This window comes from Allobosea minatitlanensis (assembly GCF_964020775.1).
Genome location: NZ_OZ224509.1, coordinates 3,895,342 through 3,952,083, shown reverse-complemented (window position 1 = coordinate 3,952,083; position 56,742 = coordinate 3,895,342). Strand labels below are relative to the sequence as shown.

The window sequence follows — 56,742 nt, the reverse complement described above, 5'->3', positions numbered from 1 at the left end:
GCGCCGATCCGCGTGGTCGCGCTGCATGCGCTGCGCAACGCGCTGATCCCGGTCGTCACCGTCATCGGCCTGCAGGTCGGCACGCTCTTCACCGGCGCGATCCTGACCGAGACGATCTTCTCCTGGCCCGGCGTCGGCAAATGGCTGATCGAGGCGATCAGCCGGCGCGACTACCCGGTCCTGCAGGGCGGGACCCTGCTCCTGGGAATGGTCGTGATGAGCGTCAACCTGCTGGTCGACCTGCTCTACGGCCTGATCAACCCGCGCATCAGGCATGCAAGATGAACCGTCCCTCGCAGTCCCGCTCCCAGCGGAGCCATCGCTCATGACCGCCGAAACCCTCGAAGCCCCCGCCGTCGCCGCGCCCAGCGGCACGCCGCCTCATCCGGCCCGCGAGTTCTGGACCTATTTCAGCGCCAATCGCGGCGCCGTCGCAGGCCTCGTCGTCATCGTGCTGGTGCTGCTCTGCGCGCTCTTCGCGCCGCTGATCGCGCCGCACGATCCCGACATGACCAACAACGCGGTCTTCCTGAAGCCGCCCTTCTGGCAGGAGGGCGGCTCGATCTCCTACCCGCTCGGCACCGACGCGATCGGCCGCGACATCCTCTCGCGCCTGCTTTACGGCGCGCGGCTCTCGCTGGTGATCGGTATCGCGGTGGTGGCGCTCGCCATCGTCGTCGGCGTCGTGCTCGGCCTGATCGCCGGCTATTTCAAGGGCATTGCCGATATCGCGATCATGCGCTTCATGGACATCCTGATGACGATGCCGAGCCTGCTGCTCGCCATCGTCATCGTCGCGATCCTCGGCCCCGGCCTGATGAACGCGATGCTCGCCGTCGCCATCGTCGTGCTGCCGCATTACGTCCGCATCACGCGCGCCGCCGTCATTGCCGAAACCTCCAAGGATTACGTCGTCGCGGCCAAGGTCAGCGGCGCGCAGACGGTGCGGCTGATGTTCTCCGAGATCCTGCCGAACTGCGCGGCCCCCCTCATCGTGCAGGCGACGCTCGGCGTCTCGACCGCGATCCTCGATGCGGCCGCGCTCGGCTTCCTCGGCCTCGGCGCCCAGCCGCCGACGCCGGAATGGGGCACGATGCTGGCCGACGCCCGCGAATTCGTGCTGCGCGCCTGGTGGGTCGTCACCTTCCCGGGCCTCGCCATCCTCATCACCGTGCTCGCCTTCAACCTTCTCGGTGACGGCCTGCGCGATGCGCTCGACCCCAAACTGAAGCGCTGATCCCATGCCCCTGCTCGAGATCGAAAACCTCAGCGTCGAGTTCCCGACCTCGCAGGGAACGCTGCGCGCCGTCGACCGCATCGACCTCACCCTCGAGGAGGGCGAGGTGCTGGGCGTGGTCGGCGAATCCGGCTCCGGCAAGAGCGTCACCATGCTCGCGCTGATGGGCCTCGTCGGCTATCCCGGCCGCGTCCGCGCCGACAAATTGCGCTTCGACGGCCGCGACCTCCTGACCATGTCCGCGCGCGAGCGCCGCCACATCACCGGCAAGGACGTGGCGATGATCTTCCAGGAGCCGAGCACCAGCCTGAATCCATGCTTCACCATCGGCTTCCAGCTCGCCGAGACGCTGCGCAAGCACGAGGGCATGGACCGCAAGGCGGCGAAGCGCCGGGCGATCGAGCTTCTGGAGCAGGTCGGCATCCCCGCGCCGGAAAGCCGCCTGACGGCCTTCCCGCATCAGCTTTCCGGCGGCATGAACCAGCGCGTCATGATCGCGATGGCGATCGCCTGCAACCCGCGTCTGCTGATCGCCGACGAGCCGACCACGGCGCTCGACGTCACCATCCAGGCGCAGATCCTCGAACTCCTGATGTCCTTGCAGCGCGAGCGCGGCATGGCGCTGGTGCTGATCACCCACAATATGGGCGTGGTGGCCGAGACGGCGCAGCGCATCATGGTGATGTATGCCGGCCAGATCATGGAGGAGCGCAAGGTCGACGCGCTCTTCGCCGACCCGCAGCATCCCTATTCCGCCGCGCTGCTCGCGGCCCTGCCGGAGCGCAGCGAGAACGCGACGCGGCTCGCCACCATTCCCGGCATGGTGCCGGGCCTCAACGACCGGCCGAAGGGTTGCCTGTTCAGCCCGCGCTGTGCCTATGCGACCGCGCATTCGCGCAATGTCCAGCCAGAGCTGCGCGCCTGGATGGACGGTCGCGTGCGCTGCCATTATCCGCTCGGCGATCCGAACCGCGATGCCGAGCGCGCCCGTGACGAGGCCGGGCTGACGACGGAGGCGACGCGATGAGCACCCCCGTCATCGAAGCCCGCGAGCTCACCCAGATCTATCCGGTCAAGCGCGGCCTGTTCCAGCCGCCGGCGCAGTTGCAGGCCGTCAACAAGGTCTCCTTCGCGGTCGAGGCCGGGCGCACGCTTGCCATCGTCGGCGAATCCGGCTGCGGAAAGTCGACGCTGGCGCGCATGGCGACGCTGATCGAGACCCCGACCTCGGGCGCATTGACGCTGGACGGACTCGACGCCGTGCATCCGCCGGCCAGCGAGCGCAAGCGCCTGCGCCGTACCGTCCAGTTCGTGTTCCAGAACCCCTATGGCTCGCTCAACCCGCGCAAGAAGATCGGCACGATCCTGGAGGAGCCGCTCAAGATCAACACCACGCTCTCCAAGGCCGAGCGCACGGAGAAGGCCCGCGCCATCATGGCGAAGGTCGGCTTGAGGCCCGAGCATTACAACCGCTATCCGCACATGTTCTCGGGCGGCCAGCGCCAGCGCATCGCGATCGCGCGCTCGCTGATCCTCTCGCCCAAGGTCGTGGTTGCGGACGAGCCGGTCTCGGCGCTCGACATCTCGATCCAGGCCCAGGTGCTCAACCTGCTCGCCGACCTGCAGGAGGAGCTGAAGCTCGCCTATCTCTTCATCTCGCATGATCTCAGCGTGGTGCGGCACATCGCCCATGACGTCATGGTGATGTATCTCGGCAACGCGATCGAGCATGGGCCGAAGGAGCGCATCTACGCCCGTCCGCTGCATCCCTATACGCAGGCGCTGCTCGCCTCGACGCCGCGCGTCGACGCGGCCAAGCGCGAGCGCATCGTGCTGCGCGGCGAATTGCCCTCGCCGCTCAACCCGCCGAAGGGCTGCGTGTTCTCGACGCGCTGCCCCTTCGTGAAGGATCGCTGCCGGGCGGAGCGTCCTGAGAAGCGCGAGGTCGACGGACGCCTCGTCGCCTGCCACTACGCCGAGGATTTCCTCGCCAAGGCGGCATGAGAAAAGCCGGCTCGCGGGCCGGCTTTTTTGCATCAGGTCAACAATCTGGAGCCGTGCGGGGCGCTTGCGACAAGCGCCCCGATCAATCCTCGTCCTCTTGGAGGGCGCGCCCGCCATCGACGAGGATTTCGCGCTTTCCGGCGTGGTTGGCGGGACCGACGATGCCCTCGTTCTCCATGCGCTCCATGATGGAGGCGGCGCGGTTGTAGCCGATCTGGAGGCGGCGCTGGATGTAGGAGGTCGAGGCCTTCTTGTCGCGCAGCACGACGGCGACCGCCTGCTCGTAGGGGTCGTCGCTCTCGACCGCGCCCATGCCGGTCTTGTCGAAGACGGCGCCGTCCTCGCCGCCCTCGGCCTCCTCCTCCTCGGAGGTGACGGCGTCGAGATAGTGCGGCCGGCCTTGCGTCTTCAGATGCGCCACCACCTTCTCGACCTCGTTGTCCGAGACGAAGGGGCCGTGGACGCGGGTGATGCGCCCGCCGCCGGCCATGTAGAGCATGTCGCCCTGGCCCAGGAGCTGCTCGGCCCCCATCTCGCCCAGGATCGTGCGGCTATCGATCTTCGAGGTGACCTGGAAGGAGATCCGGGTCGGGAAGTTCGCCTTGATCGTGCCGGTGATGACGTCGACCGAGGGGCGCTGCGTCGCGAGAACCACATGGATGCCGGCGGCGCGCGCCATCTGGGCGAGGCGCTGGATCGTGCCCTCGATCTCCTTGCCGGCGACCATCATCAGGTCGGCCATCTCGTCGACGATGACGACGATATAGGGCAGAGGCTCGAGGTCCATGACCTCCTCCTCGTAGATCGCCTCGCCGGAATGCTTGTCGAAGCCGGTCTGCACCGTGCGGGTGATGACCTCTCCCGCCGCCTTGGCCTCCTGGACCCGGGCGTTGAAGCCGTCGATGTTGCGCACCGAGAGCTTCGACATCTTCTTGTAGCGCTCCTCCATCTCGCGCACCGCCCATTTCAGCGCGACGACCGCCTTCTTGGGATCGGTGACGACGGGGGTGAGCAGATGCGGGATGCCGTCATAGACGGAAAGCTCGAGCATCTTGGGATCGACCATGATCAGCCGGCACTCCTCGGGCTTGAGCCGGTAGAGGATCGACAGGATCATCGTGTTGATCGCGACCGATTTGCCCGAGCCGGTGGTGCCGGCGACGAGGAGGTGAGGCATGCGGGCGAGATCGGCGATGACCGGCTCGCCGCCGATGGTCTTGCCGAGGCACAGCGCCAGCTTGTGCTTGGTCGCCTCGAAATCCTGGCTGGCCAGAAGCTCGCGCAGGAAGACGGTCTCGCGGCGGGTGTTGGGCAGTTCGATGCCGATGGCGTTCTTGCCCTGAACCACCGCCACACGCGCCGACACAGCGCTCATCGAACGCGCAATGTCGTCCGCAAGCGAGATCACGCGCGAGCTCTTGATGCCGGGAGCGGGTTCCAGTTCATAGAGCGTCACGACCGGCCCGGGGCAGGCCTGGACGATCTCGCCGCGGATGTTGAAGTCCTCGAGCACGCCTTCGAGCAGGCCGGCATTCTGCTGCAGCACCTCGACCGGCATGGTCTCGGCGCGGTCCTCCGGCGGCTCGGCCAGGAACTCGATCGGCGGAAGCTGGAACCCGGCCTGCGGCTCCGGCCGGCGGGCCGGCGCCGCCTTGCGGATCGGCGCGGCCGGCGGAGTCGGCGGTGTGACGGCTTCCGCGACCTCGTCCTCGGGAGGAGCGATCGCGGGCAGGGGCGGCGGCGGCGCCGGCGCGGGAGCCGGGGCCGCGCCGATCTGCAGCGCCACCGGCTGGGGCGCCAGCGAGACGCGCAGATTCACCGAATAGCTCGGCCAGGGCGCCGCCGCGAGCGGAACGGCCGCCGGGGCAGGCTCCGCGACGTCCATGGCCGCGTCCTCGAAAAGCGCTTCCTCCGCCTCTTCCGCGCGGATGCTCCGGGGCGCAGCGGGAGCCGCTGCGCCGGTGGGCGCGGGCGCCCCGCCGTCGTCGCGACCGATCTCCGGCACCAGATCCCAGAAGGCGTGATCCGAAAGGAAGGCGAAGGGGTTCGCCCGCGGCGCTTCGGCGGCCGGCGGCGGCGCGGTCTCGACCGTCGTCACCGCCGTCGGGGCCGGCCGGCTCTCCGCCATCGCCTCGTCCGACCAGGCTTCGCCCGTCGAGGCCTCGTCGGTCAGGGCTTCGTCGACGACGGCCTCGGCCGGCGCCGGCTCCTCGATCGGGAGGAGATCGGCTTCCCGTCCGGCGGCCTCGGGCGCCGGCGGCGGCAAGGCGGCGGCACCGTCCGGCATGCCCCAGATCTCGTGCATCAGATGCTTCGGCGTGCGCCAGAAGCGGACCCGGGTCGAATCGGCGAGCGTCACGGCCGGCGGGTGTCCGCCGCTGAACAGCAGAGGCGGGCTCTGCCGCTCGGCCTCCGCCGCCGGTTGGTCGGGCCTCGCCTTGCCCGGCGTGCGGGACTGGCGGACATAGACCGGCGCGGTTGCTGCGGGCGCGTGCCCCGCCACGGCCTCCGGCCTGTCGGCGCGGCCCGTGCGGGCTGGCGCTTCATCTGTGGAATGAGCCTGATATTCGCTCGATGCGAAGCTGTTTGCTCGCTGATGACGGTCGCGTTTATACATAGAAGACAGCGAACACTACGACTGACTGATCCGGTCTTCTTCCCTAGAGGGGCAGGGTTAACGGCGCATAAACGGATGGCCGAAAGCCGGGGACAGGCGCCTAGAGATAAGGCGGCGTGCAGGCGCTGACGACGATGCAGCGTTCCGTGCCGATATTGCGGAAGCGGTGCGGCACGCGGCTGTCGAAGAGATAGGCCTCGCCCGGGCCCAGCACCTTGGCCTGGTCGCCGACGGTGACCTCGAGCTCCCCGGAGAGGACCACGCCGCCCTCATGCGAATCGTGCTTGAGCATGGCGACGCCGGTATCGGCGCCCGGCTCGTAGGATTCGTGCAGGATCTGGAGATTATGGGCCTGGGCGTCCCCGACCTGGCGGAACGACATCCGCCCCCGGCTTTCGCCGCCATTGACCTGATGAAGCCGCGAGGTCAGGTCGATCAGCTCGTCGGCCTCGAAGAAGACCCGGTCGCGCGGCGTCCGGCGCTCGTCGAAAAAATTGACCATGCTCATCGGCACGCCGTCGAGGATCTTGCGCAGCGAGGCGACGGACGGGCTGTTCCGGTTCTGCTCGATCAGCGAGATCAGGCTGTGCGTCACCCCCGAGCGCGCGGCGAGTTCGCGCTGAGAAAGCCCGGCGGCCAGCCGGATTTCGCGTAATCTGCCGCCGACATCGAAGCTCATTGCCATCCCCCTTCGCCATGCGGGCCTGACGCCCTCGGCGCGTCTCGCCATGCCCCGGGCGCTGGTCGAGGCCTCTTGCGCCGCTCAATATTCTGAGCAATGCTACCACAGAACCAACAAGAAAATCATGTGACGGGGAACAGGCGAGGTGGAATAATTTTCACGATCCGGGTCGGCCGTTCAGATCAGGATGCTCCGTGCGCCTCCGCCGGACCCGGCGCGACGGGACCGTTGCCGCCTGCATCGATCGCCATTTGTTCTGCCGGGCCGGACTGTTCTTGCCGTCGCGAGAATTCACGTTGAACGCGAGGGGCCGCGCACGTCATGACACGCGCAGATACCGTATTGTTGAATGGCCGTATCTTCCTCGGCCTGGCGGAGGGGTTCGCTGAAGCGCTGGCGGTCGCGGACGGAAAGGTCCTGGCGGCGAGCTCCGCGGCCGAGATCGCCGCGCTGCAGGGGCCGGGCACGAAAATCGTCGATCTCGCCGGGCGCGTCGCCATCCCCGGCCTCAACGACGCGCATATGCATCTGCTGCCGCTCGGCCTCGCCATGGGCGAGGTCAATCTGCGCCCGGAGGAGGGCGTCAACGGCATCGACGAGATCCTTGGGCGCATCGCCGCCGCCGCCAAGGGCCGCAAGCCGGGCGAATGGGTCGTCGGCCGCGGCTACGATCATAACGAGCTCGCCGAGCGGCGCCATCCCACGGCCGAGGAGCTCGACCGCGCCGCGCCGGACAACCCGGTCTACATCAAGCGCACCTGCGGCCATGTCGGCGTGGTCAACAGCCGCGCCCTGGCGGCCGCCGGCATCGGCCACAACACGCCGAGCCCCGATGGCGGGCTGATCGAGCGGCGCGGCAACCGGCTGACCGGCCTGCTCGCCGAAAGCGCGATGCGGCTGATCGTCGAGGCGATGCCGCGCCCGAGCGCCGCCGAGCTGAAGGCCGCGATCGAGACCGCCGGGCACTACATGCTGTCGCAGGGCTTCACCAGCGTGATGGACGCCGCCGTCGGCATGACCGCCGGCATGGCCGAGCTCGAGGCCTATGAGGAGGTCGCGCGTGCCGGCACGCTGCCGGTCCGCACCTGGGTCTGCATCTATGGCAACGCCGACGGCATCGGCGACGCGGCCCATGCGGCCGGCTACCGCTTCGGCCGCGAGACCGGCCTCCTGCGCTACGGCGCGATGAAGGTCTTCGGCGACGGCAGCGCCGGCGGCCTGACCGCGGCGATGAGCGAGCCCTATCTGGTCGGCGACCCCGCCAATCGCGGCATCTTCATCTATCCCGATGCCGATATGCATCGCTATCTCCGGCATTATCACGAGCTCGGCTACCAGCTCGCGATCCACGCCATCGGCGACGCCGCGATCGAGCAGGTGCTCTCCGGCATCGAGAAGGCCGACAGCCCGGAGCACCCGATCCGCGGAAGGCGCCACCGCATCGAGCATTGCGGCTTCCTGACCGACGGCCAGCTCGCCCGCATGGCGGCCGCCGGCATCGACCCGGTGCCGCAGCCGGCCTTCATCTACGAGTTCGGCGACCTCTACGTCACCAATCTCGGCCAGGCCCGCGCCGATGCCTCCTACCCGATGCGCAAATGGCTCGATGCCGGCCTGCACGCGGCGGCGAGCTCGGATGCGCCGGTCTGCGCCACCGACCCGTTCAAGAACCTCTTCACCATGGTCACCCGCCAGACCAAGCGCCACACCGAGATCGGCGGCGCCGAGCGGCTGAGCATGGCGGAGGCGGTGCATGCCTACACCCTGCTCGGCGCCTATACCCAGTTCGCCGAGGACAGGCTCGGCCGTCTCGTCCCCGGCCAGCTCGCGGACATCGCCGTGCTCTCGCAGGACATCTTCGCGGTGCCGGTCGCTGCGGTCGAGAACGATCTGCGCTGCGACCTGACGCTGCTGGCCGGCGAGGTCGTCTTCGACCGGCACGGCCAGCTCGCCGCCGCGGCGCAATAGGCCGGGGGACTGCGAATGCTGCGACATACGCTGCAAAGGCTGCTGCTGGTCCTGCCGGTCATGCTCGGCGTGCTGCTGATCGGCTTCCTGCTCATGCAGGTGGTGCCGACCGATCCGGCGCAGGTGCGCGCCGGGCCGACCGCGACGCAGGACGTCGTCCAGGCGATCCGCGAGGAGCTCGGGCTCAATCAGCCGCTCTGGAAGCAGTTCGCCATCTATATCGGCCGGCTCGCCCAGGGCGATCTCGGCGTCTCGATCATCAACAACGTCCCGGTGACGCAGGAGCTCGGCGCCACCATCGGCCCGACGCTCGAGCTGATGCTCGCCTCCCTGGTCTGGGCGATCCCGCTCGGCATGCTGCTCGGCACGGTCGGCGCCTATTACCGCGGCTCGCTGCTCGACCGGGCGATCATGGCGGTCTCGGTCGGCGGGGTCTCGCTGCCGGTCTTCTTCCTCGGGCTCGGGCTGATCTGGCTCTTCGGCTTCAAATACCCGATCCTGCCCTTCACCGGCCGCACGGGGCCGCTCTGGACCTGGGAAGGGCTTCAGGGCGTCATCCTGCCGGCGCTGACGCTGGGCGGGGTCTTCGTCGGGCCGGTGGCGCGGATGACGCGGACCTCGGTGCTCGACGAGCTCGGCGCCGACCATGTCCGCACCGCCCGCGCCAAGGGGCTCGGCGAGAGCACCGTCCTGCTGCGGCACACGCTGCGCAACGCGCTGGTGCCCGTCGTCACCCTGATCGGCCTGCAGATCGGCTTCCTGCTCGGCGGTGCCGTCGTCACCGAGTCGGTGTTTAGCTGGCCGGGCATCGGGCGGCTCGCCGTCGGCGCCATCCTGTCGAGCGACCTGCCGATGGCGCAGGGCACGATCATCGTGCTCTCGCTCGGCTTCATCCTGATCAATCTCGCCGTGGACGTGCTCTATGCCGTGCTCGACCCCCGCGTGAGGGGCGCCTGATGAGCTCCGCCAGCGATCCCCTCTCCCGGACCCCGAAGGCGGTGGATGCCGCCCTCAGCATCGTCGCGGCAGCGCCGGTGCGCCGGAAATCCGTGCTGAGGATGCTGCTCTCCGATGTCGGCGCTTGCATCGCGCTCGCCCTCGTCGTCCTCGCCATCCTCGGTGCCGTGTTCGCGCCCTGGCTCGCCCCGACCGACCCCTATGGCAACGACCTCGCCAACACGCTGAAGGCGCCGGGCGAGGCCGGCCTGCTCGGCACGGACGGGCAGGGCCGCGACATGATCACCCGCCTGCTCTTCGGCCTCAGGACGACGCTGCTGATGGGCTTCGCCTCCGTGGTCTTCGGCTGCGTCATCGGCGGGATCATCGGTTTCGCCGCAGCCTATTACCCGCGGCTCTCCGGCGTGCTGATGCGGCTGATGGACATCCTGCTCTCCTTCCCGGCCATTCTGTTCGGCCTCGCCATCGCGGCGATCTTCGGGCCCGGGCTTCTGGCCGTCATCATCGCGCTGGCGATCGCGACGGTGCCCTTGATGGCGCGCGTCGTGCGCGGCTCGGCGCTGGTGGTGCTGCAGCAGGGCTATATCGAGGCGGCACGCTCGCTCGGCCTGACCGATCTGCGCATCATCCTGCGCTATGTGCTGCCGAACTGCCTCTCGGCGATGTTCGTCTTCGTGACGCTGCGCTTCGGCCAGGTGATCCTGCTCGGCGCGGCCCTGTCCTTCCTGGGGCTGGGCGCGCAGCCGCCCACCGCCGAGCTCGGCGCGATGGCGGCGGACGGGCGCAACTTCCTGTTCTTCGCGCCGCATGTCTCGGTCCTGCCGAGCCTGGTGATCTTCCTGGTCGTGCTCGCCTTCAACGTGCTCGGCGACGCCTTGCGCGACGCGCTCGACCCGAAGCTGCGCAAATAGCGCCGGCCCTTCATCCGTCACTGGCGTTCGAGAAACGAAAACAGGGGATTTGCTCGATGATGAAACGATACGCTCTGCTTCTGGCCGGCGCGGCCGGCGCGGTTCTGGCGGCGGCTCCGGCCGTCGCGCAGCAGAAGGCGCCGCTCTCGATCCTGCGCGTCATCGACGCCGATAACTACGACCCGATCCGCTCGACCGCGACGGCGGCGGCCGAGGTCATGTACATGCTGGCGGATACGCTGGTGACGGTCGATTTCGACATGAAGACGATCAAGCCGGGCCTCGCCGAATCCTGGACGGTCTCACCGGACGGCAAGACCTACAGCTTCAAGATCCGCAAGGATGTGAAGTTCTGCGACGGCCGGCCGATGACCATCGACGACGTGGTCTATTCGCTGAAGCGCTGGACCGACCCGGCCAACAAGTCGCCGGTCTCCTTCCGCGGCGGCCCGGTCAAGGACATCCGCGCCGAGGGCGATTCGACGCTGATCTACGAATTGAAGGAGCCCTACAGCGACCTGCTGTTCCAGATGGCGCTGTCCTTCGCCTCGGTGGTCGACAGGAACACGGTCGAGAAGCTCGGCCAGAATTTCGGCGTGCAGGGCTTCAACGGCACCGGTCCCTATTGCTGGGTCAAGTGGACGCCGCGCCAGGAACTGGTGATGAAGAAGAACCCCTATTACAATTGGGGTCCGCCGATCTACAAGGATCCGAAGCCGCAGATCGACGAGATCGTCTGGAAGATCATTCCGGAATCGAACACGCTGATGGCCGCGATCCAGGCCAGGCAGGCCAACGTGACCTATTACATGCCCTATATCGCGCTCGACACGATGCAGCGCATCCCCGGCATGACGGTGCAGCGGCAGGAAAACTACATCTACGACATCTTCATGGGCTTCAAGGTCGACAAGCCCGTCTCCAGCGACAAGGCGATCCGTGAGGCGGTCAACATGGCCGTCGACAAGCAGGCCATCGCCAAGGCGATCTTCTTCGGCAAGGGCCAGGTCCTGCCCTCGCTGCTCAACCCCGCTGTGCTCGACTACGACAAGGAATCCGCGGCGGCGATGCCGAAGCACGATCCGGCGGGCGCCGCCAAGCTGCTCGACGAGGCCGGCTGGAAGCCGGGCGCCGACGGCATCCGCGAGAAGGACGGCAAGAAGGCGACCTTCACCGTCTACGGCATCCGCAACGACGTGAACCCGCGGATCTCCGAGGCGATGCAGGCGGACCTGCGCAAGGTCGGCATCGATCTGAAGATCCAGCTCTGGGACGCGACCGTCGCCTGGGGCAAGCTCGCCACGCAGGAATTCGACGCCTTCTACATGGCCTATCCCTATGTGACGGCCACCGAGGCGCTGAACCTCTACTTCGCCAGCCGGCAGGTGCCGACGCCCAACCGGATGAACTGGAAGGACCCGAAGACCGACGAACTGCTCAAGGCGGCCGCGACCGCCACCGACGACAAGGCGCGCAAGGAGGCGATCGGCGCCGTCCAGATGCAGCTCACCGACGCCAATGTCTGGGTGCCGCTGGTCTCGCAGCCGCTCTGGGTCGTGGCCGGCGATCGCGTCGAGGGCGTGCGCGCCCACGGCATCTACGGCGCCGGCCTCTACAAGGGCCTCGACATCAAGCTGAAGCGCTGAACTGCATCGGCGCCGCGCGGCAGGGGCCGCGCGGCGCTTTTCCAGGGTTCGGGAGGAAGGAAGCATCGTGACGATCACGGTCATCAAGAACGCCGACGTCGTTGTCGCCTGGGACGCCGCGGCCGCGCGGCATGTCTATCTCACGGGCGGCGACGTCGCCTTCGCGGACGGCACCATCCGCTTCGTCGGCAAGCGCTATGACGGCCCGGCCGACGAGACCGTCGACGGGCGCGGGCGCATGGTCATGCCGGGCCTCGTCAACATCCACTCGCATCCCTCAAGCGAGCCGCTGAACAAGGGCTTCCTCGACGAGCTCGGCTCGCCCGCCCTCTACAACTCCTCGCTCTACGAATTCATGCCGATCCTGCGGGCGGACGCGGAAACCGTGCCCGACTGCGTGCAGGTCGCCTATTCGGAACTGCTGCTGTCCGGCGTCACCACCCTCGCCGATCTCTCGGTGGCCCATCCGGCCTGGCTCGATCTCGCGGCCGAGAGCGGCCTGCGCGTCTGCGTCTCGCCGATGTTCCGCTCGGCGCGCTGGTACACGAAGAACGGCCATGTCGTCGAATACGAATGGGACGAGAAGGCCGGGCAGGCGGCGATGGCGCAGGCCTTCGACCTCATCGAGCAGGCTGAGAACCATCCTTCCGGCCGGCTCTTCGGCATGGTCTGCCCGGCGCAGATCGACACCTGCAGCGAGGGGCTGATCAAGGAGAGCCACGCCGAGGCCAGGCGCCGCAACCTGCCCTGGCAGATCCACGCCGCCCAGTCGACGGTCGAGTTCCATGAGATCACGCGCCGCCACGGCGTCTCGCCGATCCAGTGGCTGGAGAAGCTCGGCGTTCTGGGCGGGACGAGCATCATCGGCCACGCCATCTTCCTCGACGATTATCCGCGGGTCGGCTGGCACAGCCGGCGCGACCTCGCCTTGCTCGCCGAGACCGGCACGCGCGTCGCGCATTGCCCGACGGTGTTCCTGCGCCGCGGCATCGCGCTCGACGATTTCGGGCGCTATCGCCGCGCCGGGGTCAGGATCGGGCTTGGCACCGACACCTATCCGCACAACATGCTCGAGGAGATGCGCCATGCCGGCTACGTCGCCCGCCTGATGGCACAGAGCCCGCGCACCCTGACCACCACCGACCTGTTCGAGGCGGCGACCACGGCCGGCGCGGCCGCGCTCGGGCGCGACGACATCGGCCGGCTGGAAGCGGGCACGAAGGCCGATCTCGTGCTGGTCGATCTCGACCATCCGATGATGCAGCCGCATCGCGACCCCGTCCGCAGCCTGGTCTATGCCGCGGCCGAGCGCGCCGTCGACCGCGTCTATGTCGACGGCCGGCTGGTGGTGCGGGACGGCACCGTCCTGACCATGGACTATCCGGCCGCGGCGCGGCGCCTGCATGCGGGCCAGAAGCGGACCGAGGCGGCGGCCCCCGGCCATGACTGGGCGCATCGTCCCGTCACCGATTATTCGCCGCTGACCTTCCCGCAGGGCTGAGGCGGGCTGGCACGATCGCGGCCGCTTCGCCCGTCCGGGCTGGCGAGGCGCGGACCCGGAAACCATCCTGAGGCGCGCCGCCCTTCGATGGATTCCGGAGCGCCGCAATGCGCCGTCACCGATTGCCGAAGCGTGCCGACCCTCAGTAAGTCTCCGGCACATACATCTCCGGCGGCACGGGATGGCGCAGATAATCCGGGTTGCGCACGCGCCCGGGCAGGACGATCTCCGGCTTCGGCACCTCCTCATAAGGGATCTGGGCGAGCAGGTGCGCGATCATGTTGAGGCGGGCGCGCTTCTTGTCGACCGCCTGCACCACCCACCAGGGCGCATGCGCGGTGTGGGTGCGCTCCAGCATCTCCTCCTTGGCGCGTGTATAGTCTTCCCAGTGCACCCGGCTTTCCAGGTCCATCGGCGAGAGCTTCCACTGCTTCAGCGGATCCTCGATGCGCATGCGGAAGCGGAACTCCTGCTCCTCGTCCGTGATCGAGAACCAGTACTTGATCAGGACGATGCCGGAGCGCACCAGCATATGCTCGAAATCGGGGACCGAGCGGAAGAACTCCTCCAGCTCGTCGGGGGTGCAGAAACCCATCACCCGCTCGACGCCGGCGCGGTTGTACCATGAGCGGTCGAACAGCACCATTTCGCCCGCCGTCGGCAGATGCGGGACATAGCGCTGGAAATACCACTGGTTGCGCTCGCGCTCGGTCGGGGCGGGCAGGGCGACGACGCGGCAGACGCGCGGGTTCAGCCGCTGCGTGACGCGCTTGATGGCGCCGCCCTTGCCGGCCGAATCGCGGCCCTCGAACAGCACCACGACCTTGAGCTTCCTGTACTGGACCCAGTCCTGCAGCCGCACCAGCTCGTGCTGCAGCCGGAAGAGCTCGCGGAAATAGACCCTGCGGTCGAGCCTGCGCTCGCCCGGGCCGCTGAATTCCTCCGCCGCCAGATCGTCGAGGCGGTCGTCCTCGAGCTGCAGTTCCAGCTCCTCGTCGAAGCTGTCGACGATCTCGTCCTTGATGCGGTCGATGGTGTGGGGCGACATGGTCTCGGCTCTTGGTTGCGGCGGAGCGGACCGGCAGGCGGGGCGGCCGCGCAAGCCGCCCGCGGCGGCATGGCGAGGCGCCGCAATGCCGTTCTCCGCCAGTCCGGGCCCGGTCGCCGGAACTATCGCCGGCTCACATGACGGCGCGATGAAGGCGCGGTGAAGGCGGGTCGGGTCGTGCGGCCCCGCCGATCGCTCGTGTCCCGCAGGTCGGACGGGATTCGCCGGCAGGGGCAGATGCGCGATCGCCGGGCCACCCGCGAGGGCGGCCCGGCGATCGCTGTCGCCCGTCGTGCTCGCTCGATCAGCGCACGTCGAAGCGGTCGAGATTCATCACCTTGGTCCAGGCCGCGACGAAGTCCTGCACGAACTTCTCCCCGGCGTCGGCGCTGGCATAGACCTCGGCCAAGGCCCGCAGGATCGAGTTCGAGCCGAAGACGAGGTCGGCGCGGGTGCCGGTCCATTTTGGCGCGCCGGTCTCGCGATCGGTGCCCTCGAAGACGTCCTTGGCCTCGGAGACGGCCTTCCACTGCGTGCTCATGTCGAGCAGGTTGACGAAGAAGTCGTTCGTCAGCGCGCCCGGACGGTGGGTGAGCACGCCGTGCCTCGAGCCGTCGGCATTGATGTCGAGGGCGCGCAGGCCGCCGATCAGAACCGTCAGCTCCGGCGCGGTCAGGGTCAGGAGCTGCGCCCGGTCGATCAGCGCCACCTCGGCCGGGATCCTGGCCCCGGCCTTCTGGTAGTTGCGGAAGCCGTCCGCGGTCGGCTCCATCACCGAGAAGGCATGGATGTCCGTCTGCTCCTGCCTGGCGTCGGTGCGGCCCGGCGTGAACGGCACGGTGACGTCATGCCCGGCGGCCTTCGCCGCCATCTCGACGCCGGCATTGCCGGCGAGCACGATCAGGTCGGCCAGCGAGACGCGCTTGTCGTCGTCCGCCTCCTTGTTGAACTGGCGCCGGATGCCGTCGAGCACCGCGATCACCTTGGCGAGCTGCTCCGGCCGGTTGACCTCCCAGTCCTTCTGCGGAGCCAGGCGGATGCGCGCGCCATTGGCGCCGCCGCGCTTGTCGCCGCCGCGGAAGGTCGAGGCGGAGGCCCAGGCGGTGCCGACCAGCTCCGAGACCGAGAGGCCGGAAGCCTTGATCCTGGTCTTGAGCGCGGCGGCATCGGCGGCGTCGATCAGCGGATGGTCGACCGCCGGGACGACGTCCTGCCAGATCAGCTCTTCCTTCGGCACTTCCGGGCCGAGATAGCGCGAGCGCGGGCCAACGTCGCGATGGGTCAGCTTGAACCAGGCGCGCGCGAAGGCCTCGGCGAAGGCCTGGGGGTTTTCCAGGAAGCGGCGCGAGATCTTCTCGTAGACCGGGTCGAAGCGCAGCGACAGGTCGGTGGTCAGCATCGTCGGCTTGTGCTTCTTCGACGGGTCGTGGGCGTCGGGGATGATCGCCTCGGCGTCCTTCGCCTCCCACTGGATCGCGCCGCCGGGGCTGCGCGTCTGCACCCATTCGAATTTGAACAGGTTCTCGAAGAAGAAGTTGCTCCACTGCGCCGGGGTTTGGGTCCAGGTCACCTCGATGCCGCTGCCGACCGTGTCGGCGCCGTGGCCGGTGCCGTAGCTCGAGACCCAGCCGAGGCCCTGCGCCTCGAGATCGGCCGCCTCGGGCTCCGGCCCCTTGTACGACTCGGCCGCCGCGCCATGGGTCTTGCCGAAGGTGTGGCCGCCGCCGATCAGCGCCACGGTCTCCTCGTCGTCCATCGCCATGCGGGCGAAGGTCTCGCGGATGAAATGGGCGGCCGAGAGCGGGTCGCCATTGGCGCCGGGCCCTTCCGGGTTGACGTAGATCAGCCCCATCTCGGTGGCGCCGAGCGGCGCGTCGAACTTGTCGAGCGGGCGATGGGTCAGCCAGCCGGTCTCGGCGCCCCAGTTGACGTCATGGTCGGGCTCCCAGCTATCCTCGCGGCCGGCGGCGAAGCCGAAGGTGCGGAAGCCCATCGTCTCCAGCGCGACGTTGCCGGTGAGGATCATCAGGTCGGCCCAGGAGATCTTCTGGCCGTATTTCTGCTTGATCGGCCAGAGCAGGCGCCGCGACTTGTCGATGTTGACGTTGTCGGGCCAGCTATTGAGCGGGGCGAAGCGCTGCTGGCCGCGGCCGCCGCCGCCCCGGCCGTCGGCGAGCCGGTAGGTGCCGGCCGCGTGCCAGGCCATGCGGACGAATTGCGGGCCGTAATGGCCGAAATCGGCGGGCCACCAGGACTGCGAATCGGTCATCAGCTTGCGCAGATCGTTCTTCAGCGCCTCGTAGTCGAGCGTCTTGAACGCCTCGCGGTAGTCGAAGGAGCCGCCGAGCGGGTCGGATTTGGCCGAGTGCTGGTTGAGGACCTCGACGGGGAGCTGGTTCGGCCACCAGTCGCGGTTCTGCCGGGTGGCGCCGCCATGGGCGACGGGGCATTTGCCGGTGCTGTCGTCAGTCTTGGCGTTCATCTCACTCTCCGGGCTGAATGGGCCAATGGCTTGGTTCCGCGGGTGGAAGGGACCGGCTCCGCAGCGCCGTCCCCGCCATCGATCGGGGTGACGGGCGGATGCGATGTCCGGCCGGGCCAGCGCGGCAGGCGGCGGGCTCCGGCAAATTCCGGCGGCATCGCGGCCTGCATGGCGCATGGCGATCGGAGCATCTGCGTCCCCCCTTCGCTGCATGCCTCTTATCAAAGCCGTTTCATTATATTAATTCCGATTTTCTGATTGTCGGGATAAGTTTTAATTATGCCAAATCTGACAGTGCGGCAGCTCCGCTATGTCGAGGCCCTGGTGCGGCACGGCCATTTCGGCCGCGCGGCGGAAGCCTGCGCGATCTCGCAGCCGGCCCTGTCGATGCAGGTCAAGGCTTTCGAGGAGGAGCTCGGCGTGCCGGTGTTCGAGCGCGGCGGGCGCCAGTTGCGCCTGACTCCCTTCGGCGAGGAGGTCGTCGCCCGGGCGAGGGACATCCTGCGCGGGCTCGACGAATTGGAGGGCTTCGCCCGCGCCTCGCGCGGCGGGCTGGTCGCCAAGCTGCGCATCGGCGTGATCCCGACCGTCGCGCCCTATCTGCTGCCGGCCCTGATCGGCGAGCTCGGCCGGCTGCATGACGGCATGGACCTGCATGTGCGCGAGACGCTGACGCCGAAGCTGGTCCAGGAGCTGGCCGAAGGCCGGCTCGACATGGCGATCGTCGCCCTGCCGGTGTCGGAGCCCTCCCTGGCGGAGGTCGCCCTCTTCACCGAGAGCTTCGTGCTGGTCCGGCCGCGCGAGGACGAGGGCAAGCCGGTGCCCAGCCCGGCCGCGCTGCGCGAGATGCGGCTGCTGCTGCTGGAGGAGGGGCATTGCTTCCGGGCCCAGGCCCTGGCCTTCTGCGACATCAGGCAGGGCAGCATGCCGCCGCGCGACCTGCTGGACGCAAGCTCCCTCTCGACCCTCGTCCAGATGGTCGATGCCGGCCTCGGCGTCACCCTGATCCCGGAAATGGCGGTGGCGGTCGAGACGCGCTCGGCTTCCGTCTCGGTCGCGCGCTTCGGGCAGCCTCATCCGTCGCGCACCATCGGCATGGTCTGGCGCAAGCGCAGCCCGCTCGCGCCGCAGCTCCACCAGATCGCGGATGTGGTGCGCCGGGCGGCGGAAGCGCCGCGGCAGGGGCAGGGCGGGCCATGCGGGCCGGCCTGACCGGAGGGCGGCTCAGCCGGCGATCTCGGGGCCTTCCAGGCATTCCTCGAGCTGCCGCAGCAGGCCCTGCAGCTCGGCCAGGCGCTCGCTGCCGTAGCGGCTGGTGATCTCGCGGTAGATCGCCTCGGATTCGATGCCGGCACGCGCGATCAGGTCGAGGCCCTGCGGCGAGATCGAGACGATGCCGCGGCGCAGGTCGGAGGGCGAGGTCCGGCGCAGGACGAGGCCGCGCTCGTCGAGGTCCTTCAGGATGCGCGACAGGCTGGGCCCGAGCAGGAAGGTCGCCTCGGCCAGCTCCGTCACCTCGAAGTCCTCGCCGGAGGTGAGGGCGCGCAGCACGCGCCATTGCTGCTCGGTGATGCCGAAACGCCGGAGGCTCGCCCGGAAATGGCGCATCACCGCCTCGCGCGCCCGCAGCAGCGACATCGGCAGCGATTTCGAGAAGTGCCGGATGCGGATGCGCGCCGCGGCCTGCTCGGCCTCCCGCGGCGCTGCGCCGGAACGACCCTGGATGGGTTCGGACATGGAAACTCCCAGAAATCGGGCGGCGCGGCGGGCGAATCCGCGCCCGCGCCGCCCAGGCCTCAGGCTACCACCTTCTCCGGAAGGCCACGCTGCTTCAAATATTCCCGATAGTTGCTGGTCTTGAAGTTCAGCGTCTCGTCGGCCTCCTCCATCTGGACGGAGATCCCGAGCGGCCGTGCCGCGGTCACGGGGGCGAGCAGCGCCTTGGCCGCGGCGAAGACGCGGCCGGCCGCCTCCTTCTTGTCCGCCTCGGAACGGCCCTTGGCGATGCGCAGCAGCACATGCACGAAGGCGTTGTCGGGATGGCCGTCGACGATCAGGTAGTTGGCGACGGGCACGCCGCGCGTGCGGGCGCCGGCGAAGGGAAACACCGTCCCGTCGCCGATGAGCGCGTCCTGCACCGTCTTCAGCAGCGCCGGCACGTCGAGGCTGGCTTCGAGATTGCTGGAATATTCGACCCAGATGTGAGGCATGGCAGCGGTTCCGTGGGCTTCAGCGGAGGGAGGCGATGGCGGCGGCGACGCCGCAGCCGGGGGCCGGCACCTTGTGGCCGAGCGCCGTCAGGCTGAGCTCGAGATAGTGCAGGTCGGTCAGGATGTCGGCCTCGCTGATCTGCCCCATCGTGCCGATGCGGACGACTCGGCCGTTCAGCTTGTTGCGGGCGCCGGCGATGACGGTGTTGTAGGTCTCGTACATGTGCTTGACGATCGGGCCGGCCGTCAGCGGCTCGGGGACGGACGCGACGACGACGGTGCGCGAGGCGGTGGCGGGATCGCCGAAGGCCGGCAGGCCGAGCGCGACGCAGCCCGCGCGCAGGGCGTCCGAGAGCCGCTTGTGGCGGGCGAAGACCTGCGGCAGGCCTTCCTCATGGATCGCGCGCAGCGCTTCCTGCACGCCGAACAGCAGGGAGACCGGGCAGGTGAAGGCGGTCTCGTGCTTGTCGACGGTGGCGAGCGCCTTGCGCATGTCGAGATAGAAGCGCGGGCAGCGGTCGTCGCGCTCGATCACCTGGCGGGCTTTCCCGCTGACGCTGGCGAAACCGAGGCCGGGCGGGCACATCAGCGCCTTCTGCGAGCCGGTGACGACGATGTCGAGGCCCCATTCGTCCTGCCGCAGCTCCATGCCGGCGAGCCCGCTGACGGAATCGACCAGGAACAGCGTGTCGCGGTCGCGCAGCAGCCTGCCGATCGCGGCGAGGTCGGTCACCGCGCCGGTCGAGCTCTCGTTATGGACCGTGATGACGGCGCGGTAATCCGCCGTCTCCAGCTTTGCCGCGACCACGGCCGGATCGGGCGCCCAGCCCCATTCGGTCTCGATGACGTCGACCTCGGCGCCGAGCGCGCGCGCGATCTGGGCGTAGCGGTCGCCGAACTGGCCATGCGCCAGCGCCAGCACCTTCTCGCCCGGCGCCAGCACGTTGACGAGGCTCGCCTCCATCACCCCGGTCCCGGAGGAGCCGAAGGTCAGCACCGGCGCCTGCGTGCCGAAGAGCGGCTGGATCAGGCGCTGGATCTCCTCCAGCACCACGCGCATCTCGGGGCCGCGATGGTTGACGATCGGGCGCGCCGTCGCCTGGCGGATGCGCTCGGGGATCGAGATCGGGCCGGGAAGCCGGAGGCGATAGGGGTAGGAGGGCGAGGACGTCACGGGAAGGGACTCCGGAAGGCTGGGCTTGGCAATGGCCGGCGTTTCGCCGGTCAGTGGATGACCTGCTGGATGAACTGGCGGGCCCGCTCGGTGCGGGGCGCGGAGAAGAAGGCGTCGGGCGCGCCGATCTCGGCGATGGAGCCGTCGGCCATGAAGACCACGCGGTCGGCCACGGCGCGGGCGAAGCCCATCTCGTGGGTGACGCAGATCATGGTCATGCCCGTGCCGGCGAGCGCGATCATCACGTCGAGCACCTCCTTGACCATTTCCGGGTCGAGCGCCGAGGTCGGCTCGTCGAACAGCATCACGTCGGGCTCCATCGCCAACGCGCGGGCGATGGCGACGCGCTGCTGCTGCCCGCCCGAGAGCTGGTTCGGGAACTTCAGGGCCTGCTGCCCGATATGGACGCGCTCCAGCAGCTCCATCGCGCGCGCCTCGGCGGCGGCGCGCGGCATGCGCTTCAGCTTGATCGGCCCCAGCGTCAGATTGTCGAGGATCGACAGGTGCGGGAACAGGTTGAAGTTCTGGAAGACCATGCCGACGCGCTGGCGGATCTTCTCGATATTGTCGTCGTCCTGGGCGACGCGCTCGCCGGCGACGGTGATCGTGCCCTGCTCATAGGCCTCCAGGCCGTTGATGCAGCGGATCATCGTCGATTTTCCCGAGCCTGACGGCCCGCAGACGACGATGCGCTCGCCCGGCTTCACCGCAAGGTCGATGTCGCGCAGGACATGGAACTGCGAGTACCATTTGTTGACGCCGGCGAGCCGGATGAGGGGATTATCCATGGCGCGATGATCCGTTCAGGTGCGCTCGGCGCGCGCGAAGCGGGCCTCGATGGCGCGGCTGTAGCAGGAGAGCCCGAAGCTCATCAGCCAGAAGACCAGGCCGACGATGAAATAGCCCTCGGCCTGGGAGCCGGCCCAGAGCGGGTCGGAGACGCCGGCCGAGACGATGTTGAGCAGGTCGAACAGGCCGACCACCATCACCAGCGTCGTGTTCTTGAGCAGCGAGATCGTGGTGTTGACCACCCCCGGCACGACCTTGCGCACGGCCTGCGGCAGGATGATGTGGAGCATCGTGCGCCAGTAGCCGAAGCCGATCGCCATCGCCGCCTCGTACTGGCCCTTGGGCAGCGCCTGCAAGCCGCCGCGCACGACCTCGGCCATATAGGCGGCCTCGTAGAAGATGATGCCGACGACGGCGAGGGCGAGCGGGTCCGGCTTCGTGCCCGAGGGCAGGAAGAAGGGCAGCATCACGATCGCCATGAACAGCACGGTCAGGAAGGGCACGCCGCGGCAGAACTCGATGAAGCCGATGCAGAACCAGCGGACAAGCGGCATCCGGCTGCGCCGGCCGAGCGCGAAGAGCACGCCGAAGGGCAGCGAGAAGGTGATGCCCGAGACCGCGAGGATCAGCGTCAGCAGCAGCCCGCCCCACTGGTCGCTCGGCACCACGGTGAGCCCGGCGAAGCCGCCATGCAGCAGCAGGAAGGTCGCGACCGGCAGCACGATCATCATGAAGAAGCCGGCATAGGCCTTCGCCGGGATGCGCGGCACCATCAGCCAGACGAGGCCGGCGACCAGCAGCGCGAAGGCGATGTCCGGGCGCCAGCGCTCCGCCGGCGGATAGAAGCCGTAGACGAATTGCGAGGCCTTGGCCGAGACGAAGGCCCAGCAGGCCCCGCTCCCGGTGCAGTCGGCGCGGCTGGCGCCGTGCCAGGTCGCGTCGAACAGCGCCCAGGGCACGATCGCCCAGGCGATGGCCCCGAGCACGGCGATGACGCCGAGCGACAGCAGGCCATCCCGCCAGGAGGCGAAGAGGCGCCGCCGCAGCCAGGACACGGCTCGCGCGGGCAGGGCGCCGGCGCTCCCCGGGACGGGCCGGGCGCGGCCGGCCGGCAGTGTGGCTGCGTCGGTCACCGTTCGACGATCCTGGTCATGTGGTTGAACAGGTTGATCAGCGCGCCGATGAGCAGGCTGATCGCGAGATAGACGGCCATCGTCATGGCGACGATCTCGATGGCGCGGCCGGTCTGGTTGATGCTGATGCCGGTGAAGACGCCGACGAGGTCGGGATAGCCGATCGCCACCGCGAGCGACGAACCCTTGAGGATGTTGAGATACTGGTTCGACAGCGGCGGCAGCAGCACGCGCACCGCCTGCGGGATGACGATGAAGCGCAGCGTCTGCCACCAGCCGAAGCCGATCGCGGCGGAGGCCTCGCGCTGGCCCTTGTTGACCGATTGAATGCTGGCGCGGACCAGCTCGCCGATGAAGGCGGCGTTGTAGATCGCCATGGCGATCACCAGCGCCGACAGTTCCGGCACCAGCACCCAGCCGCCGGCGAAGTTGAAGCCCTTGAGCCGCGGCACGGAGATGCCGAGCCCGGCGCCGCTCAGGCCGATCGCCAGCGCCGGCACCAGCAGGAGAACCGCCAGCGCCGGCAGCCAGGCATTCACCGAGCGGCCGCTGCGCTCGGCATAGCCGGTCAGGCTGCGGAACAGGGCGAGCGCCGCGGCCAGCCCGACCAGGACCGCGAGGGCGAGCAGGCCGGGACGGTCGGTCGTCAGCGCCGGGACGAGGATGCCGCGATTGGAGAGATAGACGGCATCGCCCAGCGAGATCGCCGCGCGCGGCGCCGGCAGGGCGCGCAGCGCGACATTGTAGAGGATCAGGATGTGCAGGAGCTGCGGCAGGTTCCGCACGATCTCGACATAGATGCGCGCGGCGCGCGACATCGCCCAGTTGCCGGAGAGCTGCGCGATGCCGACGGCGAAGCCGAGGATGGTCGAGAACAGGATGGCGAGCACGGTGACCAGCAGCGTGTTGGTGATGCCGATCAGGAAGACCCGCCAGTAATTGTCGCTGGCGGTGTAGGGAATGAGGTGGAAGGCGATCTCGAACCCGGCTTCCTGCCAGAGGAAGTCGAAGCCGAGCTTGAGGCCGCGCGCCGCCAGATTGTCGTGCAGATTGCCGACCGCGACGCAGGCGAGGAGCGCGAGCGCCGCGACGAGCAGCCCCTGATAGAGCCAGCCCATGACGCGCCGGCGGCCGAAGCGAGGGCGTCTTGTCGGCAGGGAAGCGGCAGATGAGACGGTCATCGGTGGCGGCGTCGCAACTCGTCGGGGGAGGGGAGGCCGGCGGCTGGCGCCGGCCCCGATGGCCTGTCCTCAGCGCAGCAGCGGCGCGGACATCAGGCCCTTGTTGTTCCAGAGGTTGTTCAGCCCGCGCTGCAGCTTGATCGGGCTCTTCTCGCCGAGATTGCGCTCGAACATCTCGCCATAGTTGCCGACGGCCTTGATGGCGTTGAGGGCCCAGGCATTGTCGATGCCGAGCTTGGTGCCGAAATCGCCGGTCGCGCCGAGCAGGCGCTGGACCTCCGGCGAGGTCGAGCTCGCCTTCATCTGGTCGACATTGGCCTGGGTGATGCCCAGCTCCTCGGCGGCGATCAGCGCGTTCAGCGTCCAGGCGACGATGTCGCGGAAGCGGGCGTCGTCCTTGCGCACGACCGGGCCGATCGGCTCCATCGAGATCAGCTCCGGCAGCACGACCCAGTCGTCCGGGTTGCCGAGCTTGGAGACCGCGCCGGCGAGCGCGCTGAGCACGTTGGCGTAGACGTCGCAGCGGCCGGAAGCCAGGTTCTTCTCGTTCTGGTCGCGCGTATTGGCGGCGACGGGCGTGAACTTCATGTTGTTCTTGCGGAAGAAGTCGGCGAGGTTCAGCTCGTAGTTCGAGCCGGCCGAGACGCAGATCGAGGCGCCTTCGAGCTCCTTCGCGCTCTTCACCCCGAGCGACTTCTTCGCCAGGAAGCCCTGGCTGTCATAGAGATAGACGCCGGGCCATTCGACGTTCAGCTCGATGTCGCGGATGAAGGTGTGGGTCGCGGTGCGGGCCAGCACGTCGATGCCGCCCGACTGCAGCGTGGCGAAGGCCGTCTTGATCTCGAGCGGCACGTATTTGATCTTCTCGGCGTCGCCGAGGACGGCGGCCGCGACCGCGCGGCAGAAATCGACCTCGAAGCCCGACCATTTGGCGTTGCTGTCGAGCGTGCTCATGCCGGTCTGGACGCCGCTGGAGACGCCGCAATTCAGGGCGCCGCGCGCGGCGATGGCCTTTTGGGTCGCGCCGCTTTCGGCCGAGGCGGCCGTCGCGGCCAGCAGCAGACAGCCGGCGGCCAGCGTCCAGGGGTTGCGCAGATATCCGAGCATTCAGTCCTCCCAGTGTCGGCGGCGGGCGGTGCGGATGGCGGATCGCCCCCACGCTCCGCTCGAAGTGACATATAACATGTTAATTATCAAGTTAATTATATTGCCGCGGGACGCTCGGGGTCATTCGTCCGGGCGTCGCGCGGCGTTCCGCGTCAGGCGAAGAAGCAGCTCACGGTTCCGAGCGGCCCGTAATCGCCGACGATGGTGTCGCCGTGCCGCGCCTCGACCGGGCGGATGAAGGAGCCGGCCAGGACGATCTGGCCCGCCTCGATCCGGGCGCCGTATCGCGCCAGCCGGTTGGCCAGCCAGGCGATGCCGCGGGCCGGATGGTTGAGCACGCCGGCGCCCAGCCCGGTCTCCTCGACCTGCCCGTTGCGCGAGACGATGGCGCCGACCCAGCGCAGATCGACCTGGTCCGGCCGCATGGCGCGCCCGCCGAGGACGATCCCGGCATTGGCGGCGTTGTCCGACACGGTGTCGACGATGGTGCGCGCCTGCTTGGTCTGCGGGTCGACGCGCAGGATGCGGGTGTCGAGGATCTCGAGGGCCGGCGTGACGTAGTCGGTTGCGTTCAGCACGTCGTAGACCGAGACGTTCGGCCCCTTCAGCTCCGACTTCATCACGAAGGCGATCTCGGCCTCGATGCGCGGCTGGATGAAGCGGTCCGGCGGGATCTCGCTGCCGTCCTCGAAGCGCATGTCGTCGAGCAGCACGCCGGAATCGGGCGTGTCGATGTTGAGCGCGTATTGCATCGCCTTGGAGGTGAGGCCGATCTTCCAGCCGATGGCCTGGCGGCCGGCGGCGCGCTTGCGCTCCATCCAGGCGCCCTGGATCGCATAGGCGTCGTCGAGCGTCATCTGCGGGAAGCGCAGCGACATCAGGCCGGTCTGCCGGCGGGTCTTCTCGGCCTCGTCGAGGCTGAGGGCGGCGGCGGCGATATCCTCGGATGTCAGCATGGTTCAGGCCTCGTCGGCGATGGTGTTGCGCAGCAGGCCGATGCCCTCGGCCTCGACCTCGACGACGTCGCCGGGCCTCAGCCAGATCGGCGGGTCGAAGCGCGCGCCGGCACCGGTCGGCGTGCCGGTGATCAGGATGTCGCCCGGCACCAGGGTGGTGAAGGTCGAGACGTAATTGATGATCTTGCGGAAGGAGAAGATCATCCGGCTCGTCCGGTCGCTCTGGCGGACCTCGCCGTTGACCCGGGTGGTCAAGGCGATGTCGGCGAGCTGCGCCTCGTCGGCGAAGGGCACCAGCCAGGGGCCGAGCGAGCCGGAGCGGTCGAAGTTCTTGCCCTGGGTGACGTTGAACTTGGCGTGGCGCACCCAGTCGCGGATCGTTCCCTCGTTGGCGAGCGTCAGCGCCGCGATATGGCCGAGCGCGTCGCGCTCGGCGATGCGGCGGCCCGGCTTGCCGATGACGATGGCGATCTCGCCCTCATAGTCGAGCTGCTCGCTTTCCGGCGGGCGGATCAGCGGCTGCTCATGCGCCGTGAAGGAGCGCAGGAAGCGCGGGAACAGCGAGGGGTTCGGCGGCGCCTCCTTGCCGTCCTTGTACTCGGCGTTGCGGTCGGGAAAGTTCACGCCGACGCAGATGATCTTCTCCGGCGCGAGGGTAGGCAGCGCGTAGCGCAGGCCCTCGAGCGGCAGGTCGGGCGCCAGCGCCGCGCCGGCCTCGGCCAGGGCGCCGAAGGCGCCTTGCGCCACCACCTGCTGCAGCGTCGGCCATTGCGCCCGGTGGCGTGCGGACAGGTCGACGACGCCGCCTGCGGCGATCAGGCCATAGCGCGTTTCATCGCCATGGGCGAAACTGACGAACTTCGAAACCAAGGGGTGTTCCTCGCAAACGGCACGACGGGGCGCGCTGGGGCCGCAGACGAAGCGGGCATGGCGGTGCCGCACGCTCGCGACCGAGCCCGGTTCCGCCTCGCCGCCGCATCATCTAGTTATCATGTTAAATAGATGGCTGCTCGCTCTGTCAATCCGCCGCGGGCGCGCCCGGCGCGGGCAGTGCCGGCCTGTGGACGGGCAAAGTGGGAGCCTCCCGCCGGGCGGCGGGGCGCCGCGCTGCCGCGCGGAGCCGGGCGGTTGCGCAGGCGGGTCGGCCCGGGAGGTTATCGCAGGAAGTAATAGGCCGTCAGCAGGGCGGCGATGCCGGTGACGATCCAGCGGATATAGGCTTGGCTGACGCGCCTTGCGGCGTAGATCCCGGCGAAGCCGCCCAGGGTCGCGCCGGGGATCAGGAGCAGGGCGCCGCTCCAGTCGATGACGCCTCCGCCGATGAAGACGACGACCGCCATCAGGGCGATGCTGATCGAGAGCAGGTTCTTCAGCGCGTTCAGCCTGTGGTAGTCGCTGCCCTCGGTCAGCCCGAGCGTCGCCAGCATCATGATGCCCATGCCGGCGCCGAAGAAGCCGCCATAGATCGCGGTGACGAGCTGCAGCAGCCCGCGCGCCGCGCGCCTGCCGGGGCCGGCCTTTGCGGCCTGGCTCCGCGAGCGCGGCAGATAGGGGCCGGCGACGAACAGCCCCGTCGCGAACAGCAGCAGCCAGGGCACCAGCGCCGAGAAGGACTTGTTGTTCATCGCCAGCAGCAGCGTGCCGCCGATGATGCCGCCGATGAAGGAGACCGCCAGCAGGCCGAGGGCCGTGCGCCAGTTGCCGAGGATTTCCCGGCGGTAGCTCAGGGAGGAGGCGAGATAGCCCGGCAACTGGGCGATGGCCGAGGTCGCGTTGGCGGTGATGGCCGGCATCCCCGCCATCGTCAGCGTGCCGAAGGTGATGAAGGTGCCCCCGCCGGCGATGGCGTTGACGACGCCCGAGGCGAAACCCGCCAGGAAGACGAGCAGGACCATGTCGAAACCCATCGCCTGCCGCTCCGCCCCCTGTGGAAGATGGCCAGCCCGCACGGCGATGCCGATGGCTGGCGCATGGTAAGGATCCGGCGCGCGCATAGATAGCGCTGCCGGCGATGTCAAACGCCGTCGCCGGCTCGCCTGGCCCTGCGGCTGCACTCGGCGCGGGGAGAATGGCCGTCATTGCCGCCTGTCCGGATCGGATCGTCCGGGGCCGCCGATGATGTCTCCGGTTTGATCTTCGATCAGTTCAAAAGAGAGCGGCGGGCGGGGGTGGATATTTTCAGTCATTGGTTTGTAATAGCTATAAATTCAGCTTGGAACTATAATATAGTGATAAGATTCAATTTGCGAATCTTTTGCCAATGGAATAATCGGCTCGCCGACAAAATGGTGGGCTGGGTTATGAAAAGAAATTATAGGATTATATCTGTTTTAATCTTGGCTGCGTCGGCTCCGTTAGCCGGCGCGAAAGCCCAGTCGGCACCGCCTGCGGCGGCCGAGCCGGGCACGATCTCGCTGGATCAGATCACGGTCACCGCCGAGCGCGGCGCCAAGCAGGTTCTCGACGTTCCCGGCACGGTCAGCGTGATCACGCGGCAGGAGCTCGACGATCGGATCATCCGCGACACCCAGGACCTGATCCGCTACGAGCCCGGTGTCAGCGTCAACCGCATCACCAGCAGCACCGATCCGTTCAGCAATTACGGCGGCTTCACCATCCGGGGCGTCGGCGGCAACCGCGTCCAGATGCAGGTCGACGGCTCGCGCGTCATCGAGCGCGTCACCGACGGCAACCGCGACTTCGTCGACCTGCCCTTCCTGAAGAGCGCGGAGATCGTGCGCGGCCCGGGCTCGGTGCTGTGGGGCGCGGACGCGATGGGCGGCATCGTCGCCTATCGCACGCTCGACCCGGAGGACCTGCTGAAGGGCAAGGACAAGCCCTATGCGGTGCGGCTCAACTCCGCCTATGACAGCCTCGACCGCTCCTTCGTCAAGACGGGCATCGCCGCCTTCCGCTTCTCGCCGATGCTGGAGGGCATCGTCGGCCTCAGCCACAAGAGCGCCCACGAGGCGAGGCTGACCAAGGCCCGCGCCGATGGCGGGCGCTGGGGCTGCCCGGTGCCGACGCTGCGCTTCCTGCCTTGCGACAAGCTCAACCCGCTCGACGTCACGGTCTGGAACAGTTTCGCCAAGCTCGTCTTCAAGCCGACCGGCGACCACACCTTCAAGCTGACCGGCGAATACTACGACAGCGATTCGACCGTGAACCAGCTCTACAACTACAATGTCGTGAGCGGCGGCGTCCGCAACGGTCCGAACATCCGCAACCAGATCAAGAGCCGCAAGCGCATCGCGCTGGAGCATGAATGGGATGCCGGGCTGAGCTTCCTCGATTCGCTGCGCTGGCAGGCCTCGTTCTCGCCGCAGGAGCGCACCTTCGTCACCAACAACCTGCAGACGCTCGCCAACGGGCAGCAGCGCTTCACGCGCGGCCTGCACGACTATTCCGAGCAGTTCTCGCAGCTCGACATCCAGGCGAAGTCGAGCTTCGCGCTCGGCCCCAGCTTCCACCGCCTGACCTACGGCTTCCAGGGCGACATCACCCGGACCGACTACAAGCGGCAGGACGACGTCAGGAACCTCGCCACCGGCGTCACGACCACGACGCTCGCCGGTGGCTTCAACTTCGCCAACGCCACGACGACGCGCGCCGACATCTTCCTGCAGGACGAGATCGAGCTGCTCTCCGGCCGCTGGACGATCACGCCCGGCATCCGCTATGCGACCTACAACATCGATCCGCGCATGGGCCCCGGCTATGTCATCGTGCCGGGCAAGGAGCCGCGGGAGCTCGACTCCCGTAAGTTCATTCCGCAGATCGGCACGATCTTCAAGCTGGACGAGACCTACTCGCTCTATGCGCGCTATGCGGAAGGCTTCAAGATGCCGACCGCCGAGCAGCTCTACACCTCGCTGCCTTCGACCACCTTCAACCTGATCCCGAACCCCGATCTGCGGCCCGAATCCGTCCGCTCCTACGAGGCAGGCCTGCGCGGCAAGTTCGCCGATGGCTGGTTCTCGGTCGGCGTCTTCCACGCGCGCTACAAGGACTTCATCCAGTCCTTCTACGAGATCCCCGGGACCATCGACATCACCTACCGCAATCTGTCGCAGGTGCAGATCTCGGGCATCGAGGCCTCGGCCGAGTGGCGTTTCCACGAGCGCTGGCTCGCCAATGTTTCGCTCAGCTATCAATACGGCAAGCAGCGGGTCGAAGCCGGCGAAGCGCGGACGCCTTTCGACGTCAATCCGTTCAAGGCCGTCACCGCGGTGAAGTATCTGATGCCGGAATACGGCCTGGAGGCCGAGGTGATCGGCACCTTCGCCGGCGGCGTGAACCGCGCCAGCTCGCCGAGCCTGTTCAAGGCGGGTGGCTACTCGGTGTTCGACGCCTATCTGAACTGGAAGCCGACCTCCTTCATCACGGTGCGCGGCGGCGTCGAGAACATCTTCGACAAGCGCTACTTCGCCAACCTCGTCGGCGGCACGAGCTATGAGAAGGTGCCGTCGCCCGCCTCGACCGCGGCGAGCAACCCGCTCGAATTGCAGACCGCGCCCGGCCGCACCTTCAAGCTCGCCGCCACGGTCGAATTCTGAACCCGGCAGCGAGACGCCGCGCCCCGGCGCGGCGAAACGGCGGCGCTTCGACCGAGACCCCGGAGCGCCGCCCCCTTTTTCGGAGACCATCATGACCAGCACCGCCAGGCCGCGCGAAAAACTGAGCGCGCAACCCGCCGAGATCCTGAAGAGCCTGCCGGCGATGGGCCGGCTCATGCTGAGCGCGCGCACCGGCGGGGCAACGCATGAGCGGATGGGCGCGGTCGAGACGGTGGCCGTCGAGGCCGGGTCGGCACGGCTCTCGGGCGCCTGCCATGACAGCCGCATCGACCTCGCCTGCGTCGCCGATATCGTCGCCGACCGCACCAGCCGGATGCGCGAGCGCGTGCTGCCGCGCCTGGAATGCCGGGATGCGGCCGGGGAGACCCTGTTCAGCCTGATCGGGCTCGACGGGCTGGAGCCCTTCGACGCGGCGCTGGAGGGCTTCGGCCCGGGCGAGGCGCTGGAGCCGGTCCAGCGCGAGGCGCCCGGAAGCGGCGGGCCGGCCGAGGTGCCGGAGGACGATCTCGGCGCGCGCAGCTTCGCGGCGATCCGCGCCAGCGGCGAGGACGTCGCCATCGTGATCGAGCGGCCGGGCCTGTTCCAGCACTGGCGCGGCGCCTTGCCCGAGCCGAAGCCGGCCATGGGGTTCGTCAACATCATGCAGCCGGATTTCCATCTGCATCTGAAGGCCGGCGCCGTCTCCGGCTGGGAGCGCGAGGCCGAGGGCCCGGCCACCATCCTGCATGCGCTGGACGCGCAGGGCGGCCGCTTCGGCCTCGCCTTGCGCGGCCCGGCCGCGGCCTTCGCCAAGGTGCCGAAAAGCCATGCCGTCCGCGGCTGAGGCCGAGGGCGGGCGCGGCCTGCTGGCGCATCCGCGCGCCGGCTGGCTCTGCCCGGCAACGGGCCGGGAGCTGCCGCAGCCGGAGCTGATGCGGGCGATGGCGGCCAGGCGCGTCGTGCTGCTGGGCGAGACGCACGACGTCGCCGAGATCCATCGCTGGCAGCTCCATGTCGCGGCCTTCCTGCGCCTGCTGCGGCCGTCCCTGGCGATGGGCTTCGAGATGTTCCCGCTCCGGGTCCAGCCCGTGCTCGACGCCTGGATCGAGGGAGCGCTGGACACCGCCACCTTCCTGGCGCGCAGCGACTGGGACGCGGTCTGGGGCTTCGATCCCGCGCTCTATCTGCCGCTGTTCCATTTCTGCCGCCAGCAGCGGGTGAAGATGCTGGCGCTGAACTGTCACCGTCCGCTGGTGACGCGGGTCGGGCAGGTCGGCTGGGAGGCGATCCCGGTCGGGGAGCGCGACGGCGTGACGCCGTCGGCACCGGCGAGCGAGGCCTATCGCCGCTATCTCGCGGCGATCACCGGGCGCTTCGCCGGGCCGGCGCGGCCGGAGGCGATGGCGCCCGAGCGCTTCGACCGCTTCGTGCGCGCGCAGCAATGCTGGGACCGTTCCTTCGCCTGCCGCATCGCCGATCACCTGGCCGCGGCGACGGACGATCCGCTCGTCATCGGCATCATCGGCCGCGGCCATCTCGAATACGGCCACGGCACGCCCTACCAGCTCCGCGATCTCGGGATCGAGGATGTCGCGGTGCTGCTGCCGACCACGGCGGCGGAGCATGATCCGGCGGAATTCGCCGGCATCGCCGATGCCGTCTTCCGGCTCGACACGCCGGAGCCGCCGCAGCCGCGCCGGACCCAGCCGCGGGCCGCGTCGTGAGGGCGGCGCTGGGGCGGATCGCGCGGCTGACGCGGCTGTGCGTCGGCGGGCCGGGCGGCAGGATCGGCGCCCTCTATTTCCTGATGATCTTCGGGCTCGGCCTCGCCGGCGTGCAGATCGGCGTGCGCCTGATCGCCTGGACGGCGGATTTCTACAACGCCTTGCAGAAGCTCGACGTCGACGGCGCCCTGCGCCAGATCGCGATCTTCTTCGGGCTGATCGCGGTCAGCGCCTCGCTCCATCTCGCCAGCACCTATCTGCGCAAGATGCTGCAGATCCGCTGGCGCCATGCGCTGACGGAGGCGGCGCTCGACCGCTGGCTCGCCGGAAAGGCCTTCTGGCATCTGCGCGACCGCACCGATCACGGCCTCGACAACCCGGACCAGCGCATCGCCGAGGATTGCCGCATCTTCGTCGACAAGCTGACGGCGGAGGGACTCGAGCTGGCGACCAATATCGTCGCGCTCACCACCTATGCCGCGATCCTGTGGTCGCTCTCGACCTTCCCGCTCGCCTTCGCCGTGATGGGCGTCTCCGTCGAGATTCCGCGCTACATGGTCTGGGCGGCGCCGCTTTATGTCGCGCTGGCGAGCGGCGTCACCCATCTGCTCGGCCGGCCGCTGAAGGCGCTCTCGGTCGAGCAGCAGCGCCGCGAGGCGGATTTCCGCTTCGCGCTGATGCGGATGCGCGAGCATGTCGAGGCAGTGGCGCTGGCCGATGGCGAGCCGGCGGAACGGCGGCTGTTCGGCGCGCGCTTCGCGTCGATCGCCCGCAACTGGCGCAGCCTCGCCAAGCGCGACCTGGTCCTCGGGCTGTTCACCCGGCCCTATTTCCAGACCGTGCTGCGCATTCCGCTCTTCCTTGCGCTGCCGGCCTATCTCGCCGGGCGCGTCAGCTTCGGCGGGCTGATGCAGATCGGCTCGGCCTTCCAGAACGTCGTGACCACGCTGTCCTGGTTCGTCTTCTCCTATCGCGACCTCGCCGAGCTCGCCGCTGCCGCCAGCCGCCTGTCGCATTTCATGCAGGCGGCCGAGAATGCCGCCGCTCCGGCCACCCGCCCGGCGCTGCACCCCTCGGCCGATGGCGCGCTGGCGCTGAAACAGGTCGTGCTGGAGACGCCGGGCGGCCGCCGGCTGCAGGCCCTGCCGGAGCTGCGGCTGGCGGCGGGCGGCGGCTACTGGCTGTCGGCGCCGTCCGGCCATGGCAAGAGCTCGCTCGCCAAGGCGGTGGCCGGGCTGTGGCGCCACGGCGACGGCCGGATCGAGCGGCCCTGGGGGCGGATCGTGGTTCTGCCGCAGCAGCCCTATCTGCCGCTCGGCGATCTGCGAACCGTGCTGTCCTATCCGCTGCCGCCGGGCGCGCTCGACGACGACGCCCTCCGCCGGGCCCTGGAGCAGGTCGGCCTGCCGGCCCTGTGGACGCTCGACGCGGCAGGCTGGAGCGAGGCCCGGCGCGGCCTCTCGGGCGGCGAGCGCCAGCGCCTGGCGCTGGCCCGCGCCCTGCTCCAGAAGCCGGACTGGCTGGTGCTGGACGAGGCGACGAGCGCGCTCGATCGCGCGGGCGAGGGGCAGGTCCTCGCGGCCCTGCGCGCCGCGCTGCCGCTGGCGACCCTGATCGTCATCGCCCATCGCGAGCCGGCCGGCCTCGGCCCGCTCGAGCTGATCGAACTCGACAGGGCCGTGCCGGTGCGTGACGACGCGGCATTTCCGGCCTTGCGCTCGGCCTGAACCGGGGCGCCGCCCGGCCGGTGCCCAGCGCGAGCCGGCGCGCGAATTCCTATGGAATTCCTATGCCGCGGCGTTTTCGCCCGTCTCGAAACCCTATGCGCGCCTCCCGATAATTCATGCACGGCCATTCGGCTGACCGGCTTCGCGCCGCCGCCGGCGGCAGGGCCGGCCTGCGCCTGCGCCGATCGCAACGCCCGGTCGAAAGGACCACGGCAATGGATATCGCCATGCTCGCGCTCGGCTTCGCCTTCTTCGCGGCCAGCCTCGCCTACATCCGCGCCTGCGACGCGCTCTGAGGGGTCCCCATGCTCGTCGACTACCTTCTCGGTGGGGCGGTGACGGCGATCCTGCTCGTCTACCTCACCTATGCGCTGCTCCGCCCCGAGCGGTTCTGACGGCGCCCGGCGCAAACGGAAGCTTCTGCCATGACTCTCAACGGCTGGATCCAGATCCTCGTCTTCTGCGCGCTCGTCGTCGCGCTGACGAGGCCGCTCGGCGGCTATATGACGCGCGTCTTCAACGGCGAGCGCACCTTTCTTTCGCCCCTGCTCGCGCCGGTCGAGCGCGGGCTCTATGCCCTGGCCGGCACGCATCAGCGCGAGGAGCAGCACTGGAGCGCCTATGCGGCCGGGCTGCTGCTGTTCAACCTCGCCGGCCTCGTCCTGCTCTACGGGCTGCAGCGTTTCCAGGGCCTGCTGCCGCTGAACCCGGACGGCATGGCGCCGGTGGCGCCCGATCTCGCCTTCAACACCGCCGCGAGCTTCGTGACCAACACGAACTGGCAGAACTACGGCGGCGAGAGCACGATGTCCTATCTCTCGCAGATGCTCGGCCTGACCGTGCAGAACTTCGTCTCGGCGGCGACCGGCATCGCCGTCGCGGTCGCGCTGATCCGCGGCTTCGCCCGCGCCTCGGCCCGGACTGTCGGCAGCTTCTGGGTCGATCTCACCCGCGCCACGCTCTACCTGCTGCTGCCGCTCTGCATCGTGCTGACGCTGGCCTATGTCGCACTCGGCATGCCGCAGACCCTCGATGCCGCGGTGACGGCGACGACGCTGGAAGGCGCGCAGCAGACGATCGCGCGCGGTCCCGTCGCCTCGCAGGTCGCGATCAAGATGCTGGGCACCAATGGCGGCGGCTTCTTCAACGCCAATTCGGCCCATCCTCTCGAGAATCCGAACGCCGTCACCAATCTGATCCAGATGGTCTCGATCTTCGCGATCGGGGCGGCGCTGACCAATGTCTTCGGCCGCATGGCCGGCAATGAGCGCCAGGGCTGGGCGATTCTCGCCAGCATGGGCGTGCTGTTCCTCGCGGGCGTGCTCGTCTGCTACGGGGCCGAGGCGGCCGGCAACCCGCTCGTCCAGGCGCTCGGCCTCCAGGGCGGCAATCTGGAGGGCAAGGAGGTCCGCTTCGGCGTTCCGCTCTCGGCGCTCTTCGCCGTCGTCACCACGGCGGCCTCCTGCGGCGCGGTCAACGCCATGCATGGCAGCTTCACCGCGCTCGGCGGGCTGATCCCGCTGGTGAACATGGAGCTCGGCGAGGTCATCGTCGGCGGCGTCGGCGCCGGCTTCTACGGCATCGTGCTCTTCGTCGTGCTGGCGATCTTCGTCGCCGGGCTGATGGTGGGGCGCACGCCGGAATATCTCGGCAAGAAGATCGAGGCCAAGGAGGTCAAGATGGCGATGCTCGCCGTGCTCTGCCTGCCGGCCGGCATGCTGATCTTCACCGCCATCGCCGCGGTGCTGCCGAGCGCCGTGGCCTCGGTCGGCAACAGCGGCCCGCACGGCTTCTCGGAGATCCTCTACGCCTACACCTCGGCCGCGGCCAATAACGGCTCGGCCTTCGCCAGCCTCTCCGGCAACACGCTCTGGTACAACCTCACCCTGGGCATCACGATGCTGATCGGCCGCTTCCTCGTCATCGTCCCGGCCCTCGCCATCGCCGGCTCGCTCGCCGCGAAGAAGTCCGTGCCCGCCTCCGCCGGCACCTTCCCGACCGACGGGCCGCTCTTCGTCGGCCTGCTCGTCGGGGTCATCCTGATCGTCGGCGGCCTGACCTTCTTCCCGGCGCTGGCCGTCGGCCCGATCGTCGAGCATCTCGCGATGCTCGCCGGCCAGAGCTTCTGAGGAGGCGGCCATGGCGAGCTGCCTGCGCCAATTGCGCCGCGAGGCCGTCCACCGCGACGCCCCGGCGCGGGAAACCGACAGGGCGCTCCTGCGCCCCGCCACCCTCATCCTCGGCCTGACGGTCGCGCTGTTCCTCGTTCTGCTGCTCGTCCGGGCGCTCGCCGGCCTCCTTGCCGCCGTCTGAGCCGGACCCGACACCACTCCGCCGGAGTCTCTCATGAGCCAGTCCAAATCCGCGAGCCTGATCGACGCCCGCATCCTCGTGCCGGCGCTGGGCGACGCCTTCCGCAAGCTCGACCCGCGCAGCCTCGCCCGCAACCCGGTGATGTTCGTCGTCGCCGTGGTCTCGCTGCTGACGACCATCCTCTTCCTCAAGGATCTCGCCACCGGCGGCGCCGATCTCGGCTTCACCTTCCAGATCGTCCTCTGGCTCTGGTTCACCGTGCTCTTCGCCAATTTCGCCGAGGCCGTGGCGGAAGGGCGCGGCAAGGCGCAGGCGGATTCGCTGCGCAGGACCCGCACGGAAACGCAGGCGAAGCTGCTTTCGGGCGAGGAGCGCACGCAGTTCCGGCTCGTCCCCGGCACCGCGCTCAAGGTCGGCGACGTCGTGCTGGTCGAGGCCGGCGACATCATTCCCTCCGACGGCGAGGTGATCGAGGGCGTCGCCTCGGTCAACGAGGCCGCGATCACCGGCGAATCCGCCCCGGTCATCCGCGAATCCGGCGGCGACCGCTCGGCCGTCACCGGCGGCACGCAGGTGCTCTCGGACTGGATCTGCGTGCGCATCACCGCCGCCGCGGGCTCGACCTTCATCGACCGGATGATCGCGCTGGTCGAGGGCGCCGAGCGCCAGAAGACGCCGAACGAGATCGCCCTCAACATCCTGCTCGCCGGCATGACGCTGATCTTCGTGCTCGCCACTGCGACGATCCCGAGCTTCGCCGCCTATGCCGGAGGGTACATCCCCGTGGTGGTGCTGGTCGCGCTGTTCGTGACGCTGATCCCGACCACGATCGGCGCCTTGCTGTCGGCCATCGGCATCGCCGGCATGGACCGCCTCGTGCGCTTCAACGTGCTCGCCATGTCGGGCCGCGCCGTCGAGGCCGCGGGCGACGTCGATACGCTCCTGCTCGACAAGACCGGCACGATCACGCTCGGCAACCGCCAGGCGACCGCGTTCAAGCCGGTGACCGGCGTCAGCGAGCAGGAACTGGCCGACGCCGCCCAGATCGCCTCGCTCGCCGACGAGACGCCGGAAGGCCGCTCCATCGTCGTGCTCGCCAAGGAGAAATACGGCATCCGCGCCCGCGACATGGCCGCGCTCCATGCCAGCTTCGTGCCCTTCACGGCGCAGAGCCGGATGAGCGGCGTCGATCTCGAAGGCGCGCAGATCCGCAAGGGCGCCGTCGACGCCGTGCTGACCTATGTCGAGGCCGGCGCCACTGGCGCGCGCCCTGCCGCCGGGGCGGTGCGCGAGGTCCAGGCCATCGCCGCCGAGATCGCCAAGGCCGGCGGCACGCCGCTCGCCGTGGCCAAGGACGGGCGCCTGCTCGGCGTCATCCACCTCAAGGACATCGTCAAGGGCGGCGTGCGCGAGCGCTTCGCGGAACTGCGCCGCATGGGCATCCGCACCGTGATGATCACCGGCGACAATCCGATGACCGCCGCGGCGATCGCGGCCGAGGCCGGCGTCGACGACTTCCTCGCCCAGGCGACGCCGGAGAACAAGCTCACCCTGATCCGCGAGGAGCAGGGCAAGGGCAAGCTCGTCGCCATGTGCGGCGACGGCACCAACGACGCGCCCGCGCTGGCCCAGGCCGATGTCGGTGTGGCGATGAACACCGGCACGGTCGCGGCGCGCGAGGCCGGCAACATGGTCGATCTCGACTCGGACCCGACCAAGCTCATCGAGATCGTCGAGATCGGCAAGCAGCTCCTGATGACCCGCGGCGCGCTGACCACCTTCTCGATCGCCAACGACGTCGCCAAGTATTTCGCGATCATCCCCGCGATGTTCCTGGCCTTCTACCCGCAGCTCGGCGCGCTCAACATCATGGGCCTCGCCACGCCGCAGAGCGCCATCCTCTCGGCCATCATCTTCAACGCGCTGATCATCGTCGCGCTGATCCCGCTGGCGCTGAGGGGCGTGAAGTACCGGGCCGTGGGGGCGGGCGCGCTGCTGCGGCGCAACCTCGCCGTCTACGGGCTCGGCGGCCTCGCCGTCCCCTTCATCGGCATCAAGGCCATCGACATGGCCGTGACCGCGCTGCACCTCGTCTAGGGAGCCGCAACCATGCTCAAGCAGATCCGCCCCGCCTTGGTGATGATCGTCGCCCTCTCGGCTCTCACCGGGCTCGCCTATCCGCTGGCGATGACCGGGATCGCCCAGGCCGTCTTCCCGCGCCAGGCCAATGGCAGCCTGGTCGAAAGGGACGGCAAGGTCGTCGGCTCCAGCCTGGTCGGCCAGAACTTCGCCGGCGAGCGCTATTTCCACGGCCGGCCCTCGGCGACCACCGGCGCCGACCCGAGCGACGCGACGAAGACCGTCGAGGCGCCCTACAATGCCGCGAGCTCCGGCGGCTCCAATCTCGCCCCGACCAACCGGAAGCTGATCGACCGCATCAGGGCCGAAGCCGAGGCGCTGCAGGCCGGGAATCCCGGCGCGCCGGTGCCGATGGACCTGGTGACGGCCTCCGGCAGCGGGCTCGACCCGCATATCTCGCCGGAAGCCGCCTATTTCCAGGTCGCGCGCGTCGCCGCGGCGCGGGGCGCCGACCCGGCGACGGTCAAGGCTCTGGTCGACGCCCATGTCGAGCCGCGCACGCTCGGAATCCTGGGCGAGCCGGTGGTCAACGTGCTGGCGCTCAACCTCGCTCTCGACGGCGCGGCGCGACGCTGACACAAAGGCGGCAGCGGCTTTCTGCCCCGCCGCGGCCTCGTGAACCCGCCATGCCACCCGCCGAGAACCATCGCGAGACCAGGGCGAGGCCCTCGCCCGAGGCGCTGCTCGAAAGCGCCCGGCGCGAGGGGCGCGGGCGCCTGAAGATCTTCCTCGGCGCGGCGCCGGGCGTCGGCAAGACCTACGAGATGCTGACCGCCGCCAGGGCCCGCAAGGCCGAGGGCGTCGATGTCGTGATCGGCGTCGTCGAGACCCATGGCCGCAAGGAGACGCAGGCGCTGGTCGACGGCTTCGAGATCGTTCCGCGCCGCAGCATCGACTACAGGGGCCGCACGCTCGACGAGATGGACCTCGACGCCATCCTCGCGCGCCGTCCCGCGCTCGTGCTGGTCGACGAGCTCGCCCATACCAATGTTCCCGGCAGCCGGCATCCGAAGCGCTATCTCGACGTCGAGGAACTGCTGTCGCAGGGCATCGACGTCTACACCACGCTCAACATCCAGCATGTCGAGAGCCTGAACGACGTCGTCGCGCAGATCACCCGCATCCGCGTGCGCGAGACCGTGCCGGATTCGATCGTCGACCGCGCCGACGACATCGAGGTCATCGACCTCACCCCGGCCGATCTGATCAAGCGGCTGGAGGAGGGCAAGGTCTATCTTGGCAACACCGCCCGGCGCGCCATCGCCAACTATTTCGCGCCGGGCAACCTGACGGCCCTGCGCGAGCTGGCGCTGCGCCGCACCGCGCAGCGGGTCGACGAGCAATTGCTCAGCCATATGCAGGAACACGCGATCTCGGGCCCCTGGGCCGCGGGGGAACGCATCCTGGTCTGCATCGACGAAAGCGCCGGGGCGCCCGCGCTGATCCGCCATGCCAAGCGCCAGGCCGATCGCCTGCGCGCTCCCTGGAGCGCGCTCCATGTCGAGACGCCGCAGGCCGCGGCCTTGTCGGAAGCGGCGAAGACGCGCATCGCCAATGCGCTCCGGCTGGCGGCGCAGCTCGGAGGCGAGGCCGTCACCTTGCCGGGGCAGGATGTCGCGGGAGAAATCCTCCGGCATGCGGCCGCCGGCAACGTCACCCAGATCATCGTCGGCAAGCCGGCCAAGCCGCGCTGGCGCGAGTGGCTGGGGCCTTCCGTCTCGCATGAACTGATCAACCGCGCCGGCGATATCGGCATCCATGTCGTCGCATTGCCGGACCAGCAGGCGGACGAGGCCGGCGCCGTTCCGGCCGCCGGCAAGCCCGGCTTCTCGCCCAGGCCCTATCTCGCGGCGATCGCCTATGTCGCCGCCGCGCTCGGCGCGGCCGAACTGCTCAGCCAGATCATGGACCTGCGCAACATCGCGCTGGTCTTCCTGACCGCAGTGCTCGCCTCGGCCGTGACGGCGGGGCTGTGGCCGGCCCTCTTCGCCTCGCTGCTGAGCGCGCTCGCGCTAAATTTCTTCTTCATCGCGCCCTTCTACACCCTGACGATCAGCGACCCCGAGAACGTCGTCGCGCTCGGCTTCTTCCTGCTCGTCGCCCTGATCGCCTCGAACCTGACCGCGCGCGTCCAGCGCCAGGCCAATGCCGCCCGCCAGCGCGCCCGGACGACGGAAGACCTCTATCTCTTCTCCAAGAAGCTCGCCGGGACCGGCACGCTCGACGACGTGCTCTGGGCGACCGCCTTCCAGATCGCCTCGATGCTCAGGGTCCGCGTCGTCATCCTGATGCCGGGGGAGGGCTCGCTTGCGGTCCGGGCCGGATATCCTCCCGACGACACGCTGGTCGACGCCGACATCGCCGCCGCGCGCTGGGCCTGGGAGCATGATCGCCCGGCCGGGCGCGGGGCGGACACGCTGCCCGGCGCCAGGCGGCTCTACCTGCCCCTGCGCACCGGGCGGACGGCGATCGGCGTGATCGGCCTCGACGACGACCGGCAGGGCCCGCTCCTGACCCTCGAGCAGCAGCGCCTGTTCGACGCGCTCGCCGACCAGGCCGCCGTCGCGGTCGAGCGCATCCAGCTCGTCGACGATGTCGACCGGGCGAAGCGCGCGGCCGAGGCCGACCGCTTACGCTCCGCGCTGTTGACCTCGATCTCGCACGACCTCAAGACGCCGCTGGCCTCGATCATGGGGGCGGCGGATACCTTGCGCGACTATCGCAGCGTGCTGCGGGAGGAGGACCGCGCCGCGCTGCTCACCACCCTGGTCGACGAATCCGAGCGGCTCAACCGCTTCATCGCCAATCTGCTCGACATGACCAGGATCGAATCGGGGGCGATGGAGCCCAATGCGGCGCTGGTGGATCTGGCCGAGGTGGTCGGCAGCGCGCTCCGCCGCGCCGCCAAGATCACGGCCGGCCATCGCGTCGAGACCGCGCTTCCCGCCGACCTGCCGATGCTCAGCCTCGATCCGGTCCTGTTCGAGCAGGTGCTGTTCAACCTGATCGACAACGCCGCCAAATACGCGCCGGCGGAAACCGCGATCGCGATCCGGGCCCGGCAGGACGCCGGCGCGATCGTCGTCGAGGTCGCGGATGAGGGGCCGGGCCTGCCCGAGGCCGATCTGGAGCGGATCTTCGACAGCTTCTACCGGGTCAGGAAAAGCGATCGGGTCCGCGTCGGCACCGGGCTCGGCCTCGCCATCTGCCGCGGCTTCGTCGAGGCGATGGGCGGTACGATCCGGGCGGGGAACCGCCGGGACCGGCCGGGCGCGATCTTCACCATCCGGATGCCCGTCGAGGCCCGGCCGGAGGAACGGGAGCCGCTGGCATGACCACATCCGCCGTCAAGGTCCTGGTCGTGGACGACGAGCCGGCGATCCGGCGCCTGCTGCGGGTCGGGCTCTCGACCGAGGGCTACGCCATCCGCGAGGCCGAGACGGGGCGGGAGGCGATCGCGATGGTCGCGCAGGATCGGCCCGATCTCGTCATCCTGGATCTCGGCCTGCCGGACATGTCGGGCCAGGAACTGCTCCGGCTTTGGCGGGCCGAGGCGCTGGCGCTGCCGATCGTGATCCTGTCGAGCCGCACCGACGAGGCCGGCATCGTCGCGGCGCTGGAGAGCGGCGCCGACGACTACGTCACCAAGCCCTTCGGCATGAAGGAGCTGGCGGCGCGGCTGCGCGTGGCGCTGCGCCACAAATTGCAGCAGCAGGGCGAGAAGCCGGTCTTCCAGACGGGCGAGCTCTCGGTCGACCTCGTCAAGCGCATCGTCCGCGTCGGCGGGCGGGAGGTGAAGCTCTCGCCCAAGGAATACGACATCCTGCGCATCCTCGTGCAGCATGCCGGCAAGGTGCTGACGCACCAGTACCTGATGAAGCAGGTCTGGGACGCCTCGGCCGATGTGCAGTATCTGCGCGTCTATGTCCGGCAGTTGCGCCAGAAGATCGAGCGCGCGCCCGACCAGCCGCAATACATCATGACCGAGACCGGCGTCGGATATCGCCTCCGCGAGGCCGATTGATCCCGCCGGCGTCCCTTCTCCCGGGGCGCACCGCCTCCTGTCCGGACGAGCAGCCATGCAGGCCACAGACCTCATTCGCCCCGAGCACGTCATCCCGCATCTGGCGGCGCCGTCGAAGGCGGCTCTTCTCCAGGCGCTGTCCGGGGAGGCGGCGGGCAGGCTCGGCCTCGACGCGGAGGCGGTCTGCGCGGCGCTATGCCGGCGCGAGGCCCTCGGCTCGACCGGCGTCGGAGACCGCGTGGCGATCCCGCATGCGCCGATCGCCGGGCTGAAGCGGCCTTTCGGCCTGCTCGCCCGGCTCGACCGGCCCGTCGCCTTCGATGCGATCGACGGCGAGCCGGTCGATATCGTCTGCCTGCTGCTGACGCCCGGCGGGGGCGGGCGGGCCTCTCTCGACGCGCTCGCCTGCATCGCCCGCCGCCTGCGCGCGCAGGATGTCCGCGACCGGATCCGCCGGGCCGACGGCCGCCGGGAGATCCACGCCGCGCTGCACGAGGCGGGCTGACGGCCCCGTCCGGGAGAGGGGGCGCCCGCCGGGCTCTTGCTCATGCCGCCTGCAGGACGTCTTCGCCCTTCTGCCAGTTGCAGGGGCAGAGCGCCTCGGTCCGCAGCGCGTCCAGCACGCGCAGCACCTCCTGCGGGTTGCGCCCGACCGAGAGATCGTTGACCGAGACGAAGCGGATGAAGCCTGCCGGGTCGACGATGAAGGTCGCGCGCAATGCGACGCCCTCGTCCGGGTGGAGCACGCCGAGCGCGGCGCTGAGCTCGCGCTTGATGTCCGCCAGCATCGGGAACGGCAGGGTCTCGAGGTCGGGGTGGCTCCGGCGCCAGGCGAGATGGACGTATTCGCTGTCGGTGGAGACGCCGTAGATGACGGCGTCGCGCTCTGCGAATGCGCCGGCGAGCTCGCCGAAGGCGGCGATCTCGGTCGGGCAGACGAAGGTGAAATCCTTCGGCCAGAAGAAGATCACCTTCCATTGTCCCGGGGCGCTCTCCCGTGTGATCCGGGTGAAGGCCGTGGCCGGGTCGGTCGAGACGACGGCGGGCAGGTCGAAGGCGGGGATTTTGCAGCCGATGGTGAGCATGGTCTGACTCCATTCGCGGTCGGATGAGGGACGAGGCGGATCGACCCGCCCCCATCCGCAAGGGCGGTCCGCGATCCCGGTCTGGCGGCGAGGGGCCGGCCGTCGCGTGCTGCGCGCGTCAGGCGCCGGCGTCGCGGGCTTCGGCAGGGAGCGGCCGCGGGCGCCTGTGAAGGCGGCAGGTCACGGACCGGTCCCGATGCGGCGGAGGCGGACGACGACGTCGACCTTGGTGATCTCGTAGCCGGCGGGCGGGGCGGGCAGCCCGCCGACGCTGATCCGCCCCGGCTCGATGTCGATGATCCGGTCCTCGGCCTCGATGTAGAAATGGTGATGGTCGCCGGTGTCGGTGTCGTAATAGGCCTTGCCGCCACTGACGCTGACCCTCCGGATCAGGCCGGCCTCGTCGAATTGCGACAGCGTGTTGTAGACGGTCGCCAGCGAGAGCGAGATGCCTTCGTCGATGGCCTCGAGATGAAGGTCGTCCGCCGTCAGATGGCGGTGTCCCTCGCCGAACAGAAGCGTTCCGAGCGCGATCCGCTGGCGGGTCGGACGCAGGCCCGCCTGCTTCAGGATCGCGCAGGCCCCGGCAGGCGACATCCGGGCCCTGTTGCGCTCGGCTTCGAGGCGGCTTCTCGTTTCAGGCGGCACGAACAGCATCGACGGTCCTTCCGGATGGACGAGGCAAGGCGGCAGCGCGGGGCGCGAGACGCCGCCGTCGCCGGCGGCTCTCGCCGCCCTTCCTTGCAATTGAGCCTCAATTGCATAGCGGCGCCCTCCATGGTCGTCAATTGCATTTGCAAATCAGTTGCAATTATATAGATGCACGGCGCTCCGCCTTCCGTCCGCGGAGCTTTCGCAGCCTTTGCCGGAGATCCCGATGAGCCGCCCTGTCCTCCGACGCCGAGCGCATTTGCCCGCCGCATGCGCTTTCTCCTGCCTGGCGCTGGCCTCGCTGCCCGTGCGGGCGGCGGACCCGCCCGGCCTGCCGGTCCCCGCGGGAACCGAGGCGAGGCTGCTCGAGCGCGAGCGTCTCACGGGCGATTGGGGCGGCGCGCGCACGCGCCTGGAGGACGCCGGCCTGAGCTTCGGGCTGACCGCGACCGGCGACATCTCGGCGAACCCGGCCGGCGGCCTGCAAAGAGGCCGCGGATTTTCAGGCCTGCTGCAGTTCGGCCTGGACCTCGATCTCGAAAAGATCGCGGGCTGGAAGGGCGGCGCCTTCCATGCCGGCGCCTTCCTGATCGGCGGTCATGGCCTGTCCGGCAAGTTCCTCGGCAATCTGATGCCGATATCGAACATCGAGGCGGATCCGGCCGGACGGCTGGCGGAAGCCTCCTTCACGCAGACGCTGCTCGACGGCAAGCTCTCGATCAGGATCGGCCAGCTCCTCGCCGACAGCGAATTCGCCACCAGCGAGACGGCGGGGCTCTTCGTGAACTCGGCCTTCGGCTGGCCCGCCCTGCACGGCATCGTGCTGCCGGGCGGCGGCCCGGCCTATCCGGTGCCGGCTCCCGGGGTGCGCGTCGCGTTCAAGCCGGGCGAGGCCTGGACCTTGCAGGCCGGCGTCTATAGCGGCAATCCGCTCGGGCGAAACGACAGGAACCGGCACGGGCTCGCCTTTCCGCTGAACCAGGGTGCCTTCGCCATCGCCGAGGCGGCCTATACGCATGATTTCGGCGGCGGGGTGACCGGCACCTACAAGCTCGGCGGCTGGTACAATTCGCGGCGGTTCGACGATCTGCGGTTCGCGGCGAACGGCCTCCCGCTGGCCGATCCGGACGCCGATCCGGATCCGCGGCGCCACCGCGGCAACCTCGCCTTCTACGGCGTCGTCGATCAGGTGCTGTGGAAGTCCGCCGACGCCGAGACGACGGGGCGCAGCCTCGCCGGCTTCGCCCGGCTGGTGCTGGCGCCGGAGAAGAACCGGAGCCATGTCGATTTCTACGCCGATGCCGGCCTCACCTATACCGGGCTGCTGCCCGGCCGGAAGAACGACGTCGTCGGCCTCGCCGTCGCCTATGCCAGGGTCAGCTCCAGCCTGCGCCGGCTCGACCGCGACATGACGACCTTCGCCGGGGAGGCCCGGCCGCTACGGTCCTCGGAGCTGGTGGTCGAGGCCTCCTATCAGGCGCAGGTCGCGCCCTGGCTCAAGCTTCAGCCTTTCGCGCAGTGGATCGTCCGTCCCGGCGGCGGCGAGCCCGATCCCGACAAGCCCTGGCGCAAGATCCCCAACGCCGCCGTGCTCGGCCTGCGCAGCGTCGCGGCGTTCTGAAGCGGCCGGCGGGGCTTTCTCTGTTTTGCAAATCAATTCTACTTGCAAAACGGGGGAGGCTTGGGTAATGGTCATTCGATTTTGCAACTCATTCGCAACAAAGAGGCATCCATGCTCGATAGGACGCGACGCTCGATTCTCGCCGGTGCGGCGACGGCGGCTTTCGCCGCCGTGCTCTGCGCCCTTCCGGCCGCGGCGCAGGAAAAGTTCAAGGCGGTGACGACCTTCACCGTCATCGCCGACATGGCGAAGAACGTCGCGGGCGATGCCGCGATCGTCGAATCCATCACCAAGCCGGGGGCGGAGATCCACGAATACCAGCCGACGCCGGGCGACATCCAGCGCGCCCAGGGCGCGCGGCTGATCTTCGCGAACGGGCTCAATCTCGAGCTCTGGTTCCGCAAGTTCTACCAGAACCTCAAGGACGTTCCCGAGGTCGTCGTCTCGAAGGGCGTCGAGCCGATGGGCATCACGCAGGGCCCCTATAGCGGCAAGCCCAATCCGCATGCCTGGATGTCGCCGAAGAACGCGATCGTCTATGTCGACAATATCCGCGACGCCTTCATCCGGCACGACCCGAAGAACGCCGAGGCCTACAAGGCCAACGCCGCCGCCTACAAGGCGAGGATCGAGGCCGCCATCGCGCCGATCCGCGAGACGCTCGGCAAGATCCCGGCGGACAAGCGCTGGCTGGTGACGAGCGAGGGCGCCTTCTCCTATCTCGCGCGCGATTTCGGGCTGAAGGAGCTCTATCTCTGGCCGGTCAATGCCGACCAGCAGGGCACGCCGCAGCAGGTGCGCAAGGTCGTCGACGCGGTCAGGAAGCACCAGATTCCGACGGTGTTCAGCGAAAGCACCGTCTCCGACAAGCCGGCCCGGCAGGTGGCGCGCGAGACCGGCGCCCATTACGGCGGCGTGCTCTATGTCGATTCCCTCAGCGAGGCGGACGGGCCGGTGCCGACCTATCTCGACCTGCTGCGGGTGACCTCCGCCACGGTTGCAAAGGGCCTCAACGAAGGGCTGACGCAATGACCGTCGCGGTCGGCGACCTCGCTCGCCCCGCCGCTTCGGCGGCGGGAAACGGCATCTCGGTGACCGATGCGACCGTCACCTACCGCAACGGCCATACCGCGCTGCGCGACGCCAGCTTCAGGATCCCGACCGGCACGATCACCGCGCTGGTCGGCGTCAACGGCTCCGGCAAGTCCACCCTGTTCAAGGCGATCATGGGCTTCGTGCGGCTCGCCAGGGGCGAGATCCGCGTGCTCGGCATGCCGGTCGAGCAGGCGCTGCGGAAGAATCTGGTCGCCTATGTGCCGCAATCCGAGGAGGTCGACTGGAACTTCCCGGTGCTGGTCGAGGACGTGGTGATGATGGGCCGCTACGGCCATATGGGCCTGATGCGCCGGCCGAAGCCGGCCGACCATGAGGCGGTGGCGGCGGCGCTGGCCCGCGTCAACATGAGCGAGTTCCGCAAGCGCCAGATCGGAGAATTGTCCGGCGGCCAGAAGAAGCGCGTCTTCCTCGCCCGCGCCCTGGCGCAGGATGGCCGCGTGATCCTGCTCGACGAGCCCTTCACCGGCGTCGACGTCAAGACCGAGGACCAGATCGTCAAGCTGCTCCGGGAGCTGCGGGACGAGGGCCGCGTCATGCTGGTCTCGACCCATAATCTCGGCTCCGTGCCGGAGTTCTGCGACCGCACCGTGCTGATCAAGGGCACCGTGCTCGCCTATGGGCCGACGGTCGAGACCTTCACCCAGGAGAATCTCGAGAAGGCCTTCGGCGGCGTGCTGCGCCATTTCGTCCTGAACGAGGCGCAGAACGGCAGGCCGACGCCGGTCGGCGTCTTCACCGACGACGAGCGCCCGCTGATCCTGCAAGGCGGGAAGGCGGCGGCCCGCGGCTCCGGCGGCGTGTACGGGGACCGGACATGACGCCCGAATTCCTCGAGCCCTTCACCTATGACTACATGCTGAACGCGATGTGGGTCTCCGCCCTCGTCGGCGGCGTCTGCGCGTTCCTGTCCTGCTATCTCATGCTCAAGGGCTGGTCGCTGATCGGCGACGCGCTCTCGCATGCGATCGTGCCCGGCGTCGCCGGGGCCTATATGCTCGGCCTGCCCTTCGCGATCGGCGCCTTCTTCTCCGGCGGGCTTGCCGCCGCCGCCATGCTCTTTCTCAACCAGCGCACCAAGCTGCGCGAGGACGCCATCATCGGCCTGACCTTTTCCTCCTTCTTCGCGCTCGGCCTGTTCATGGTCTCGCTGCGGCCGATGGCGGTGAACATCCAGACCATCGTGCTCGGCAATGTCCTCGCCATCACGCCCGGCGACACGCTGCAGCTCGCGATCATCGGCTTCGTCTCGCTCGCCATCCTGCTGGTCAAATGGAAGGACCTGATGGTCACCTTCTTCGACGAGAGCCATGCGCGCTCGATCGGCCTCAACCCGGCCCGGCTGAAATTCATGTTCTTCGCGCTGCTCTCGGCCTCGACGGTCGCGGCGCTCCAGACGGTCGGCGCCTTCCTGGTGATCTGCATGGTGGTGACGCCCGGCGCGACCGCCTATCTGCTGACCGACCGCTTTCCCAAGCTGCTGGCGATCGCCGTCGCCATCGGCACCCTGACGAGCTTCATCGGCGCCTATGCCAGCTATTTCCTCGACGGCGCGACCGGCGGCATCATCGTCGTGCTGCAGACGGCGATCTTCCTGATCGCGTTCCTGTTCGCGCCGAAGCACGGCCTGCTTGCGGCCCGCAGGCGCGCCGCGCAGGCGCTGGAGGCCGCCCGATGATCGACGCGCTGCTCGCGCCTTTCCGGTTCGACTTCATGGTCAACGCGCTGGTGATCTCGGCGGTGGTCGCCGTGCCGATGGCGCTCCTGTCCTGCTTCCTCGTCCTGAAGGGCTGGTCCCTGATGGGCGACGCGATCAGCCATGCGGTCTTCCCCGGCGTGGTCGTCGCCTATATCGCCGGGATTCCCTTCGCCGTCGGTGCCTTCACGGCCGGCATGCTCTGCGCCGTCGCCACCGGCTTCCTGAAGGACAACAGCCGGATCAAGCAGGACACGGTGATGGGCGTCGTCTTCGCCGGCATGTTCGGCCTCGGCCTCGTGCTCTATGTGAAGGTGCGCTCGGAGGTGCATCTCGATCACATCCTGTTCGGCGACATGCTCGGCGTCTCCTGGCACGACATCGCCGAGGCCGGCGCCATCGCGGCGGTCACGGCGGGCGTCATCGGCGTCAAATGGCGGGATTTCCTGCTGCACGCCTTCGACCCGGCGCAGGCGCGGGCGGTCGGGCTGCGGGTCGGCCTGCTGCATTACGGCCTGCTCGGCCTGATCTCGCTGACCATCGTCGGCGCCTTGCAGGCGGTGGGGCTGATCCTGGCTGTGGCGATGCTGATCGCGCCCGGCGCCATCGCCTTCCTGCTCGCCCGCCGGTTCAGCGCAATGCTGGTCCTGTCGGTGGCGATCGCGGTGGCCGGCTCGTTCCTCGGGGTCTATCTGTCCTTCTTCATCGACAGCGCCCCGGCGCCGACCATCGTGCTGCTGCTCGCCATCGCCTTCATCCTCGCCTTCGTCCACAGCAGCCGCAAGGCGGCGCGGATCGAGGCGCGCGAGGCGCCGGCCGCCTGAGCCGGTCCTGCCGCGCCGCGGCTGCGCCGCCGGCGCGGCGGGCCGGTTCACCAGGCGAAGCGCGGGATGCAGTAGCGCGGATGCTGGTCGTCGCGGGCGAACAGGGCGAAGCAGCTTTCCGCCTCGGGGGCGTCCCCGTCCGGCCAGACCAGCTCGTCCTTGTGGATGCCGCCCGCGATGAAGCAGGCGCCGATGCCGGCATTGGCGGCGCCGGCGACATCGTGGGCGAGCGAATCGCCGACGGCCAGGACCTTCTCCGGCGGCAGCCCCATGATGCCGAAGCAGCTCCGGTAGATTCGCGGATAGGGCTTGCCGTGATAATGCACCTGCCCGCCGAGCTCCTCATAGGCGAGGGCGAGCAGCCCCGGCGCCTCGTGGAGCCGGCCGCTGGCGTGCACGCGATGGCGATCGGGATTGCCGCAGATCATCGGGATCCCCCGCGCCGCGCCGCGCTCCAGCAGGGGCCTCCAGCCCGGCAGCGGCTGCCTTTCCGGGTCAAAGGTCAGGTTCAGGATGAAATCGGCCTGGTCCGGATCGGCGGTCAGGCTGAAGCCGAGGCCGTCGGCGAGATATTCCTCGCCGGGCCGCGCGATCAGCAGGCAGCGCTCGCCGAGGTCGCGATAGGCGGGCTCGTCGCGCCGGAGCAGCGCCTCATGCGCGTCGTCGCCGGCCGAGACGATGTGGTGGTAGAGCTCGCGGCCGAAGCCCATGCCGGCGAGCACCGCCTCGTTCTCGCGGCCGCGCCGGCCCGAATTGGACAGGATGATGATCGTCTTGTCGGCGGCGCGCAGGCGCTCCAGGCAGTCGACGGCGCCGGGATAGGCGGTGGTGCCGTCGTGCAGCACGCCCCACTGGTCGAGCAGGAAGCCGTCATAGCGCTTCGCCAGCGCGGCCACGCCGACGGGAAACAGGGTCTCGGCCCGGAGCTCAGACGATGCGGGAGCGGACATAGGCGGAGAGCGCCTCGCTGACGATGACGATGCCGAGGATGGCGATCAGGATGACGAGCGCCTGCGACCATGCGAACTGGTTGATCGAGGCGTAGAGCAGCAGGCCGATGCCGCCGGCACCGACGAAGCCGAGCACGCTCGATTCGCGGACATTGATGTCCCAGCGATAGATCGTGGTGCCGATCAGGACCGGCAGGATCTGCGGCAGGATGGCGACGCCATAGACCTGCAGGGTGGTGGCGCCGGTCGATTCCACCGCCTCGACCTGCCCGGCATCGACCTCCTCGATCGCTTCGGCCACGAGCTTGGCGATGAAGCCGACCGAGCGGGCCGCCACCGCGCAGATGCCGGCGACGGGGCCGGGGCCGAAGATCGCGACAAAGACCAGGCCCCAGATCACCGTGTTGATCGAGCGCGAGAGCACCAGCATGGCGCGGCCGATCAGCCAGGTGCCCTGGTTCCAGGTGGTGTTGCGCGCCGCCAGGAAGGCGACCGGCAGGGCGAAGACGACCGCGATCATCGTGCCGAGCGTGGCGATGTGCAGCGTCTCGATCAGCGGCTGGACGATGCGGGGCAGATAGGACCAGCGCGGCGGCCACATCCGCTCGACCAGGTCGACCGCCTGCTCATGCGCATCGGCGAAGAAGGCCCATTCGATGTCGAGCGCCGAGACCGACCAGGCGGCGGCGAGCGCGATGCCGCCGAGCCAGAGCCAGTGGACGATGCGCTCGCGCGGCGAATAGCGCTCCCAGCGGTCCGGATAGGTGCGGGCGGGTGCGGTGCCGCGCGGCGGCTGCTGATGGGCCGTCATCTCAGCCTCCGCCTGGCCCAGTCGCTGAACCATTCGCCGAAGGCGACCATCGCGGCGATGGTGAGCAGGATCGCGCTGGCGAAGTCGAAATCGTAGCGTGTGAAGGAGGCCGACAGGGTCTGGCCGATGCCGCCGGCGCCGACGATGCCGATCACCGTCGAATGGCGCAGATTCGAATCGAGCCGGTAGATCAGCACGCCGAGCGTCTTGACCAGCACCTGCGGCACGACGGCGTAGAAGAAGGTCTGGCCGAAGCTCGCCCCCGTGGCGCGGATCGCCTCGACCGGGCCGGGCTTCATGTTCTCGATGTCCTCGGCCAGCATCTTGCCGAGGAAGATCGCCGAGGAGAAGGCGAGCGTCAGCAGGCCGGCGACCGGCCCGAAGCCGAAGAGCTTGACGAAGAAGATCGCGATGATGACCTCGTGGAAGGTCCGGCCGACCACGATGAAGGCGCGGGCCGCGAGATAGAGCGGGCGCGGCGACAGGTTGGCCGCCGCGGCAATGCCGAGCGGCACCGAGAAGACGGCGCCGGCGATCGTCGCGGCGATGGCGATCTGGATGCTCTCGGCCATGCCGGTCAGCAGCAGGTGCCAGCGCGAGAAATCCGGCGGGACCATGCGTTCGAGAATGGTCCAGGCGCGCGGCAGCCCGGCGAGGACGCGCGCAGTGTCGATATTGAGCGTCGAGAGCGACCAGGCCAAATAGGCCAGGACGACGGCCCAGAAGGCGAGACGCCGGCCGGGGCTGCCGAACAGGCCCGGTGCGCGCCAGCGTCTCGGATAGGAGGCGGTCGCCGCCATCATGAGGTCATGCCGAGCGAGGCCATGGCGGCCGCTCCCGCCGGGATGTCCTCGTCCTCTTCCTGCGGGCTCGACCAGTCCTCCTCGCCATAGATCTGCGTCAGCGCCGCCTCGGTCAGGGAGCCGGCCTCGGCGTCGAAGACGATCAGCCCGTCCTTCATGCCGATGATACGGTCGGCATAGGCGCGGGCCAGCGCGACGTCGTGGATGTTGATGATCGCCGGCGTCTGGCGCTCGGCGACCAGCTCGCGCACCAGCCGCATGATCTGGCGAGAGGTTTTTGGGTCAAGGCTCGCCGTCGGCTCGTCGAGCAGGAGCAGGTCCGGCCGCTGCATCAGGGCGCGCGCGATGCCGACGCGCTGGCGCTGGCCGCCCGAGAGCGCGTCGGCGCGCCGGTCGTGATAGCCGGCGAGCCCGACCCGGTCGAGCAGGGCGAAGGCGGCCTGGATGTCCTGCGGCGGGAAGCGATAGCGCAGCGCCGCGAGAAGCCCGACATAGCCGAGCCGCCCCGAGAGCACGTTCTGCATCACGGAGAGCCGCTCGACCAGATTGTATTCCTGGAAGATCATGCCGATGCGGCGGCGCGCCGCGCGCAGGCCCTTGCGGTCGAGCGCGACGATGTCCTGCCCGTTCAGCAGGACGCGGCCGGCCGTCGGCTCGACCAGCCGGTTGATGCAGCGGATGAAGGTGCTCTTGCCGGCGCCGGAGGAGCCGATCACCGCGACGAGCTGCGGCCGGTCGATGACGATGTCGACGCCGCCCAGCGCCTTCTTGCCCGTCGGATAGACCTTGGCCAGCCCTTCGACGGCGAGCAGCGGCCGGGGCCTGCCCGCGGCCTGAACCTCTGCGGCCATCAGTCGCCCTTCAGCTTCGAGAGGCCGTCCTGGGTATAGGTGATGCCGCTGTTGCTCTGGATCAGGATGATGTCGCCCCACGCGTCCTTGTAGTTCAGCTCCTTGAAGCCCTTGGTGTCCTTGAATTCCTTGCCGAGGGCGGAATTCACGAAGTCGAAGGTCAGGAAGGCTTCCTTGATCTTGGCCTGCAGCTCCGGCTTGAGGTCGTAGGCGATGCCGAAGGCCGTGCGCGGGAAGGGGCTGGATTCGTAGACGATGCGGATGTCGTCGCGCTTGAACATGCCGCGATCGGCCATGCGCTCGACCACGCTCGAGGCCACCGGGGCGGCGTCGTAGTCCTCGTTGACCACGCCCATGATCGAGTTGTCGTGCTTGCCGGAATAGAGCACCTCGTAATCCTTGCCCGGCTCGACGCCCTTCTCCTTGAACAGGATGCGCGGCGCGGTGTCGCCGGAATTGGAGGAGGGCGCGACATGGGCGACGCGCTTGCCCTTGAGGTCGGCGATGCTCTTGATCGGCGAGTCCTTCGGCACGATGAGCTGCAGCGTGTAGCCGATCGAATTGTCCTTCTTGGCCATGGCGACGATCGGGACGAAGCCCGCGAGATTGACCGCGAAGGGCGTCGGCCCGCTGGCGACGCCGGCGATGTGCAGCCGGCCGGAGCGCAGCGCCTCGACCTGCGCCGCATAGGATTCGGCGCCGAACCATTTGACCTTCTTGCCGGTGACCTTCGCCAGATGGGTCAGGAACTCGGCGAAGACGTTCTCGTAGACGGCCGGGTCCTCGACCGGCGTGTAGGAGAAGATCAGCGTGTCCGGGTCCTTCTGCTTCGCCGGGTCGGTCGGCGTGTCGGCGAGGAGGTCGCGGTTGGCGTCGCAATAGCGCGCGTCGAGGGTGCCGCGATTCGGGCAGTCGTCCGCCAGGGCCGGGCCGGCGAGGCCGAAGGCAAGCAGACAGATGGACGCGAGTTTCGCGCGCGACATGGCGACCTCCCTGGAACCCGGCGCCCTTTGTGACGGCGCTCGTGTAAGATTTCTTCCATCCTGATCAAAATCGCTCAGGCGTGCAAGGGCTCCCGGGGGTCGGGACCGCCGGAATGAGCGCCGTTACGCCACGCGCCAGCGGGTCGCGCCCTTGCGCCAGGCCGCGGCCAGCGACCGGGGCGGCTCGGCATCGATGACGACGAGCGTGCCGGGCCCCGGCGTGGCGATCCGGGCCGTTCCGACCTGGTCGAACTTGCTGCGGTCGGCGACGAAGATCGCCCGGCCCGCCCGGCCGATCGCGGCCTGGCGGACGGCGATCTTCTCCAGGTCGAAATCCATCGGCGCGCCGTCCTCGTCGAAGCCGCCGAGGCCGAGGACGGCGCAGTCGAAGCGGAAGTTCAGGATGCTGGCGACCGCCGCCTGCCCGACCAGCGAGCCGTTGGCGCCGCGCGTCGTGCCGCCCGTGACCACGATGTCGAAGATCCCGGCATTGCAGAAGATCTGGGCGACGGCGACGCTGGCCGTGACCACGCGCAGCCCCGGCTTGTCGAGCAGGGCCCGGGCGACGGCCTCGACCGTGGTGCCGACATCGAGGAAGACCGAGGCGCCGGGGGGAACGAGCTCGGCGACGGCGCGGCCGATGCGCTGCTTGCCCTCGGGCGCGACCGTCAGCTTCTGCGCATAGGCCGAGCGGATGCCGCCGGAGGCGAGGCCCGCCCCGCCATGGAAGCGCTGCAGGAAATTGCCGGCCTGGAGGCGGATGATCTCGCGCCGCACCGTCTGCGCGGACACTCCGAAGCGCTCGGCCAGGGTCTCGATCGTGGTGAAGCCGAGTTCCTGCACGAGCCTCAGGATCTCGCGCTGCCGGGGCGTCAGGGTGGCGGGGGCGGGGGGAACGGGGCTCATCGTTTCGGCTGGTCGCGGGCAGGGGCGCGGGAGGCTCGCATGACGGCGCCCGATGTCAAACCGCGCCCTTTGCGCCTGGCGCGGCGGCGCGGGCTCGGGTTGCCGGCCCGGGGCCTTTGCCGGGGTTGGAGGAATTCTTCCACAGACGAGGGTGACAGGTGGCCTCGTTCCATGACAGCTTTGTGACGGAAGCTGCGGCAACGGCAGCCCATGGGCCTTCGCCGCCGATCGGGGCGGCGGAGGGCCCGGCAAAGGGAGGGGTTCAGGATGTTTACCCGTAGAGCGGTTCTTGCGGCCACTTTCGGCCTTGTCGCGGCCGTTTCGAGCGCCTCGGCGCAGGCGCCGTCCGGCAAGGTCACCGTCGTGACCTCGTTCTCCAAGGACGTGACCGACCCGATCAAGAAAGCCTTCGAGAAGGCGGTGCCCGGCGTTTCGCTGGAGGTTCAGAACCGCAACACCAATGCCGGCGTCAAATTCCTGGAGGAGACCAAGGCCAACAACCAGGTCGACCTGTTCTGGGCCTCGGCGCCCGACGCCTTCGAGGTGCTGAAGGGCAAGCAGCTCCTGATGCAGTACAAGCCGAAGGCCACCGGCATTCCCGAGAAGATCGGCTCCTATCCGATCAACGATCCGCAGGGCTATTATTTCGGCTTCGCCGCCTCCGGCTACGGCATCATGTGGAACGAGCGCTATGCCAAGGCGAACAAGCTGCCCGAGCCGAAGGATTGGGAGGACCTCGCCAGGCCAGTCTTCTACGACCATGTCTCGATCGCCTCGCCCGCCCGCTCGGGCACGACCCATCTGACGATCGAGACGATCCTGCAGGGCGAGGGCTGGGACAAGGGCTGGCGCACGATCAAGGCGATGGCCGGGAACTTCAATTCCATCACCGAGCGCTCCTTCGGCGTGCCGGAGGCGGTGAATTCCGGGCAGGTCGGCTACGGCATCGTCATCGACTTCTTCGCCTTCTCGGCGCAGGCCTCCGGCTTCCCAGTCAAGTTCGTCTATCCGACCGTGACGACGGTGGTGCCGGCCAATGTCGGCATCGTCGCAAATGCGCCGAACAAGGCCGGTGCCGAGGCCTTCGTCGAATTCCTGCTCTCGCCGGCCGGACAGGAGGTTCTGCTCGAGCCGAGCATCCGGCGCCTGCCGATCAACCCGGCGGTCTATGCCAAGGCCGGCCCCGACTATCCGAACCCCTTCACCGATCCGCGCTTCCAGAAGATGATCGGCTTCGACGTCGACAAGTCGGAAGGCCGCACCGCCGCCGTCGACACGCTGTTCGACCAGCTCATCTCCTTCCAGCTCGATGCGCTGAAGGGCGTGACCAAGGCCCTGCACGAGGTCGACGCCGCGCTCGCCAGGAAGCCGAACCCGCAGGCCAAGGCGCTGGCCGACGAGGCCCGCGACCTGATCGCGGCCATGCCGGTCTCCGAGGCGCAGGCGTCGAGCGCCGAGGTCAAGGGTGCCTTCACCGGCGGCAAGCAGAAGGGCGCCCGGCAGGCCGAGCTCGAAAGCCAGTGGGCGAACTTCGCCCGCGAGCATTACGCCAAGGCTAAGTCCAAGGCGGAGGAAGCGCTGAAGGCGGCGCGCTGATGAAGCGCGTCATCCCGTGCGCGCTGCGGCATGCGATGCCGCTGCGCAGACACGGGACCGCGCGCCGAGCGGGCGCCGCTTTCCTGCGTGCGCGACGCGAAGGCGCCCTTTCCTGCCGACGGTCTCGCATCTGCGCAGCAGCACGATGTGCTGCAGCGTGCGGGATGACCATGGGCTCGACGACGCCATGACCGCCGTTCCCACAACCGCCGCACCCCGCGCCCGCCGCCTCTCGGCCACGCCCGGCCAGATCGTGCTGGCGCTGGCGATCGCGGCCTTCCTGCTGCTCTTCCTCGTGCTGCCGGTCGGCACCGTGCTCCATGCAGCCTTCACCGAGAAGGGGACGGGCAGCTTCACCCTGATCAATTTCTACGACTTCGTCCGCACCGAGCTGTTCATGCGCTCGCTGTGGAATTCCTTCTACGTCTCGGCGATGTCGGTGGTCTGGGCCTCGGTCTTCGCGCTGCCGCTGGCCTATCTGACGACGCGCTTCGAATTTCGCGGCGCGGCGATCGTGCAGACGCTCGGCTTCCTGCCGCTGATCATGCCGCCCTTCGTCGGCGCGGTGGCGATGCAGCTCTTCTTCGGCCGCAACGGCTCGGTCAACCTGCTGCTCGACGACTGGTTCGGCTTCAAGATCGGCTTCATGGAAGGGCTGAACGGCGTCGTCCTGGTCCAGTCTATCCATTATTTTCCGTTCATCCTGATCAACCTCTCGGCGGCGCTGCGCAATATCGACCGCGCGATGGAGGAGGCCGCGCAGAAT

At 68.9% G+C, this 56,742-nt stretch carries 52 protein-coding genes (2 of these 52 cut by a window edge); 30 read left to right on the top strand and 22 right to left on the bottom strand.

Annotated features, from left to right (window positions below):
* The 4 genes in view from ACWH43_RS19445 to ACWH43_RS19430 are tightly spaced (at most 40 nt apart) and all read left to right on the top strand, a layout consistent with a single transcriptional unit that may run on beyond the window.
* Positions 1–285, top strand: partial view of an ABC transporter permease subunit gene (locus ACWH43_RS19445; protein WP_158446396.1) — the 3' portion only. 726 nt of this gene lie to the left of the window's left edge; the window shows 285 of its 1,011 coding nt (coding positions 727–1,011); the start codon falls outside the window, past its left edge; it ends in the stop codon at positions 283–285.
* 40 nt (positions 286–325) lie between these two features.
* Complete coding sequence (locus ACWH43_RS19440) at positions 326–1,237, top strand: ABC transporter permease subunit (protein WP_158446397.1); 912 nt, start codon at positions 326–328, stop codon at positions 1,235–1,237.
* Between the two features lie 4 nt (positions 1,238–1,241).
* On the top strand, positions 1,242–2,264 hold the full coding sequence (locus tag ACWH43_RS19435) for an ABC transporter ATP-binding protein (RefSeq protein ID WP_158446398.1): 1,023 nt from the start codon (positions 1,242–1,244) through the stop codon (positions 2,262–2,264).
* Entirely contained in the window at positions 2,261–3,241 is a 981-nt protein-coding gene (locus tag ACWH43_RS19430) for a peptide ABC transporter ATP-binding protein (RefSeq protein WP_158446399.1), read from the top strand. Before ACWH43_RS19435 ends, ACWH43_RS19430 begins: the two co-directional genes overlap by 4 nt.
* Positions 3,242–3,323: 82 nt before the next feature.
* Here ACWH43_RS19430 and ACWH43_RS19425 read toward each other — a convergent pair whose 3' ends face one another.
* Entirely contained in the window at positions 3,324–5,744 is a 2,421-nt protein-coding gene (locus ACWH43_RS19425; RefSeq protein ID WP_448153590.1) for a DNA translocase FtsK, read from the bottom strand.
* A 214-nt stretch (positions 5,745–5,958) separates the two neighbouring features.
* Positions 5,959–6,537: a cupin domain-containing protein gene (locus ACWH43_RS19420; protein WP_158444857.1), complete on the bottom strand. Its 579-nt coding sequence runs from the start codon at positions 6,535–6,537 to the stop codon at positions 5,959–5,961.
* A 324-nt stretch (positions 6,538–6,861) separates the two neighbouring features.
* Between ACWH43_RS19420 and ACWH43_RS19415 the strand changes: the two genes are divergently transcribed.
* From ACWH43_RS19415 to ACWH43_RS19395, 5 genes are all read left to right on the top strand, one after another.
* Entirely contained in the window at positions 6,862–8,508 is a 1,647-nt protein-coding gene (locus ACWH43_RS19415) for an amidohydrolase (RefSeq protein WP_158444856.1), read from the top strand.
* Between the two features lie 15 nt (positions 8,509–8,523).
* Positions 8,524–9,465: an ABC transporter permease gene (locus ACWH43_RS19410; protein WP_158444855.1), complete on the top strand. Its 942-nt coding sequence runs from the start codon at positions 8,524–8,526 to the stop codon at positions 9,463–9,465.
* On the top strand, positions 9,465–10,376 hold the full coding sequence (locus tag ACWH43_RS19405; protein ID WP_158444854.1) for an ABC transporter permease: 912 nt from the start codon (positions 9,465–9,467) through the stop codon (positions 10,374–10,376). The genes ACWH43_RS19410 and ACWH43_RS19405 overlap by 1 nt, the downstream gene beginning before the upstream one ends.
* A 59-nt stretch (positions 10,377–10,435) precedes the next feature.
* Positions 10,436–12,022 carry an ABC transporter substrate-binding protein gene (locus ACWH43_RS19400; protein WP_448153589.1) on the top strand — a complete coding sequence of 529 codons (1,587 nt, stop codon included), beginning with the start codon at positions 10,436–10,438 and terminating at the stop codon, positions 12,020–12,022.
* Positions 12,023–12,089: 67 nt separating this feature from the next.
* Positions 12,090–13,523 carry an amidohydrolase family protein gene (locus ACWH43_RS19395; RefSeq protein WP_158444853.1) on the top strand — a complete coding sequence of 478 codons (1,434 nt, stop codon included), beginning with the start codon at positions 12,090–12,092 and terminating at the stop codon, positions 13,521–13,523.
* A 142-nt stretch (positions 13,524–13,665) separates the two neighbouring features.
* On the opposite strand, the gene ppk2 is transcribed toward ACWH43_RS19395, so the two are convergent.
* Positions 13,666–14,571 carry a polyphosphate kinase 2 gene (gene ppk2 / locus ACWH43_RS19390; RefSeq protein ID WP_158444852.1) on the bottom strand — a complete coding sequence of 302 codons (906 nt, stop codon included), beginning with the start codon at positions 14,569–14,571 and terminating at the stop codon, positions 13,666–13,668.
* Positions 14,572–14,875: 304 nt separating this feature from the next.
* A complete protein-coding gene (gene katG / locus ACWH43_RS19385; protein ID WP_158444851.1) occupies positions 14,876–17,053 on the bottom strand; it encodes a catalase/peroxidase HPI in 2,178 nt (725 codons plus the stop codon).
* A 279-nt stretch (positions 17,054–17,332) separates the two neighbouring features.
* On the opposite strand from katG, the gene ACWH43_RS19380 reads away from it, so the two are divergent.
* Entirely contained in the window at positions 17,333–18,265 is a 933-nt protein-coding gene (locus tag ACWH43_RS19380) for a hydrogen peroxide-inducible genes activator (protein WP_158444850.1), read from the top strand.
* 12 nt (positions 18,266–18,277) lie between these two features.
* On the opposite strand, the gene hpaR is transcribed toward ACWH43_RS19380, so the two are convergent.
* From hpaR to ACWH43_RS19330, 10 genes are all read right to left on the bottom strand, one after another.
* A complete protein-coding gene (gene hpaR, locus ACWH43_RS19375; RefSeq protein ID WP_158444849.1) occupies positions 18,278–18,790 on the bottom strand; it encodes a homoprotocatechuate degradation operon regulator HpaR in 513 nt (170 codons plus the stop codon).
* Positions 18,791–18,849: 59 nt separating this feature from the next.
* Positions 18,850–19,263, bottom strand: coding sequence for a 5-carboxymethyl-2-hydroxymuconate Delta-isomerase (locus tag ACWH43_RS19370; protein ID WP_158444848.1), 414 nt, complete (start codon positions 19,261–19,263; stop codon positions 18,850–18,852).
* 19 nt (positions 19,264–19,282) lie between these two features.
* Positions 19,283–20,437 carry a pyridoxal-phosphate-dependent aminotransferase family protein gene (locus ACWH43_RS19365; RefSeq protein WP_158444847.1) on the bottom strand — a complete coding sequence of 385 codons (1,155 nt, stop codon included), beginning with the start codon at positions 20,435–20,437 and terminating at the stop codon, positions 19,283–19,285.
* A gap of 50 nt (positions 20,438–20,487) precedes the next feature.
* Positions 20,488–21,225, bottom strand: a complete 738-nt coding sequence (locus ACWH43_RS19360) for an amino acid ABC transporter ATP-binding protein (RefSeq protein ID WP_158444846.1) — start codon at positions 21,223–21,225, stop codon at positions 20,488–20,490.
* A 15-nt stretch (positions 21,226–21,240) separates the two neighbouring features.
* Positions 21,241–22,359, bottom strand: coding sequence for an amino acid ABC transporter permease (locus ACWH43_RS19355; protein WP_260349288.1), 1,119 nt, complete (start codon positions 22,357–22,359; stop codon positions 21,241–21,243).
* A complete protein-coding gene (locus ACWH43_RS19350; protein ID WP_158444858.1) occupies positions 22,356–23,477 on the bottom strand; it encodes an amino acid ABC transporter permease in 1,122 nt (373 codons plus the stop codon). Before ACWH43_RS19350 ends, ACWH43_RS19355 begins: the two co-directional genes overlap by 4 nt.
* 132 nt (positions 23,478–23,609) lie before the next feature.
* Entirely contained in the window at positions 23,610–24,647 is a 1,038-nt protein-coding gene (locus ACWH43_RS19345; protein WP_158444845.1) for an amino acid ABC transporter substrate-binding protein, read from the bottom strand.
* Positions 24,648–24,799: 152 nt separating this feature from the next.
* Positions 24,800–25,603, bottom strand: a complete 804-nt coding sequence (gene hpaH / locus ACWH43_RS19340; RefSeq protein WP_158444844.1) for a 2-oxo-hept-4-ene-1,7-dioate hydratase — start codon at positions 25,601–25,603, stop codon at positions 24,800–24,802.
* Positions 25,604–25,606: 3 nt separating this feature from the next.
* Positions 25,607–26,473 carry a fumarylacetoacetate hydrolase family protein gene (locus ACWH43_RS19335; RefSeq protein ID WP_158444843.1) on the bottom strand — a complete coding sequence of 289 codons (867 nt, stop codon included), beginning with the start codon at positions 26,471–26,473 and terminating at the stop codon, positions 25,607–25,609.
* 284 nt (positions 26,474–26,757) lie between these two features.
* Complete coding sequence (locus ACWH43_RS19330) at positions 26,758–27,510, bottom strand: sulfite exporter TauE/SafE family protein (protein WP_158444842.1); 753 nt, start codon at positions 27,508–27,510, stop codon at positions 26,758–26,760.
* 429 nt (positions 27,511–27,939) lie between these two features.
* Between ACWH43_RS19330 and ACWH43_RS19325 the strand changes: the two genes are divergently transcribed.
* From ACWH43_RS19325 to ACWH43_RS19265, 13 genes are all read left to right on the top strand, one after another.
* Complete coding sequence (locus ACWH43_RS19325; RefSeq protein ID WP_260349287.1) at positions 27,940–30,159, top strand: TonB-dependent hemoglobin/transferrin/lactoferrin family receptor; 2,220 nt, start codon at positions 27,940–27,942, stop codon at positions 30,157–30,159.
* Positions 30,160–30,250: 91 nt separating this feature from the next.
* Complete coding sequence (locus tag ACWH43_RS19320; RefSeq protein ID WP_158444840.1) at positions 30,251–31,003, top strand: hypothetical protein; 753 nt, start codon at positions 30,251–30,253, stop codon at positions 31,001–31,003.
* A complete protein-coding gene (locus ACWH43_RS19315) occupies positions 30,987–31,883 on the top strand; it encodes a ChaN family lipoprotein (RefSeq protein WP_158444839.1) in 897 nt (298 codons plus the stop codon). Before ACWH43_RS19320 ends, ACWH43_RS19315 begins: the two co-directional genes overlap by 17 nt.
* A complete protein-coding gene (locus ACWH43_RS19310; protein WP_158444838.1) occupies positions 31,880–33,610 on the top strand; it encodes an ABC transporter ATP-binding protein/permease in 1,731 nt (576 codons plus the stop codon). The genes ACWH43_RS19315 and ACWH43_RS19310 overlap by 4 nt, the downstream gene beginning before the upstream one ends.
* 116 nt (positions 33,611–33,726) lie before the next feature.
* Positions 33,727–33,906 (top strand): hypothetical protein, encoded by a 180-nt coding sequence (locus ACWH43_RS19305; protein WP_158444837.1) that lies wholly within the window; start codon positions 33,727–33,729, stop codon positions 33,904–33,906.
* A gap of 9 nt (positions 33,907–33,915) precedes the next feature.
* Entirely contained in the window at positions 33,916–34,005 is a 90-nt protein-coding gene (locus ACWH43_RS19300) for a K(+)-transporting ATPase subunit F (protein ID WP_158444836.1), read from the top strand.
* A 30-nt stretch (positions 34,006–34,035) separates the two neighbouring features.
* A complete protein-coding gene (gene kdpA, locus ACWH43_RS19295) occupies positions 34,036–35,739 on the top strand; it encodes a potassium-transporting ATPase subunit KdpA (RefSeq protein WP_158444835.1) in 1,704 nt (567 codons plus the stop codon).
* A 10-nt stretch (positions 35,740–35,749) separates the two neighbouring features.
* Entirely contained in the window at positions 35,750–35,923 is a 174-nt protein-coding gene (locus tag ACWH43_RS19290) for a hypothetical protein (RefSeq protein ID WP_260349285.1), read from the top strand.
* A 33-nt stretch (positions 35,924–35,956) separates the two neighbouring features.
* On the top strand, positions 35,957–38,020 hold the full coding sequence (gene kdpB / locus ACWH43_RS19285; RefSeq protein WP_158444834.1) for a potassium-transporting ATPase subunit KdpB: 2,064 nt from the start codon (positions 35,957–35,959) through the stop codon (positions 38,018–38,020).
* A gap of 12 nt (positions 38,021–38,032) precedes the next feature.
* Complete coding sequence (locus ACWH43_RS19280) at positions 38,033–38,638, top strand: K(+)-transporting ATPase subunit C (protein WP_158444833.1); 606 nt, start codon at positions 38,033–38,035, stop codon at positions 38,636–38,638.
* Between the two features lie 50 nt (positions 38,639–38,688).
* Positions 38,689–41,397 (top strand): sensor histidine kinase, encoded by a 2,709-nt coding sequence (locus tag ACWH43_RS19275; protein ID WP_158444832.1) that lies wholly within the window; start codon positions 38,689–38,691, stop codon positions 41,395–41,397.
* Complete coding sequence (locus ACWH43_RS19270; RefSeq protein ID WP_158444831.1) at positions 41,394–42,086, top strand: response regulator transcription factor; 693 nt, start codon at positions 41,394–41,396, stop codon at positions 42,084–42,086. The genes ACWH43_RS19275 and ACWH43_RS19270 overlap by 4 nt, the downstream gene beginning before the upstream one ends.
* Positions 42,087–42,141: 55 nt before the next feature.
* On the top strand, positions 42,142–42,591 hold the full coding sequence (locus ACWH43_RS19265) for a PTS sugar transporter subunit IIA (protein WP_158448265.1): 450 nt from the start codon (positions 42,142–42,144) through the stop codon (positions 42,589–42,591).
* 40 nt (positions 42,592–42,631) lie between these two features.
* Here ACWH43_RS19265 and ACWH43_RS19260 read toward each other — a convergent pair whose 3' ends face one another.
* Together ACWH43_RS19260 and irrA are read right to left on the bottom strand one after the other, a co-directional pair.
* Positions 42,632–43,171: a peroxiredoxin gene (locus tag ACWH43_RS19260; RefSeq protein WP_158444047.1), complete on the bottom strand. Its 540-nt coding sequence runs from the start codon at positions 43,169–43,171 to the stop codon at positions 42,632–42,634.
* A gap of 180 nt (positions 43,172–43,351) precedes the next feature.
* A complete protein-coding gene (gene irrA, locus ACWH43_RS19255) occupies positions 43,352–43,768 on the bottom strand; it encodes an iron response transcriptional regulator IrrA (protein ID WP_260349291.1) in 417 nt (138 codons plus the stop codon).
* Between the two features lie 313 nt (positions 43,769–44,081).
* Between irrA and ACWH43_RS19250 the strand changes: the two genes are divergently transcribed.
* The 5 genes from ACWH43_RS19250 (at position 44,082) to ACWH43_RS19230 (ending at position 49,076) form a co-directional block, all read left to right on the top strand.
* A complete protein-coding gene (locus tag ACWH43_RS19250) occupies positions 44,082–45,443 on the top strand; it encodes a carbohydrate porin (RefSeq protein ID WP_260349283.1) in 1,362 nt (453 codons plus the stop codon).
* 111 nt (positions 45,444–45,554) lie between these two features.
* Positions 45,555–46,475, top strand: coding sequence for a metal ABC transporter substrate-binding protein (locus ACWH43_RS19245; protein ID WP_158444044.1), 921 nt, complete (start codon positions 45,555–45,557; stop codon positions 46,473–46,475).
* On the top strand, positions 46,472–47,377 hold the full coding sequence (locus ACWH43_RS19240; protein WP_158444043.1) for a manganese/iron ABC transporter ATP-binding protein: 906 nt from the start codon (positions 46,472–46,474) through the stop codon (positions 47,375–47,377). The genes ACWH43_RS19245 and ACWH43_RS19240 overlap by 4 nt, the downstream gene beginning before the upstream one ends.
* Complete coding sequence (locus tag ACWH43_RS19235; RefSeq protein ID WP_158444042.1) at positions 47,374–48,234, top strand: metal ABC transporter permease; 861 nt, start codon at positions 47,374–47,376, stop codon at positions 48,232–48,234. Before ACWH43_RS19240 ends, ACWH43_RS19235 begins: the two co-directional genes overlap by 4 nt.
* Positions 48,231–49,076 carry a metal ABC transporter permease gene (locus ACWH43_RS19230; RefSeq protein ID WP_158444041.1) on the top strand — a complete coding sequence of 282 codons (846 nt, stop codon included), beginning with the start codon at positions 48,231–48,233 and terminating at the stop codon, positions 49,074–49,076. The genes ACWH43_RS19235 and ACWH43_RS19230 overlap by 4 nt, the downstream gene beginning before the upstream one ends.
* A 47-nt stretch (positions 49,077–49,123) precedes the next feature.
* Here ACWH43_RS19230 and ACWH43_RS19225 read toward each other — a convergent pair whose 3' ends face one another.
* From ACWH43_RS19225 to ACWH43_RS19200, 6 genes are all read right to left on the bottom strand, one after another.
* Positions 49,124–50,026, bottom strand: a complete 903-nt coding sequence (locus ACWH43_RS19225; protein WP_158444040.1) for a TIGR01459 family HAD-type hydrolase — start codon at positions 50,024–50,026, stop codon at positions 49,124–49,126.
* The gene (gene phnE / locus ACWH43_RS19220) at positions 50,004–50,837 is read right to left on the bottom strand and encodes a phosphonate ABC transporter, permease protein PhnE (protein WP_158444039.1); all 834 of its coding nucleotides are present in this window, start codon (positions 50,835–50,837) and stop codon (positions 50,004–50,006) included. The genes ACWH43_RS19225 and phnE (ACWH43_RS19220) overlap by 23 nt, the downstream gene beginning before the upstream one ends.
* The gene (gene phnE, locus ACWH43_RS19215) at positions 50,834–51,637 is read right to left on the bottom strand and encodes a phosphonate ABC transporter, permease protein PhnE (protein ID WP_260349282.1); all 804 of its coding nucleotides are present in this window, start codon (positions 51,635–51,637) and stop codon (positions 50,834–50,836) included. The genes phnE (ACWH43_RS19220) and phnE (ACWH43_RS19215) overlap by 4 nt, the downstream gene beginning before the upstream one ends.
* A complete protein-coding gene (gene phnC, locus ACWH43_RS19210) occupies positions 51,637–52,452 on the bottom strand; it encodes a phosphonate ABC transporter ATP-binding protein (RefSeq protein WP_158444048.1) in 816 nt (271 codons plus the stop codon). Before phnC ends, phnE (ACWH43_RS19215) begins: the two co-directional genes overlap by 1 nt.
* A 38-nt stretch (positions 52,453–52,490) precedes the next feature.
* Positions 52,491–53,474, bottom strand: coding sequence for a phosphate/phosphite/phosphonate ABC transporter substrate-binding protein (gene phnD, locus ACWH43_RS19205; protein ID WP_158444037.1), 984 nt, complete (start codon positions 53,472–53,474; stop codon positions 52,491–52,493).
* A gap of 123 nt (positions 53,475–53,597) precedes the next feature.
* The gene (locus tag ACWH43_RS19200; RefSeq protein WP_260349281.1) at positions 53,598–54,380 is read right to left on the bottom strand and encodes a DeoR/GlpR family DNA-binding transcription regulator; all 783 of its coding nucleotides are present in this window, start codon (positions 54,378–54,380) and stop codon (positions 53,598–53,600) included.
* Between the two features lie 267 nt (positions 54,381–54,647).
* Here ACWH43_RS19200 and ACWH43_RS19195 point away from each other — a divergent pair, with 267 nt between their 5' ends.
* Together ACWH43_RS19195 and ACWH43_RS19190 are read left to right on the top strand one after the other, a co-directional pair.
* Positions 54,648–55,976 (top strand): ABC transporter substrate-binding protein, encoded by a 1,329-nt coding sequence (locus tag ACWH43_RS19195; protein ID WP_158446924.1) that lies wholly within the window; start codon positions 54,648–54,650, stop codon positions 55,974–55,976.
* A gap of 187 nt (positions 55,977–56,163) precedes the next feature.
* On the top strand, positions 56,164–56,742 hold the 5' end (the start) of the coding sequence (locus ACWH43_RS19190) for an ABC transporter permease (protein ID WP_158446923.1). Its footprint extends 1,140 nt past the window's final position; only the first 579 of its 1,719 coding nucleotides appear in the window; its start codon is at positions 56,164–56,166; its stop codon lies off the right edge, out of view.

Bases quoted from the DNA above. Each gene is read 5' to 3' on its own strand.
- ACWH43_RS19415 (WP_158444856.1), top strand. From the start codon at position 6,862: ATGACACGCGCAGATACCGTATTGTTGAATGGCCGTATCTTCCTCGGC.
- kdpB (WP_158444834.1), top strand. From the start codon at position 35,957: ATGAGCCAGTCCAAATCCGCGAGCCTGATCGACGCCCGCATCCTCGTG.
- phnE (WP_260349282.1), bottom strand. From the start codon at position 51,637: ATGGCGGCGACCGCCTCCTATCCGAGACGCTGGCGCGCACCGGGCCTG.
- hpaH (WP_158444844.1), bottom strand. From the start codon at position 25,603: ATGCTGACATCCGAGGATATCGCCGCCGCCGCCCTCAGCCTCGACGAG.
- ACWH43_RS19320 (WP_158444840.1), top strand. From the start codon at position 30,251: ATGACCAGCACCGCCAGGCCGCGCGAAAAACTGAGCGCGCAACCCGCC.
- ACWH43_RS19400 (WP_448153589.1), top strand. From the start codon at position 10,436: ATGAAACGATACGCTCTGCTTCTGGCCGGCGCGGCCGGCGCGGTTCTG.
- ACWH43_RS19270 (WP_158444831.1), top strand. From the start codon at position 41,394: ATGACCACATCCGCCGTCAAGGTCCTGGTCGTGGACGACGAGCCGGCG.
- phnD (WP_158444037.1), bottom strand. From the start codon at position 53,474: ATGTCGCGCGCGAAACTCGCGTCCATCTGTCTGCTTGCCTTCGGCCTC.
- ACWH43_RS19290 (WP_260349285.1), top strand. From the start codon at position 35,750: ATGGCGAGCTGCCTGCGCCAATTGCGCCGCGAGGCCGTCCACCGCGAC.
- ACWH43_RS19315 (WP_158444839.1), top strand. From the start codon at position 30,987: ATGCCGTCCGCGGCTGAGGCCGAGGGCGGGCGCGGCCTGCTGGCGCAT.
- ACWH43_RS19280 (WP_158444833.1), top strand. From the start codon at position 38,033: ATGCTCAAGCAGATCCGCCCCGCCTTGGTGATGATCGTCGCCCTCTCG.
- ACWH43_RS19195 (WP_158446924.1), top strand. From the start codon at position 54,648: ATGTTTACCCGTAGAGCGGTTCTTGCGGCCACTTTCGGCCTTGTCGCG.
- ACWH43_RS19230 (WP_158444041.1), top strand. From the start codon at position 48,231: ATGATCGACGCGCTGCTCGCGCCTTTCCGGTTCGACTTCATGGTCAAC.
- ACWH43_RS19440 (WP_158446397.1), top strand. From the start codon at position 326: ATGACCGCCGAAACCCTCGAAGCCCCCGCCGTCGCCGCGCCCAGCGGC.
- phnE (WP_158444039.1), bottom strand. From the start codon at position 50,837: ATGACGGCCCATCAGCAGCCGCCGCGCGGCACCGCACCCGCCCGCACC.
- ACWH43_RS19405 (WP_158444854.1), top strand. From the start codon at position 9,465: ATGAGCTCCGCCAGCGATCCCCTCTCCCGGACCCCGAAGGCGGTGGAT.
- ACWH43_RS19410 (WP_158444855.1), top strand. From the start codon at position 8,524: ATGCTGCGACATACGCTGCAAAGGCTGCTGCTGGTCCTGCCGGTCATG.
- ACWH43_RS19300 (WP_158444836.1), top strand. From the start codon at position 33,916: ATGCTCGTCGACTACCTTCTCGGTGGGGCGGTGACGGCGATCCTGCTC.
- ACWH43_RS19245 (WP_158444044.1), top strand. From the start codon at position 45,555: ATGCTCGATAGGACGCGACGCTCGATTCTCGCCGGTGCGGCGACGGCG.
- ACWH43_RS19260 (WP_158444047.1), bottom strand. From the start codon at position 43,171: ATGCTCACCATCGGCTGCAAAATCCCCGCCTTCGACCTGCCCGCCGTC.
- kdpA (WP_158444835.1), top strand. From the start codon at position 34,036: ATGACTCTCAACGGCTGGATCCAGATCCTCGTCTTCTGCGCGCTCGTC.
- ACWH43_RS19350 (WP_158444858.1), bottom strand. From the start codon at position 23,477: ATGGGCTGGCTCTATCAGGGGCTGCTCGTCGCGGCGCTCGCGCTCCTC.
- ACWH43_RS19235 (WP_158444042.1), top strand. From the start codon at position 47,374: ATGACGCCCGAATTCCTCGAGCCCTTCACCTATGACTACATGCTGAAC.
- ppk2 (WP_158444852.1), bottom strand. From the start codon at position 14,571: ATGTCGCCCCACACCATCGACCGCATCAAGGACGAGATCGTCGACAGC.
- ACWH43_RS19275 (WP_158444832.1), top strand. From the start codon at position 38,689: ATGCCACCCGCCGAGAACCATCGCGAGACCAGGGCGAGGCCCTCGCCC.
- ACWH43_RS19345 (WP_158444845.1), bottom strand. From the start codon at position 24,647: ATGCTCGGATATCTGCGCAACCCCTGGACGCTGGCCGCCGGCTGTCTG.
- ACWH43_RS19370 (WP_158444848.1), bottom strand. From the start codon at position 19,263: ATGCCTCACATCTGGGTCGAATATTCCAGCAATCTCGAAGCCAGCCTC.
- ACWH43_RS19330 (WP_158444842.1), bottom strand. From the start codon at position 27,510: ATGGGTTTCGACATGGTCCTGCTCGTCTTCCTGGCGGGTTTCGCCTCG.
- ACWH43_RS19435 (WP_158446398.1), top strand. From the start codon at position 1,242: ATGCCCCTGCTCGAGATCGAAAACCTCAGCGTCGAGTTCCCGACCTCG.
- ACWH43_RS19420 (WP_158444857.1), bottom strand. From the start codon at position 6,537: ATGAGCTTCGATGTCGGCGGCAGATTACGCGAAATCCGGCTGGCCGCC.
- ACWH43_RS19430 (WP_158446399.1), top strand. From the start codon at position 2,261: ATGAGCACCCCCGTCATCGAAGCCCGCGAGCTCACCCAGATCTATCCG.
- ACWH43_RS19225 (WP_158444040.1), bottom strand. From the start codon at position 50,026: ATGTCCGCTCCCGCATCGTCTGAGCTCCGGGCCGAGACCCTGTTTCCC.
- ACWH43_RS19200 (WP_260349281.1), bottom strand. From the start codon at position 54,380: ATGAGCCCCGTTCCCCCCGCCCCCGCCACCCTGACGCCCCGGCAGCGC.
- ACWH43_RS19265 (WP_158448265.1), top strand. From the start codon at position 42,142: ATGCAGGCCACAGACCTCATTCGCCCCGAGCACGTCATCCCGCATCTG.
- ACWH43_RS19360 (WP_158444846.1), bottom strand. From the start codon at position 21,225: ATGGATAATCCCCTCATCCGGCTCGCCGGCGTCAACAAATGGTACTCG.
- ACWH43_RS19380 (WP_158444850.1), top strand. From the start codon at position 17,333: ATGCCAAATCTGACAGTGCGGCAGCTCCGCTATGTCGAGGCCCTGGTG.
- katG (WP_158444851.1), bottom strand. From the start codon at position 17,053: ATGAACGCCAAGACTGACGACAGCACCGGCAAATGCCCCGTCGCCCAT.
- irrA (WP_260349291.1), bottom strand. From the start codon at position 43,768: ATGTCGCCTGCCGGGGCCTGCGCGATCCTGAAGCAGGCGGGCCTGCGT.
- ACWH43_RS19305 (WP_158444837.1), top strand. From the start codon at position 33,727: ATGCACGGCCATTCGGCTGACCGGCTTCGCGCCGCCGCCGGCGGCAGG.
- ACWH43_RS19240 (WP_158444043.1), top strand. From the start codon at position 46,472: ATGACCGTCGCGGTCGGCGACCTCGCTCGCCCCGCCGCTTCGGCGGCG.
- hpaR (WP_158444849.1), bottom strand. From the start codon at position 18,790: ATGTCCGAACCCATCCAGGGTCGTTCCGGCGCAGCGCCGCGGGAGGCC.